This window comes from Streptomyces sp. NPDC056480, assembly GCF_042795405.1.
Taxonomy (GTDB): domain Bacteria; phylum Actinomycetota; class Actinomycetes; order Streptomycetales; family Streptomycetaceae; genus Streptomyces.
The window spans coordinates 1-57,671 of record NZ_JBHTSA010000043.1; the positions used below are offsets into that span (position 1 = coordinate 1).

The following is a 57,671-nucleotide window of genomic DNA, read 5'->3' on the forward strand; positions in this document are numbered from 1 at the left end:
CCGGCGAAGTTCTGGATCGCACCGCACGCCACGAGCACCAGCGCACCCACGACCGAGATCGGCAGCAGGACACGGACCGTGCCCCGCACCAGGTCGGACCAGAAGTTGCCCAGCTCACCCGTACGCGACCGGGCGAAACCGCGCACCAGCGCGACCGCCACGGCCATGCCCACGGCCGCCGAAACGAAGTTCTGCACCGCCAGACCACCGGTCTGCACCACGTGACCCATGGCCTGCTCGCCGTAGTACGACTGCCAGTTCGTGTTCGCCACGAACGAGGCCGCCGTGTTGAACGCCTGGTCCGGATCGATCGACACGAACCCCAGCGAACCCGGCAGCGAACCCTGCACCCGCTGCAGCAGATACAGGAACAGGACACTCACCGCGGAGAACGCCAGAACACCACGCAGATACGCGGGCCAGCGCATCTCCACCGACGGGTTGGCCCCGATGGCCTTGTAGATCCACTTCTCGGGCTTGTAGTGCTTCTCCGAGGAGTACACCTTCGCCATGTGGTCACCCAGCGGCCGGTACGACAGGCCCAGAGCGACGATCAGCGCCAGAAGCTGGAGGACTCCAGCAAGAACAGGACTCATATCCGTACTCAGAACCTCTCGGGCTTGACGAGGGCGAGGACGAGATAGACCAGCAGGGCGGCGGCCACGAGGAGACCGACGATGTTCTCGGCACTCACAGCTTGGCCACCCCCTTGGCGATGAAGGCCACCAGCGCGAAGACCGCGATCGTGGTGACGACGAAGGCCACGTCGGCCATCGTGAGCTCCCGGATGCAGGAAGAAGGAAGAACGGATTCTCGGACGAGACGAGGAAATCGCCTTTCGGCCACGGATCGGCTCTCGTTAACGCCCCTCTTACGCCCCGCAGCGCGGTCTTGACGCCCCTCCTACGGCTCCCTGGCTCCCGTCGCGGAACCAGGCCACTCCCCCGCCCGTTCGCGTCTGCGCCCCGGCGGGTGCGGCTGGACCCCGGACATGAGGACGTCCAAGCCCTGCCGGCTGGTCGCCAGCACTACGCGGTCCCCCGCGCGCAGCACCCGGCCGTGCACCGGACGCCAGTCGAAGCCGGTGGCACGGTCGTACCGGATCCCCGCCAGGGTGTCCCCTGCGGTCGCCTGCGGAGGCGCCCCCGCCCCCACGGCGAGGACGCGCCATTCGTTCTCCCGGAACGCCTCGTGGACCGAGCGGCCTTCCAGCTCCGGGTGTCCGGCCACGTCCACGGCCGTGAAGAGCAGTGAGCCCCGCTCGACCGGCATCAGGCCCAGGACGTGGCGTCCCATCATGGCCGCGGCGAAGGCCGGCGCGGCGAGGGCGGAGACGCTGCGGCTGCGGGTGAGCGCGTCGGGGTACGAGGCGCGCATGGTGGCGGACACGGTCGCGGCGAAGTCGTCGTCGTACAGACGCATGACCACCCGGATCGCCGGGTTGATCTCCCGCGCGGCCATCGCGATGTCGAGGTTCTCCCCGTCGCCGTGCGTGACGACCAGGAGGGACTTGCTGTGCCGGATCCTGGCCTGCTCGAGCGCTCCGGGCGCGGTCGCATCCTCAAGGAGCAGGGGAACGCCCAGCTCACGGGCGTAGGCGACGCCGCGGGCCGCCGGGTCTCGCTCGATCACGACGACCTTGTGGTCGGTGGTCCGCAGACGGGCCAGGACGCGGGTGCCGATCTTCCCCAGGCCGACGAGGACGATGTGGTCGACGACCTCCGGTTCGGGTGGCTGGTTCGCCGAGCCGGTGCGGAAGGCTTCGGTGGCGTTCATGGTCGCCGCGACGACCAGCGGCAGGATGGCCAGCCCCACGAAACCGGCGATGAGCTGGAGTATCCGCCGTGCGGGGGACTCGTCCTCGCCGGTCGCGGGGTCGCCCATGGTGAAGATGTCCAGGAGCGGCAGATAGACGGCTCTCCACAGCGGGCCGTCCTCGCCCACCAGGTGGCCGAGGAGAGGGCCACGACGATCGCCGCGAGAACGCCGAAGACGGCCAGGACCTCGCGCGCGAGGAACACCTTCCAGGGCAGGTGCGAGAGCCGCGCACGCAGCCAGGCGCGGCCGCCTTCCCGGTCGTCCGGGACCCTCGGCGCGTGGTGGTGGGTGACCTCTTCGAGCATGAGCCGGCCGTGGGTGAACTGACGGCGGTCCGCGGTCCTGGTGTCGGGCAGCAGCTGAGTGCCTCCGAGGCCGGCGGTCTCCGCGGAGTCCTCGCTCGCCGGGTCGTTCTCGTGGGCCCCGGAGAGGACGGCGAGGGTGGCGAGGTCGGCGGTGTGAGGCGAGGTCCCGGCCGCCCGCACCACGCCCCGGAAGACCTTCCCCTCGACCTGGAGGGTGTGGCCCTCGCCGACCGCGGCGGCGGCAACCAGCTCGGGGACGGCCGTTTCGCTGTCGGAGAGGACGGTCGTCGAGGCGTCCGACTCTCCCTGCACACCGGCGGCCCGGTCCAGGAGCTGCTCCAGGTGACGCCCCCGCTCGCGGTGGTACATGCGGATGACCAGGCGTATGGAGGGATTGAGGGTGCGGGCCACGAGCGCGGCCGTCATGTTCACCTGGTCGTCGGCGTAGGTGAGGGCGAGGGCGGCGGCGCGTTCGACGCCCGCGGCCCGGAGCGTCCGCTCGTCGGGTCCGGGGGCGACGAGCAGTTCGATCGGGGAGTGCGGGTCGCGGTGCAGGGCGGCGATGTCGGCGCCGTGCCGGTCGCGCCGGGAGGGGAGGACGACGGTGACCGCCTCGCCGCACACGGCGGCGAGTTCGACGGCGAGGCGGTGGGCGAGACCGTCGTCCCCGCAGATCACCATGTGTGGGGAGCGCTGCCCAAGTGGCATGCGGAGATGGATCGTTGACGTCACGATCGGTCAGCCTGCCGAACCGGGCCCGCCGCGTCTCCCTTCGCACGGGAGTTCGGCGTCAAGGTCGTGTCAGGATCGCCGGGCGACTTCCGACCTGGGTCGGGCAGGCCTTGCCGGCCTCGACGGTGCTGGCGGTGCTGGCGGTCCCGGCGGGCGTTGGACCTGACGCCCGAGTCGGCGCGCGAGCCCCCCTCGCGGCAGCCGCCGCGCCCGTGTCCGGGCGCACCCCGCGGGACCGGTACCGCGCCCCGCCGGTACCGGCGGGGCGCGGAGTGCACCGCGGTCAGGCGATCCGGGCCGCCCGGCCGAATTCGCGGGCCGTCGGTTCCGTCCGCGACGCCAGGGCCGAGGCCGAGGGACTGGTGACCGCGGGGGCGGTGAGCGTCGGGTCGACGGTCAGGAGCCCGGCGCCGAGCGGCTCGGCCAGGGAGCGCAGGACCGAATCCGAGAGCCGGATCCAAGGCTGCTCCGCGCCGAGGGTGGCGGTCAGCCTGTCCACCGTGGTGAACGCGACAGCGGTACGGCTGCCCAGCGGCGTGCGGAAGACACGGACCGCCACCGCGCGTGTTCCCGGCCGGACCGGGACGTACAGGAGCCCGGCCGGGTCGGGTTCCTCGGGCTCGGGATCGTCGTCGTACTGGAAGAGGCACATGAGGCGCTCCTTGAGGAACCTCGAACGGGCAGGTGACCTGCCGGACGCGTGAGCGCGATCCGGCACGGCTCCGAAGCTATGCCCGACTCCCCGCACCCATGGCCGACCCCTGACGGGTCCTTGACGGCCACCGGTCGTCTTCATGCGCATCCCTGACACGCCCGGGCCTGTCGTCAAGCGCAGTGCGCTCCCGCTGGGCGAGGTCCACACGCTCGAAGGCCAGTCGTACCGCCTCGCGCACCGAGTGCATCCGGCCGGTGCCCGCGGCGTGGTCCGACGGCCCGCCCTGCCCGGGTGACGAACTCGGCGCCCCGGCGCCCGCCGTCATGGAACGCACCCGCCCCTCGCTGAGGGTCGGGGTTCAGGCGACTCCGAGACGCCACAGGGAGGTCGTCTCCCCCACGCGGGCCCGGTGCAGGGGGTCCGACGGGTCTGTCGCACGCGGGTGGCGCGGCTTCGTGACCGTGCGGGACAGGACGCGCAGGCCCGCGGCCCGGATGGTGTCTTCGAGTTCCGTACGGCCCCGCAGCCCGAGCCGTTCGGCCAGGTCGGAGAGGATCAGCCAGCCCTCTCCGCCAGGCTCCAGATGGTGCGGAAGACCGGCCAGGAAGCGCCGCAGCATCCGACTGCCCGGGTCGTAGACCGCTTGGTCGAGCGGGGTACGGGGACGGCCCGGGAGCCAGGGCGGGTTGCAGACGATCACGTGGGCGCGGCCTGCGGGGAACAGGTCCGCGTGCCGCACGGCGATCCTGTCGGCCAGGCCGAGCCGGGCGATGTTGTCGCGGGCGCACTGGACAGCGCGTGCGTCCTGGTCGGTGGCGACGACGTGGCGCAGACCCCGCCGGGCGAGCAGGACGGACAGCACGCCCGTGCCCGTGCCGATGTCGAAGGCCGTGGCTCCCCTGGGGAGTCTCGCTTCGGCCACCAGATCCACGTACTCGCCCCGGACCGGCGAGAAGACACCGTAGTGCGGATGGATGCGTTCGCCGCCGAGCGCCGGGATCTCGACGCCCTTCCTGTACCACTCGTACGCGCCGATCACGCCGAGCAGCTCCCGCAACGAGCCGACTCCGGGGCCTTCTGACGGGCCGTATGCGTGCAGACACGCCTCGCGGACACGGGGCGCCCGACGCAGCGGGACCATCCAGTCGCAGCCGTACGGCACGAGCAGCATCCCCAGCAGCCGTGCGCGCCTCTCCTGCTCTCGACGGTGCCGCCCGAACGCCTCGGCAGGACTCTGGGCCAGAGCGGGCTGCCTGCGCTCACTGCGTCGGCCGAGGGCCCCCAGGAGCCGGCGCGCGGACTCGTAGTCCCCGGACCACATCAGGGCGGAGCCCTCGGCCATCAGGCGGTGCACCGCGGCGACACTGATGGTGTCCGCGACGGTGACGATGTGCTGCGGTCGCGGGACCCCGTTCGCCGAGTACCAGCGGACCGGCTGCTCCCACGCGCCGTCCGTCATCGCGTACGTGACCTCAGTTGTCATCGAACATCAGCTTCCATGAGGGTCGATCCTCGATCCCCTGGATCCCCCGGCACGTTCTGGCCGGAATCATTCGCGATCTCTTGACGCAGCACGACCGGCGCCCGACGCGATGCCCACGCCTTGCGGCCGGCCGGGCACGGACGACGTCCGGACTCTCCGGCACCGCCAGGGACCTCCGTACGGCATGAGGTGGCCTCGGTCAGCCTTCGTCCGGGTCACGCCTCGAAGCGGTAGCCCATGCCCGGTTGGGTGATGAAATGGCGCGGCTGCGACGGGTCGGGTTCGAGTTTGCGCCGCAGATGCGCCATGTAGACCCGGAGGTAGTTGGTCCTGTTCCCCGCGTGGTGGCCCCACACCTCCTCCAGCAGTTGCCGCTGGCTGACGAGCCGGCCCGTGTTGCGGATCAGCGTCTCCAGCAGGTGCCACTCGGTGGGCGTCAGCCGCACGTCGTGGGCGGCACGCCGGACCTTCTTCGCCACGAGGTCGACGCTGAAGTCGTCGGTGGTGACGACGTGCACCTCGTCAGCGGCCGGCCCGGTGCTCTCTCTGCGGCGGACGGCGGCCGTCAGCCGGGCAAGGAGTTCGTTCATGTCGAAGGGCTTCGTCACATAGTCGTCGGCACCGGCGTCGAGGGCCGCGACCTTCTCGTCGGAGGTACGACGGGCGGAAACGACCACGATCGGCACTCTGCTCCACCGACGCAACTCCTTGATCACATGGAGTCCGTCCATGTCCGGCAGACCCATGTCCAGCAGGATCACGTCCGGAAGGGCGCCCGCGGCGATCCTCAGCGCCGCGACACCGCCGGTCGCCGCGGCCACGTCATGGTTGCGTGCCTTCAGATTGATCGTGAGAGTCCGGACCAACCCGGGATCGTCCTCGACCACGAGCACCTGGCTCATCGACGTGCGGCCTTTCTGTTCCAGGAAACGTGCCCGTGCGGATGTTCGCTCCTGGGTGGCGAACGAACTCCCGGACGCTTGGAGAGAATCACCTCTCGGCCACGACGCGGCTTCCGTTGACGACGCCCTGACGGGGCCATGCACCGTCTTGACGCATCTCCTCCACCCGGTCGGCCCACGGGGAGGGGGAAGACACCCGGCGTACGGCTCCTCACATGCCGGCGGTTCCCTGCGTACCGACGCCGTACGGTGTCCGCGCCGCCGTCGTTCCCGCCGGTTCCGCGACGGGCAGGGAGACGACCATCGTCAGGCCGCCGCCCGGGGTGTCCTCCGGGGTGAGGGTGCCCGCCATGGCCTCGGTGAGGCCGCGGGACAGGGCGAGCCCGAGGCCGACGCCGGTGGTGTTGTCGGTGTCGCCCAGCCGCTGGAACGGTTCGAAGACCCGTTCCCGGTCGGTGGGCGGAAGGCCCGGGCCGCGATCGACGACGCGCACTTCGACGCGGTCGGCGAGCGCGCTCGCGGTGACCATCACCGGGGTTCCCGGTGGGGCGAAGCGCGCGGCGTTGCCGATGAGGTTGGCGATGACGCGTTCGAGGAGGGGCGGGTCGGCGAGGAGCAGCGGGATCGCCTCCACGCCGTGGAGCACGGGCGGTGCCGCGTCCGGAGGCAGCGAGTCCAGGGCGGACGGCAGGACCTCCTCCAGACTCGTGGCCCGAAGATTCAAGGTGAGCGCTCCGGCCTGGAGCCGGCTCATGTCCAGCAGATTGTCGATGAGCCGGCTGAGGCGCGCCATGGACTCGTCCGCGGTCGCGAGCAGTTCCCCCCGCTCCTCGTCCGTGAAATGGACATCGGGGCTGCGGAGGGAGCCGACCGCCGCCCAGCCCGCGGCCAGGGGGGTGCGCAGGTCATGGCTGACGGCCGCGAGCAGTGCGGTGCGCATCCGGTCGGCGGCCTTGACCGGTTCGACCTCGGCGGCGGCCTCGGCGAGCCGGGCCCGCTCGACGGCCGCGGAGACATGAGCCGCGAACGCGGCGAGGACCCGGCGTTCGGAGGACGGCAGGGCGCGGCCCCGCAGGACGAGGTGGAGGCCGGGGCCCACGGGTACCTGGGTCGCGGCGGGGTCGTCCGCCGGCTGCTCCACGAGTTCGGCGGAGTCCATCGCGAAGGTCTCCCGCGTACGGGCCAGGAGTGCCGGAATCGCCTGGTCGCCCCGTACGACGTCGCCGGTGAGGGAGGAGAGCGTCTCCGCCTCGGCCGTGGCGGCGGCGGCGCGCCGGGACATTCTGAGGGACCGGTCCACGATCGCGGCCACCGTGCCCGCGACCAAGCCGAAGACGAGGAGGGCGAGCAGGTTGTCGGGGTCGCTGAAGCTGAACTCGCCGATCGGCGGTATGAACCAGTAGTTGAGCAGCAGGGACGCGGTCACCGCGGCGACGAGCGCGGAGGCGACCCCGCCGATGGAGGCCACGCCCACCACGGTCACCTGGAACAGCAGCGCTTCGCTCGTCAGGTTGAAGGTGCCCCGGGTGCGGTCGAGGAGGAGCGTGAGCAGAACGGGCAGGACGAGGCCCGCCACGGGCCCGGCGACGAGTCGGGAGGTCGGCAGGGTCCGGCGGCGGGAGGGCAGCAGCCGGCCGCGCCCGGCCCGCTCGTGGGTGACGATGTGGACGTCGATGTCGGAGGAGAGCGCGACCGTCGTCTCGCCGATGCCCCGGCCGGTGAGGAAGCGTTCGAGCCGGCCGCGCCGACTCGTCCCCAGGACCAGCTGGGTGGCGTTCTCGGCGCGTGCGAACTCCACCAGCGCGGTGGCCACGTCGTCGCCCACGACCGTGTGGTAGGTGCCGCCCACGCTCTCGGCCAGGCGCCGCTGCCGGGCGAGCGCGGAGTGCGAGGCGCCCGCGGCGAGACCGTCGCTGCGGACGACGTGTACGGCGAGCAGGGCGCCGCCCTGGGCCGCGCGGTCGGCGATCCGGGCGGCGCGGCGGATCAGCGTCTCGCCCTCCGGCCCGCCGGTCAGCGCCACCACGACCCGCTCGCGGGTCTCCCACACCCTGCCGATGCCGTGCTCGGAGCGGTACTTCCGCAGGGCCTCGTCCACGCGGTCGGCGGTCCAGAACAGGGCCAGTTCGCGCAGTGCGGTGAGGTTGCCCGGCAGGAAGTAGTTGGCGAGCGCGGCGTCGATCTTCTCGGGCGGGCAGACGTTGCCGTGGGCCATCCTGCGGCGTAGTGCCTCCGGAGGGATGTCCACGAGCTCGATCTGGTCGGCCCGGCGTACGACGTCGTCGGGCACCGTCTCCAGCTGCGGAACGTTGGTGATCTTCACGACGACGTCGTTGAGGGATTCGAGGTGTTGGATGTTGACGGTGGCGACGACGTCGATGCCGGCGGCCAGCAGCTCCTGCACGTCCTGCCAGCGCTTGGCGTTGCGGCAGCCCGGAACGTTGGAATGGGCGAGCTCGTCGACCATGACGACGTCCGGGCGGCGGCGCAGCACGGCGTCGAGGTCGAGCTCGGGATACGTACTGCCGCGGTACTCCCGTCGGGATCGTTCCAGTACCTCCAGGCCGTCCAGCATCGCCTCAGTGTGGGGCCGGCCGTGGCACTCCACGTATCCGACGACCACGTCCGTGCCACGTGCGGCCCGGCGCCGGCCCTCGTCCAGCATGCGGTATGTCTTCCCGACGCCGGGTGCGGCGCCGAGAAAGACCTTGAGCGTTCCCGGGCGCCTCGCGGGCAGAGGCGAGACGGCCGGGGCTTCTTCGTGCTTCAGAACTTCTCCGGGCGGATCAGGGCGGCCACCAGGTAGCCGACCAGGCTGATGGCCACGATGAGGCCGACGACGTTCTCCACGCCCATGCACGAACAACTCCCTTTGCCCGTACGTATTTTGGAGTACGGATTCAGATACACAGAACCGCGCCTCCTCCGGGGCGCACAGTCAGCTTGACGGCTCCCTTGCGCGGTCCGGGGCGATGCTGACGCAGTCCTGACGCATCCCATACGGATAGGGTGAGGACGGGGTGCCGGGCCCGGAGGTCATCGGACTCGTCGTGCTCCGGTGCTCGCCAGTACCGACCCGGTGGCCGTGACCGCGCTCGGCAGGCGGCCGGCGCTGCCGCCGCGGGTCACCGCTCCCGACAGACCTGGGATATCGCGATACCGCACCCAAGGGCTTCCCCAGCCGGCCGCTTCCGGCCGTCGATGCACAGCTCCACGACGGGACCCTCGCCCCGGCAGTTGCGCCGTCATCTGGCGTGGCGGGAAGACACTCGCAGGAATCAGTCTTGCCCACATGCCCTCTGCGGCGGCAATGTCGATATCGTCCGAGCCGGGAGTCTCAATCGCCACCCATCAAGGCGGCACTCCGTCCTGATACGCCATCACGGAAGTCAGGAACAGAACAGACAGGAGACGCTTCCAGTCGCCACGCAGCGCCAAGGTCATCTACCTCGGGAACGCCACCTGATCTGCGAAGACACAAGTCAAAGGCCCTTCCGCCAGAAGCACAAGGAGACACCCATGAGGATGCTGATCAACGTCCCCTAGTTTGGTGCGGCCGCAGGTCAGGGCCATGCTGTGGAGCCGTTGGTCAGCAAACTCCCAGCATGAGTCAGGAGCGGTGTACGTGGCGACCAAACTCATCCGTGGGATGGGCAGTTTCTTCAAGACCTGCAGCTGCAAACGGCAGGGCGGATGCGCACACCCCTACGCTATCCGGTTCCGCGACGGAACGGGGCGGCAGTGCGAGGAGACGGGCTACCCGACACAGGGCGACGCCCTCGACCGTCTCACGCAGGTCTACAGGGAGAAGCGCAGCACTCCCGTGCAGCAGTCCGAGATGAAGCGCACGCTGGGCAAGCAGCGTTTCGGTGAGTACGCAGGCACCTGGCTTCCGCGTCAGCGCCACTTCGCACCCGGCACGGTACGCACGGTCAAGCAGCTGCTCGACCGCCAGCTGCTCCCGGTCCTCGAGTCCCGCCGGATCAACAGCTTCTCGCCGACCGTCATCGACGACTTCATCATGTCGATGGAGGAGCGCAAGGTCGGCCTGGCCACACAGCAGAACGCCTTCGACACCCTCAAGAAGATTCTGCGAGACGCCCACCGCAGGGGCGGGATAGCCGACGATCCCCTCCGGGGTGTTGTCCCACCGGAGTACATCCCCACTCGAATCACCATCCCCTCCGTGGAGGAGATCCACGCCCTCAAGGAGGTCGCTTCCAAATCGCTCGTCGTCGTCATAGACCTGATGTCCGGGTGTGGGCATCGGAACGGCGAGGCGTTCGCAGCCAGCCTCGAAGGGATGGTCGCTGACGACGTGTACCGCATCACCGAGCAGATCGAAGGGAGGACTCGCCAGCGCGCCCCGCTCAAGCACCGCAAGGCCGGCGACTTCCGCGAAGTCCCCATGCCGGCCACGGTCCGGGAGTCCCTCCTCCGGTACGCGCACGACGTCGGCACAGACCAGAACGGCTTTCTGCTGCGCACTCAGCGCAGCCCACACTGGGCGTACACGACGCTCGACTATCAGTGGAGTGCCTCCAGGAGGCGGGCTGGCATCACACGGAAGCTGAACCCGTACTCCCTGCGCCACTTCTTCGCCTCGAACTGCCTGTCCAAGGGAATCCCCATCACCGACGTGGCCGAGTGGATGGGGCACTCGAACATCAACATGACGTACCGCATGTACCGCCATCTGATGCCGGCATCCATCGGTCGCGCAGCCAAGGTCCTTGAGGACGGGCTCTAACGGGAAAAACCGGGGGCCGCGTTGCCACCCGGCCCCTTCTTCATGAAACCTTCTGTTGCTGCGCCCATCGTTCGAGGTCCTCGACCTTGAACTTAAGCCGCCCCCCGAAGTAGTAGCGAGGAAGGCCATGCCTCCGCGAATCGCGATACATCCACCGCTGAGACATACCCAGACCCTCCCCTGCGGGCCAGGCCTCGAACGGCCCGCTGCCCTGCTGTCGGCGATGCGGAAGCTGATGTCCACCGAGGCGCGCAGCCTGTGCCGCACGGGCGGTCCGCTCGACGGCCACGCGGAGTGGATCGCTGCGTTCGAACGGGCGGGCACGACCCTCGCCTACCTGGCCGCGCAGGGCGAGCTGACCCGCGGCCTGCGCGCCGTCATAGCCCACCACGTGATCTTTCACGCCAACCGTGCCGGCCTGCCCTCCGCAGAGCAGCACACCCTGTTCCCCATCGCACGAGAGGTAGTCATGGGATCGAGTGACAACACCGCGTCCGCCAAGGCGAGCAGCTCCGCCGCCGAAAGCGTCAGCGCGGTGAACACCGACACGCTCACCACACCCAACGCCGAGGCCGCGCGCTGCGCAACGCCCTGGTCGACCAGATCAAGGCCGAGGGCCACGCCCGGACCCCCGAGGTCGAAAACGCCCTACGTACCGTCCCGCGGCACCGGTTCGTCCCCGACGCGCCGCTCCCCGACGCCTACGCCAACGCGCCGGTGAACATCAAGTACGACCCCGACGGCACGTCGATCTCCTGCGCCTCCCAGCCCAGCGTCGTCGCTCTCATGCTGGACCAGCTCCAGGCCCAGCCCGGCGAGCGCATCCTCGAACTCGGCGCCGGCACCGGCTACAACGCCGCCCTCATCGGCCACCTCGTCGGACCCGACGGGCACGTCACCACCATCGACGTCGACGACGACCTGGTCGAAGGCGCCCGCACCCACCTCGCCGACGCCGGCTTCACCAACGTCGAGGCCCTGACCCGCGACGGAGCCCTCGGCCACGCCGAGGGAGCACCGTACGACCGGATCATCGCCACGGTCGGCGCACACGGCATCCCCCGCCCCTGGCTCGACCAGCTCGCCCCCGGTGGCCGGCTCGTCACCCCGCAGCGGCTCAAGGGCAGCGTCTCGCGCTCCATCGTCTACCAGGAGCGCGACGGCCGCTGGATCTCGTCCGGCTCGCAGATGAACACCTTCATGCCGCTGCGACGCGGCATCGCCGACGACGACCGCCGCCTCATTCCCCTCTCCACGCAGAGCACCGTGCGCCTCCAGGCCCCCGCCGGGCAGCGATCGACGCCGACGCCCTCGCCGGCTTCCTGGAACAGCCCCGGATCGAGGAGTGGACCGGGATGAAGGTCCGCGCCATGGAGAGCCCGGAGTGGATGGAGCTGTTCGTCTCCTGCTCCGTGCCCTCCGGCCTGATCCGGATGCTGTTCCCGCAGAACGCCAAGGGCACCGTCCTCACCGACGACCCCTACCCGTCGGCCACGGCCGCCGTGGACAAGGGCGCGCTCACCTACCTGGCCCGGCGCCTGCTGGACGAGAAGACGCCCGAGGGCGGCAAGCTCTGGGAGTTCGGCGTCATCGGCCACGGCCCCGGCAGCGACGAGCTGGTCTCCAAGGTGGCCGACGCCATCCGTACCTGGGACCGCGAGTACCGCGGCCGGGAAGCCACGTTCGAGCTCCTTCCGCTCGACGGGCCCCCGGTCGAGCAGCGGCCCGGTGTGTTCGTCCTCGACACACCGCTGAACCTCGTCCTCGTCGCCTGGCAGCAGACCGCGGTGCGGGGCCCGCCACCCGGCGGCGGGCCCCGTCATGCTCCCTCGTACCGTTCCCGCTAGGGAGATCTCATCGACCCGTACGACCCCATAGCCCAGCGCTTCCCCCTCCTCTCCGGCTTCCGCCCCGCCTGTCGGCCCCTCCCGCAACGCATCCGCGCCCTGGTCGAACTCTCCACCATCGCCGAAGCGAAGGCGGACCAGGGCCTGGCGTCCGCGGTCTACAACCAGGCGGCGCTCCTCGCCTCAGACCTCGGCCTCCCTGACCTCGCACGAAAGTGGTGCCACCAGCACGCCGCCGCCTACCTCCACGCCGCGCCCCTCCCCGGCATGACCGCCATCCGGGCCCTCGAACCGGTGGTCAACCTCGCCCGCCTCCAGATCCGCGCCGGCAACACCAACGACGGCCGCCATCGCCTCCTCGCCCTCTTCGACACCGTCATCAACGCCACCGCCGCCCAGTTCGAAGACGTCCGCATCCCCGCAGACCTGACCACCAGCAACGCCGACCGCGACGAGGTACGTGTCTGGCTATGGCGGGTGATCCTGGCCGACGGCACCCGCACCCTCACCGCCGCCGGCCGCTGGAGTGAAGCCCTGGCCCACATCGAAAAGCACAACGGCATCGGACTGCGAATGCTGGACGGTCGACAGGTCGCCGTACTCGCCGCCCTCAGCAGCGATCCGGGCCACGCCGTCGACCTCGTCGCCCAGACGACTCCCGGCGAGCCCTGGGAGAACGCCATCACCTCCTGCCTGACAGTGATGTGCCACCGAGCCGTGCACCGTCCCGTCGACGGCCTGCTCGCCGAACTGGCGGAGACCTACATACAGCTCGAACCCGAGATCGGCATGACCGTCTTCGACACTCGGCTCGGGCTGACCGTCCTGGACCTCTACGACCAACCCGACAGCCACGCGGCGCACCGTGTCGCCGAGGAGCTGTACAGCCGAACCATCAACTCCGCCGACGGCTACGCCGCCCGCGAGTGTCTGATGAACGCCCGCTTCATGGCTCTGGTGCCCCTCGAGGAGGAGAGGCACGCACGCGATCTTCTTCACGCGTGTGCATTGGAGAGCGGTGAACTGTCCACGTCCTCGGCTGCCCGACTGGGGCGAGCTCTTTGGGTCAGCAACAGAGTGATTCGGAGAAGCATGGCTCGACCGCGCTAACGAGTTCGTGCACGGCAGGCGTCGAGACGATGGCGGGGCACGGCTTCCCATGTGCCGTGCCGAGAACAGGTCCGCGTGGCCAAAGCAGACAACGCGAAGCTCTCCCGCGGCGGTTCAGCCCCGCGCGGGCGGAGCGGACTTCACGCGCACGCTCAAGCAGGGGCTCGTCGACGGTTCAGCCCCGCGTGGGCAGAGCGGACGAGCAAACGTTCTTCGTCAGGCCGTACGGCCACGGTTCAGCTCCGCGCGGGCGGAGCGGACATGGACGCGGGATACCTCAGCGTCAACCTGCTCGGTGCAGCCCCGCGCGGGCGGAGCGGACGGGGCCGTGACGGTGGCGTTCTCCTGCGCGTCCGGTTCAGCCCCGCGTAGGCGGAGCGGAGATGGCCCGGATCCGATCCATCAAACCGGACTTCAGTTCAGCCCCGCGCAGGCAGAGCGAACTAGTACCGATCCCGCTCGGTTGCGACCGCCCACGGTTCAGCCCCGCGCAGGCGGAGCGGACGTACGCGTGCCGCCGGCCCTGTCGGCGAGGGACGGTTCAGCCCCGCGCGGGCGGAGCGGACCCGTACGAGGTGCGGTAAATCTACGGCTCAGTCCCGCGCGGGTGGAGCTGACGCGGCCCAGACCAGAACCTTTCCGGATGATGCTGGGTTCAGCCCTGCGGAGGCGGAGCGGACTCCGAGCCGGCCGTAGCAGGTGGCGCGCTGCATGGTTCAGCTCCGCGCGGACGGAGCGACCCCCTCGATCATCGCTTTCGGATGCGCGGTCTGCGGTTCAGCCCCGCGAGGGCGGCGCCGACCGCGCTGTGGCGTGGGCCTGGATCCAGCTGGACGGTTCAGTCCCGCGTGGGCGGGGCGGACTCCGCCGTGGCCGGCTGGGCACCCGTGTAGATCGGTTCAGCCCCGCGCGGGGAGGGCGGACGCGGGGAGGGCGATCATCGCGCTGTCGTCGGCGGTTCAGCCCCGCGCGGGCGGAGCAGACAACGTGTGAGTTCGGGCGAGCTGGAGATCAGTCGGTTCAGCCACGCGTGGGCAGAGCGGACAGGACGTTGCGGGTGATGCCCTGATGTCGCAGCAGTTCAGCCCCGCGCGGGCGGAGCGGACGGCCGGACATCGTACGGCCGAAGACAGATTGTCGGTTTGGCCCCGCGCAGGCAGGGCGGGCCCACGCATGGGTTCGCTCATCCGCGCACTCATCGGTTCAGCCCCGCGTCGGCAAGGCGAACCGCTGGCACATCAAGGATCTCGTTTCCACTGCCAGTTCAGCCCCGCACAAACGGAGCGGACGGAGAGAACGCAACCGGCGCCGTCGTGAACAACAGTTCAGCCCCGCGCAGGCGGAGCGGAGAAGCCCTCGACCGCAGCAATGGCCTTGGTCAGCGGTTCAGCCCCGCGCGGGCGGGGCAGACGACACCGGGGTGCCGTGCTTCGGCGGGTCGGCCGGTTCAGTCCCGCGCAGGCGGAGCGGACACCTTCAACCTCACGACCGAAGGCACAGACTATGGTTCAGCCCCGCGCGGGCGGAGCAGACAACGCGATGGCCTTGGCCACCTGCCGCATCTGCGGTTCAGCCCCGCGCGGGCGGAGCAGACGCCCTCTTCACCGAGGAGGGCTACGCGCCGATCGGTTCAGCCCCGCGCAGGCGAAGCGGACGCGGGGCTGAACGACTCCGCCCGATCGGCATGCACGGTTCAGCCCCGCGCGGGCGGAGCAGACGCGGGCGTTTTGGTCGAAGACTACTGCCAAGACGGTTCAGTCCCGCGTCGGCAAGGCGGACGGCTGGCACATCAAAGACGTGGTCTCCACTGCCGGTTCAGCCCCGTGCGGGCGGAGCAGACGCCGGCGTCTCGACGGTGAGAGCGCCCTCGGACGGCCCAGCCTCGCGCGGGCGGAGCGGACGGCGTCTCGCCCCTCGCCGTCACGAAGTGGGACGGTTCAGCCCCGCGTGGGCGGAGCGGACATCCCGGGGCGGGTGCCGATCTTGATCAGGTACGGTTCAGCCCCGCGCGGGTGGAGCGGACGCGCTATAGCCCTGCTTGACGTACTCGCAGGTCGGTTCAGCCCCGCGTGGGCGGAGCGGACCCGCCTGCTCGACGAGCGGGCGCTCGACGTGCGGTTCAGCCCCGCGCGGGTGGGGCGGTCATCAGCCACTGGGCGATGATGCCCGATGGCAGCGGTTCAGCTCCGCGCGGACGGAGCGGACGCCGCGACCGAACTGGACGGCCGTCGTAGGACCGGTTCAGCTCCGCGCGGGCAGAGCGGACTTCGCACGTACACGTCTGGAGGGCCGAGCGGCCGGTTCAGCCCCGCGCGGGCGGGGCGGACACGACCGGCATCGCCCGATGCCGTCCGGCCGGCGGTTCAGCCCCGCGCGGGCGGAGCGAACGTGTCGGGGTTGAAGATCACCAGCCGCGTCTTCGGTCCAGCCCCGCGCGGGCGAAGCGGACATCTGGCCGTCCGTGCCGATCGGGATCGCGTACGGTTCAGCTCCGCGCGGGCGGAGCGGACGAGGCCCTGGCAGTCGCGGCCTACGTCGTGATCGGTTCAGCCTCGCGCGGGCAGAGCGGACGCGTTCAACGACCTGAACCTGCTCGGCGCGATCGGTTCCGCCCCGCGCGGGCGGGGCGGACACACTGGGGTCGGCCAGGAGCTGGATTTTAGTCTGGTTCAGCTCCGCTCGGGCAGAGCGGACCAGTAGCCGCGGCCGCCGCGCCACTGCTTGGTCGGTTCAGCACCGCGCGGGCGGAGCAGACGGATCCAGGCCATGTCAGCGGCCCTGGAATGCCGCTCAGCCCCGCGTGGGCGGAGCAGACTTCATCGGCGATGAGCCGACGCTCCACCCCGACGGTTCAGCCCCGCGCAGGCGGAGCGGACTCCGGGGCGGACCTACGGTAGTACTCATGCGTCGGTTCAGCCTCGCGCGGGCGGAGCGAACCCGGCGATGATCGCCCGCACCTTGTCCTGGATCAGTTCAGCCCCGCGCGGGCGGAGCGGACGAGATCGAGGGCCTGCAGAACAAGATCCGCAACGGTTCGGCCCCGCGCGGGCAGGGCGGACTCGAGCTGCGAGATCTCCGCCCGGATCGCGTCCGGTTCAGCCCCGCGTAGGCGGGGCAGGCGCCGTCGTCATCCCCCGCAAATTCCTCACCCGCGGTTCAGCTCCGCGCGGGCGAGGCGGAGATCAGCCGCTGGGCGGTGATGCCCGATGGCAGCGGGTCAGCCCCGCATGGGCGGAGCAGACGCGGCCACGGGCCCCATCTCGACTTCGCCCGTCGGTTCAGCCCCGCGCGGGCGGAGCAGACCCCAAGACCACACCCGGCGGCATCGGCAAGAACGGTTCAGCTCCGCGCGGGCGGAGCTGACGCCAGCACCGACGTCGTCACCGACCTGCTCATCGGTTCAGCCCCACGCAGGCGAAGCGAACGCAGGCCGTGGCCCGGCCTCCTTCATCATGGGCGGTTCAGCCCCGCGCGGGCGGAGTGAACACGGCCTTGACGCCGTTGTGGGTGGCCGGTTCAGCTCCGCGTGGGCGGAGCGGACTCCCTACGCGGCCATGCACATTTTACCGACCACCGGTTCAGCCCCGCGTGGGCAGGGCGGACGGCGGCCTCGTCTGCCGCGAGAACTTCCTGCACGGTTCAGCCCCGCGCGGGCGGAGCGGACGCTCTGCGACCTGCGATTTTCTAGGAGATTTGCGATTTCTTTACCTAGGCCGAGGATGAGCAGCGGGGGGTGTCCGTAGCGTCACGCTGCCGGCCTGCCTGCCTGCCGGTTGCCCGGGGCTTGTCATCGCAGGCGTGCCAAGGGCCTGGGGGCAACGAGCCGGGCATTGTCAGACCCCTCTCCTAGGGTGGGCCGAGCAACGGTGATCCCGTCGCATCGACTGTTGGCCATGGGTTGGCTTATCGCCGGGCGGCATCTTGATCTCCGGGCGATCGGCAAGCCGGATCGTTGAACAGGACTCCTAATGCGTGCTTCTGACGAGCCTTTAGTTGAAGAAGGGGGAGGCGTGCCCAATGCTGAGGACATCCGTTACCCGCAGGTACGGGTGCGGGTCCGGTCCGATGCCGATCCCGTCGCGCTCGCCGAGCTGATCCCCGGCATGGCCCCGGGGGCCACGGTGACGGTGCCGTTACCGAAACTCGTCGCGGGTCTGCACCTCCTCGATACATACGTACCGGCCAACGTGGCGGCCGAGGCAGCGATCCGGCGTCTGGTGGCTGCGTTCGTCGCCCGGATCGGGGGCCTGGATCACGGCACGCAGGAGGAGTGGGAGGACCGGCTCGACGAGCTGCTGGGTGCCGGCCGTCTCGATTCGGCCGCGGTGAAGAGCTACTTCAGCCGGTTCGTGTTCGATCTCGCCGATCCGGTACGGCCGTTCCTGCAGCATCCCGCGCTGGCCGCGGAGTGTTCGAAGTCGGCGTCGCCCGGCAAGTTGCATTTCGATCGGGCGGCGGGGAACAACGCTCCGTGGTGGGACCACACCCCGCAGGATGTGCCGATGGACCTGGTCACTGCGTTCGAGGGGATCGTGCTGTGGCGGGGGTACGGGTCCTGTGGCACCGGCGCGCAGCGTAATCACCGCGGGAAGAACACCAAGACGATGAAGGCCGGTCCCTACCGGAGCCTGGTCTCGTATTTCCCCGAATGCCGAAACCTGTTCCTGTCAGCGCTCCTGTCATGCCCGCCTCCGGCTGTTTGGCCGACGGGAACTGGGGAGGACTTGGCGCCGTGGGAAGCGGACGCGCCAGCCGATCCGATGGCCCCGATGGTTCCGGCCGGCCCGGTCGGACTGCTCACCGGCCGCGCCGCGCACCACATCCTGGCCAACGTCACAGACGGCCAGATCTCGGGGTGCTGGGTGGCCTGGGGCACGCTCGCTGACCTACCGGCTGCCCGCGACCCGTTCGTCCTCGACCGGGAGAAAGGCGGCGCGGTCCGAGGTAGTCATCGGCGCGGGCTGCTGCGGGACTTCGACGCGCTGATCGCAGCCAGTGACCCGTCGGTGAAGGCCCCCGCAGGCGTGCACCGGCCCGCGTGGATCGACGTCTACGCTCAGCTGCCCGCCGAACAGCTGGAGGGTCTGGGGCCGGTGCGGGTGCGTGCTGTCGGCTATGACCAGGACAAGCGCGAGATGGGCGACTCGATCGCCTACACGGCCACCACCCCGGAGACCCTGGCGTCGTGTCTGCCTGGCCTTCAGCCGCAGCGAGCCCGGATCGTCGCGGTCGGCCGTCAGGACTGCGAACGCGCTGAACAGCACCTTACAGAGCAGCTGCGCAGGGCCTGGCGCAAGCTGGACCCCGGCGCGAAGTCCTCCCCCTGGGGGGAGCAGGCGCAGACCCAGTTCTGGGACCGCGCCGACCGGGTGTTCTGGGAAGCGGTGCGTACCGTCACCGACCCAGCCGGGGCACTGGCCAGGATGACGCTGGACCTCTACGACGAGGTGACCGCCGACGTGGCGACCAGCCCCGAGGGGTTTCTGCCCGTGGCCGAGCATCGTAAGTGGCTGCGCATCGGCCTTGCTCCGCGCAACGGCCGTATCCCGGAGGTCTCCAAGAGCCGGGGCAAAGGGACAGCGAGTGGATCTTGAACCGGTAATCGCCCCGCTGAGTCCCCTTCTCTCGACCAACTGCCGGCGGGCCCGTCGCCGAACTTCGAAGGAATCTTGATGACCACCACCACGCCCGAGGCCGACAGCGGGCAGGAGCCCGGCCGCAGCTCGTTCATGCGTGTCGTCCGCACCGCCTGCGCCTCTCCGGCCGGGCGTGCTGACCTGCGCCGGGGCCTGAACATCGTCCTGGCCGACCTCGAGCACCCCACGGGTGAGAGCGGCGAGTCCCGCTGGCCTCTCTACAACCACCTCATGGCGGCCGGCTACCGGCCGCCTGCCACCGCCGCCGCAGAGATCCCCTATCTGCTCGTCGCCGCGCTCTACGCCACCCACGACGCGCCCAACCCTCGTACGGCCGAGACGTCCGCACCACCGGCGTACACGCCGTTCAAGCCCTGGCACAACCTCGGCTGGTCGTTCGCGACCGCCTGCCACCGAGGCGTCATGACTCGCGACAACGCAGCCGGCACCCTCGGCTACCTCGCCGAGCTCGACCAGACCACCCTCATGCGGGAAATCCCCGCCGTGGTGGGACGCCTGCGGTCCGCGCAGGTCCGCATCGCCTGGCCTCCACTCCTGGCGGACTTCCTGCGCTGGCCCCGCCAGCCCGCGCAGGTCCGCCTCGATTGGGCCCGCAGCTTCCACAACACCAACAGCGAGGAGACCCCCAAGTGACCGGCATCAGCCTGCCCCGCGCCATCCACCTGGACCTCATGCAGATCCAGTCGGCCCCGTACGCGTCCGCCAACCGTGACCGCAACGGCTCCCCGAAAACCGCCCTGTACGGCGGCGTGCTGCGTGGCCGCGAGTCGGCGCAGCATCAGAAGTACCACCAGCGCGACATCGTTCAGGACATGCTCGGGGCCAAGGCATTCCGGACCCGGGCCACCACCCTGACCGCGACGGAGCAGCTCACCGGCCGCGGCTGGGACCGGACCGAAGCCCTCACGGCCGTCCAGATGCTCCTGCTGTCCACCCAGGTCAAGGGGCTCGGCATCGCCGACAACGGTGGCACGAACGTGCTGCTGTTCCTGCCGGAGACGGCGATCACCGAGCTCATCGAGCTCGTCGACCGCAACCGTGACGCCTTCGCCCCCTTCATCGCACAGGCCCACGCCGACCTCGACAAGGAAACGAAGAAGAAAGCCACCACATCCCGGAAGGCGAAGGCCGCCACGGACACGGCCGACACCGAGCCGGCGCCCGAAGACGACAGCGAGGCGGAGGACAAGAACCGCACGGCGATCCTCACCGCACAGGCCAAGAAGATCATCGACAGGAAGGACGGATTCCTCACCAAGGACGACGTCCTGTCCCTCCTGCGCAGCCGCAACGCGATCGTCGCCGCGTACGGGCGGATGCTCGCCAACGAGCCCGGCTCGATCGTCGAGGCTGCCATCCAGACCGCACACGCCCTGTCCACGCATGCGATCACCACCCAGATCGACTCCTTCACCGCCGTGGACGACATGCTGAAGGAACTCGGCGAGGAATCCGGCGCCGGCCACCTCGGCGAGCAGCGGTACAACAGCGCGACCCTCTTCAAGTACTCCACCCTCAACATCACCAAGCTGACCGGAAACCTCGACGGCGACCACGCCACCGTCCGCGACGTCACCGAGGCGTTCCTTCGCGCGGCCAGCGCACATCGCAACGTCGGCAAGGTCTCCGGCACCGCCCCGCACACACTGCCCCACCTGCTGTATGCGGCGGTGCGCACCGACCGGCCCGTGAACCTGGCCGGGGCGTTCGAGGAGCCGGTAGCCGCCACCGCAACCGGCGGCTATCTCACGGCGAGCATGGGTCGTCTCGACGCACACGCCGGTGCCCATCACCGCTTCCTCGGCCTTGACCGGCTTGCCGGGCACACGCACGTGACCCTCTCCGACCAGGAGTTCACCCACCTCGGCGAGCGGGCCGGCAGCCTGGACGAGTTCGTGGCCACCACCCTCGCCGTGATCGACAAGGCCCTCGGATGAACGACGGCCTGATCCTCCACCTGTCCGGGGCGCTGCAGGCGTGGGGCGGCCCCGCCCAGGCGAACGTACGCCCCACCTATCGGCTGCCGACCCGCTCCGCGCTCACCGGACTGATCGCCTGCTGCCTCGGACGGGAACGCGATGCCGACAACACCGACCTCGACCAGTTGGCCTACACCATCCGTGTCGACCGGCCCGGGAGCATCCTGTCCGACTTCCACACCGTCGGCGGCAACCACGACCCCCTGTTCGGACTGAACACGGCGGACGGCGGAACCCGTGACGCTCCGATCGTCTCCACCCGCTACTACCTCGCGGACGCCGCGTTCACCGTCGCCGTCACCGGCCCCTCCACCGTCCTCGATCACGCCGCGGAGGCCCTCACCCGCCCTGTGTGGGCCCCCTACCTCGGGCGCCGGTCCTGCCCCCCGGACACCCCCGTGCTGCTGACCCGCAGCGCCAGCGCCATCGACGATCTCGACCAGATCCCCCTGCACCGGCCCATCCACCACGCCGAGCCTGTCACGTTCGCCTACGACCGCGAACCCGCTCCCGGCGCCTCGGACAGCGGCCAGCACAACGACCGGCCCGTACGGGGCCACCGCAGGGCCTGGACGCCCCGCCCCGTCTGGGAGCAGCAGCGCGTCATCCCCGCCCGCAACGGCGGTCTCGGCACCGCCTGGCTCACCGCCCTCGCCGACCATCTCGGCATCCCCGCCAGCGTCCAGGAGGACCCGCGATGACCACCAGCACCGACACCAGCCAGCTCGCCCTCGCCCAGATCCAGCTCAATCCCGCCTCCCGCGCCGTCCACCGCGACCTCGCCGACCCCGGCAACATGCACCGCACCGTGATGAACCTGATCGACCGCGACCGGGACAACCCCACCGCACGGCGCGACGCCAACCTGCTCTACCGCACCGAACGCAACCCGGTCGGCGCGGCCCTCCTCGTCCAGGCCACCGTTCCCCTCCACCTCGACCGGCTCCCCGACGACTACGCCCTCATCTGCGCCCAGCGCGACGCCACGCCCGTCCTCCACTGGATCACCGCCGGCCGAACCGTCCGCTACCGCATCCACGGCAACCCCGACACCTGCGTCCGCGACCCCAAAGCCCTCCAGAAGGAAGCCGACCGCCGCGCCGAATCCGCGGTCAAAGCCGGCAAGTCGTACGCAGAAGCCACCAAGATCAGGGACGAGTTCCTGGCGCGCGTCGCCCGGAATGCCGCCAAGCGACGCGGCATCACTCTGCCTGCCACCAGCGACAACATCAACGCCTGGTGGACACGGACCGCCGAAGCCAACGGACTCCGCCTCGAACTCGTCATCGACTCCCCACTCCCCCGAATCAACGCCGCCCGCAGCAGCGGGCGCGCCGTCACTCTCGGCGCGACCGCGTTCGACGGCATCGCAACCATCGCCGACCCCGATGCCGTCCGCGCCGCCGTCACCAACGGCATCGGCAAGGGCCAGGCCTACGGCCTCGGACTCCTCTCGCTCGCACCCCACACGGGGTGAAGAGAAAGCAGATCCACCAGAACCCGGCAGTTCAGGAAGGGTGCGCTCCGCCTACGCGGGGCTGAACCGGTGTGGGTCTGCAGGTAGGCCGTGGTACGGCGTGAGCTCCGCCCACGCGGGGCTGAACCGCTGGGCTACGTCCTGACGAACCAGGACATGGCGTGTGCTCCGCCCACGCGGGGCTGAACCGCGGAGGTCGGTACGCCTGCGGCCGAGGCGCGGGTGCGCTCCGCCCACTCGGGGCTGAACCGCCGACAACGCACCAGCCCAATCGGGCGGGTGCGGGGGCTCCACCCACGCGGGGCTGAACCGTCGCAGTCCACGAGCATCCGCGTCGCGATCCCGTGCGCTCCGCCCACGCGGAGCTGAACCGTACGCGGCTCCCGGCAATTTCATGCTGGAAGAGTGCGCTCCGCCCACGCGGGGCTGAACCGTACAACGCCCACGACTGCGAGTTCGAGATCGAGGTGCGCTCCGCCCGCGCGGGGCTGAACCGACCTTCCATCCGCCCACGCCGTGCCAGCCTAGGTGCGCACCGCCAACGCGGAGCCCGTGTTTGACGTCTGTGAGGAGATGCTCGTTGATGCGTCTGGATCCCCGGTTGTGGGGGAAGGAGCGGGGACTGAACAAGCCGTATCCGGCGGGCTGTCACGGCATCGACACCGCTGCGGTGATGGAGGTGCTGTGGCAGCGGTACCTGAGTGCCCGGCAACGGCGGATGCTGGCCGAGGGGTGGGGCCTGTCCGAGGAACAGGCACGTCTGTTGCACGTGTGGCTAGGGTTTCTCCATGATCTGGCGAAGATCAGCCCGGTGTTCCAGCAACAGGAGCCGGAGGCGGATGAGGTGTCCGGAACAGCCGGGTACCAGGTGACGGTGGAACGGACGCCGTATCACGACCACGGCGTACACCTGGCACTGCCCGAACTTCTCCATCGGATTCACGGCCTACCGCTGGACGGCCGACCAGCGCGCCTCATCACAGAGCAGTTGGGGCAGATCCTCGGTGGTCACCATGGCCGGTACGGGGAGCCGCTCAGCCACCGTGACGGGTCGCTGACGTGCCCGATCGTCGCGGCCCCGGGTCTTGGTGGTGAGGGGTGGGACGAGCAGCGTGGTGCGCTGGTGCGGCTGGCGGGTGAGCTGTTCGGGGTTCCGGCGTGGCCGACGCGGCGGGCGCAGGCGCCAGTGGCGGCGGTGACGACGGGGCTGGTGTCGCTCGCGGACTGGCTGGTATCACAGGTGTGGTGGCTGAAAGCGCGACAGCGTCAGCATCGTAAGAGCCGGTGGGTGGCTGGGGACTGGGCGGGGCATCTGCTGATGGCCCGACGGGCTGCCGTACGGGTGCCGGCCCGCGCGCAGCTGCTTGCGCCGAGGTGGCGTGCGATCCGTTCGTTCGCCGGAATGTTTCCGGGTCTGTCCGACCCGTATCCGTTGCAAGCCAGTATCGAGCGGGAGTTCCCCGGTCTGGTCAACGGGCCGGGCATGCTGCTGGCGACCGCAGCGCCCGGGGACGGGAAGACGGAGATCGCTCTGTTCGCCGAGCGTGTCCTCGGGCAAGCCTCGGGGACGAGCGGACTGGCGATGCTGCTGCCGACGATGGCGACTACCGACGCCATGCACCGCCGACTGGTGCGGCACGCAGAACACAACTGCCGGGGAAAGGCACCCGTCGCCCGCCTGCACTCCCTGGCCTGGCTCGACGCCGACTACACCCCAGAAGACCTCACCCCCAGCCTGGACAACCCGGCGCTGGTATCGGACTGGCTGCGCGGTGCGCACCGCGGGCTACTGACCGGGATCGCGATCGGCACGTGGGACCAGGCCGTGCGGGCCGTGCTGCCGCACAAGTACATGGCGATGCGCTGGCTGGGGCTGTCGGGGAAGACGGTCATCATCGACGAGGCGCACGCCTACGACGCGCACGGACACCATCTGACCGTAATCCTGCTGGAGTGGCTGGGACGGCTCGGCGTGCCCGTGGTGGTGTTGTCCGCGACGCTGACGAGCCGGATCGCGACGAGCCTCTTGAACGCCTACCGGCACGGCGCCGGCCATCCGCCGCTTCAGGAGGTCACGCCCACCTACCCGGGATGGACGTTCACCGACCATGCGACCGGGGAAACGACGAGCCGCGGCCCCTACCCGTCCCCGCGCGCCACCCGGCTGGACATCCGCACCCACCCTTACACGCCGACCCGGCAGGCCACTGGGGATGGCGAGCGTTCCCGCCGGATCCTCGACATCCTCCAGCCCCTGCACTCCAGCCCCAAGACCCCTGGAGCGGCTCTCATCGTGTGCAACACCGTCGCCGAGGCCCAGGCCACCGAGAGCGCCCTCCAGGACGCGTACAAGGACAGCAGCACTCTCGTGCGGATCCTCCATGCCCGCATGCCGGTCCATCAGCGGCACGGCGTCACCCGCCGCCTCGAACGCTGGACCGGCCCCGTCCGCCCCGCCCACCACCGCCCTGACGGCACCTGGATCGCGCCGACCGGCAAGCGCCCCGACCGGCCCCTAGTCGTCATCACCACCCAGGTCGCCGAGCAGTCCCTGGACGTCGACTTCGACCTCGTCATCAGCGATCTCGCCCCGTTCGCGCTGCTCGCGCAACGCGCCGGCCGCGGCCACCGGCACCAGGGCCGCACCCGCCCCCCGTACGCGCAGCAGCCGACCCTTCACGTCCTGACCCCGGTCACTCAACAGGGCAAACCGACGGTACCCGCGTACTGGGGAGAGGTGTACGACGCCAGCCTGCTGCGCCGCACCCACGAACACCTGGGAACCCTGACCGGGCCGGTTGCCGTACCCGAAGATCTCCAGCATCACGTCGACGCCGTCTACAGCGACACCTACACCGCCGACGACGACCTACGGCGCTTGGCTGACGACAACGCCAAGCAGGCCATGGCCGACCTCGCCGCCATACGCCGGCACCGGACCGGAACAGACCTGCACCCGCTGACGAATTCCACACTCAGCAGCGAGTTCCTGACCACCCGCCTGGGCGACCCCAGCATCCGCGTACTACCTGTATGGACCGACCCGGACGGCAGCCGCTGGCTCCACCCGTCCCAGCGTACGAACCGCACTCGGCTTCCTCGGCGAGTGAAGCCGGGAGATCGGGACATGATCCGCCGTCTCATGCGACGCACAATCCCCATCCGGCAGCAATGGATCACCACGAACGGCACATCGGTCATCGACCCCACCACTGAGATCCCAACCGGTTGGAAGAAGACACCAGCCCTCCGAGACACCGCGCTCCTGCCCCACGCCGCGACCACCGGCACGTATACGAACGGCCAGAGAATCACCTATCTCGATCCCACCACCGGGCTCACCAGGGCATAGATGTGCGACTGCCACAGCTTGATTACAGCGGGGCCTGGGGCTTCTGCTTGAGGCGCTCATAGGGCGTCTGTCCGCCCTGGAGGCGGTGGTAGTTGTAGGAGAACAGAGCGCGCAGCACTTTGGACTCCTCTGAGACGGCTCCCTGCCTGCTTTCTGCAGGTCAAGGGTGCCCTCGACCTTACACGGGACGCCCCGTCCGATGTTTGTGAGGAGCATTGCTCCGGTCGGACGGGACGGCTTTCCACCTGGGGTTTCGCGCCGCACCGGCGCTTGTGGGGACGATCAAACCGGAACGCGCAGGGACTCATGCTGGCCGAATGCTGACTTACCTGATGAGCCATCAAACATGATCGCGAGGATGCAGGGCGTCTGCGCAGTCAAACGGCCGAGGCCAAGCACACCGCCACGATGCGGGCGGTCGAGTATGAGCCGCTGGAGCCCTATCCCGGGAGCGGACAGCCGTGGCGGTCCCGGCACCTGGCGTGCGGAAGCGGCGTCTCCCCGAGGCCGGCGTACCTCAGCACCGACTGGGTCGGGTGCACGGAGTGCTCGAAGGGGAGCCGCCGGGCGATCTTCCAAGAGCGCGTCGGCGGGGCCGAGCGGGCCGAGGCGGACATGCGGTCGATCTGGAGCCGCTGAAGCCGTACCGCAACAGGCAGAGACACCGTGGCGCTGCCGCTGTGCCGCGTGCGAGGCCTCGTACCCGATGCGCCGAGGGGCGGCCTGCGCCAACGCCGATGCCACATCGACCTTGTCCAGCAGCAGATGAAGGGATGAAGGTCGGCCAGGTCGGCCCGTTCGAAGCCGATGCCCGCGGGTCGCCGACATGCTCAGCGAGTTCCAGAGCTCGGAGACCGGTCGTGACGGCTTCCCGCAACCTGCCCGAACAGCGCGTCTGCGCCGGGGATAAAGGGTTCCCGCATAGGACTTGCTCCTTCCCGAGCGGCAAAGGAGGTCGGTCCAGGTGCCCGCGGAGGGGCGGACGCGAGCTGGGGAATCAATCAGAGTGCACGCCGAAGGAGGACCGGCTACCGCCCCGTTACCGACCTGCTGAATCTTCTCCGGCGGGCCGGCCGTGCCGTCCACCCAGGCAGTGAGCCTTTTCCAACCTCACGTTGAGGCGTAGTGAAGGACGAGGACGGACTTCACGAAGCCGGTGCTCCGGTTGATGCCGCAGCGGAGCTTCCGCAGGAGGCGCCAGTCCTTCAGGGCGGCCATGGCCTGCTCGCCAGCGCCCCGGATCTTGGCGTGGCTTTTGTTGCGCCGTCGCTTCCAGCGCTTGAGCCGACGCCCCCGGAAGGGGACTCGGATGTGCCATCCGGCGCCTTGGTATGTCTTGGTGCCCAGCACTTCAGTCCCGTGGCGGCGAGTGCGTCGACGATCCCGTGCTAGCGGGCAGCGGGCAGGTCTTGGGTGGAGCCGGGCAGGGCCGGGGAAGCCCACAGCAATCGGCCGAATGTGAGGACCTGAACGTTCATGCCGTGCCGTTTGTGTTTGCCCGAGTAGTACGGGGTTTCGACGGTGATCTTGTCGAGCCGCAGCAGTGTGCCGTCCAGGATGACGCAAGCCTTGGCCGTGGTGGTCTTCATAGTCTCAGCCGGGGTCGGGGCGCGGGCGCCCAGGACCTCGATGGCCTCACTCCGGGCCGCGCCCGCGACCTGACCGGTCGCTTCGGGATGCCCAACTGCCCAGTGCCGTCAAAACGGTGGCGCGCCGACAGAAGCAGAATGTAACCTCCTCTCCAATCTAGATACGAGGAGTTGCCATGGCGACGCGGGTTGACTTCAATTTCGGTGACGACGGAAGCCAGGAGAGCGTTGTGATCTCCTCCGACCAACTCGCCCGAGTGGTGCGCGCCGCACTGCAAGACAAGGTTCTGTTGTCGGAGCAGGCCGCGCCTCATGACCTGTGGCGGGACATCGCAGCCGTGACCAGACTGCTGGAAGGCCTGGAGGATTGGCGGGAGAGGGCCATCGTGGCGGTCGACGAAAGCGGCACCGTGGACCGGAGCGCCCTCGGCATCGCCGCGAGCATGGGCGCGGCAAAGCTGTACGACCTGCTGGAACGGCACGGCCGGCCACGCAACCAGGCACGGCTGACCCAGGCGGAGGTGCTGGAGAGCCGGGTGACCGGCGAGGACGGAGAGTGGGACCCAGCCCGCGTCGTCGCCACCATGAACAGCTACGGCTGGGAGACCGACGAAAAGCGGGCCCGCGCACTGCTGCGGGCGCTGACCGAGCAGGAGGTGCTGGAAAAGATTCCGAACCGAGGCGGACGCGCCGTCTACCAGGTCGTCTGCCCTCGGGACTGGCTGTACTGCCTGGACCCGGAGCGCGACACGATCGAGAACGGTCCCTCCACCCCAGCGCGGGTCGCGAGGCTGGCGCGTGAGAACTCCGGTCCGACCCAGTGGTGGCTCGGGAAGCCGCTGAAGCGGATGAGGGACGGCGACCGGCTGTGGATCTACTTCGGCGGGGTCGAAGGAAAGATCGCGGCGATGGCGCATGTGAAGTCGTCGCCGCGACCGGCACCGATCGGTTCGCAAAAGCCGTACGAGTTCGACGCCGAACTGGACCTGCAGGCGACCACGGCTCTGTCCAAGTCGCCGGTACGGCTTGAGGAGATGGACCAGAGGCACCCGCAGGCATGCGGGGAGATGAGGGCAGCTGACGTGAAGCTGGCCGAAACGCATGCCAACCTCTGACCACCCTTCCCGCTGGGCGCGCACCGCACCGCCGTGCGTGCTCAGCTCTTGAGGGCTTGCTCGATCCGCTCGAAGTTCTCAGGGCTGAAGTTGCCCCGGCTGATCTGCACGCTCCGGTTTTGTTTCGGCGTCACCACATTCGGATACGACGCCAACTCCGGCACGGCGATCTTCCAGGTGGCCGCGATGCGGCCGAGTACGATCACCGCCTCACGGGACATGGCGCGGCGCACCAGGTAGAAGGCGAAGGACTGGGAGGGCAATGTGTACGGGATCGGCCGCCACGATCGCGAATGGTAGCCGTGGAACTGCACGGCAAGGATCTGTCGGGCGAGGTCATTGTGGCTGTGCCCCTGCTTCGTCAGGCCGTTCAGGGTCCGGGACCACCACCGGAGTCCTGGATGGTCCTTGTCGGGGTGCGTCAGGAAGTGGTTGGGGGTCCCGCCGATGTTCGCGATGTGTTGCAGGGTTCGCTCGGTCACGCCGGGCCGGGCGTAGGCGGCCGGGTCTGCTTCGCTCACGCCTGGGTTGGCCAGCAGCATGACCAGGGGCGCCTGGTGGAGGCCAATGAACGGTTCCGGCGGGAGTGTCAGGTTGAGCCGGTACGGCGCATGCGAGGGGTGGGCTTGGGTGCCGGCGAGGGCTTGCAAGTGCGGTAGATCTTCAGGGACCGCATACGGTGCGTTCCTGGTCGTGCGGGTCCACGGATTGAGCACCTGATCCCCCACTATCCGCGTCGTCATGGCATGCAAGCCTACGAGCATCCTGCGAGCGGACCGTCACCGTGCCGGCCGGGCATCGGCGCAGGAAGCCCTTCCCATCTTGATCAGGTGGCGAGTTCGAGGGCAACGACGGCACGGACAGCGGCTGTGATCCGGGTGGTGCTGCAGCGGAGATTCCGCAGGAGCCGCCAAGACTTGAGGAGGGCCATGGCGCGTTCGCCGAGGATGCGGATCTTGGCATGATCGCGATTGTGGCGTCGGCGCCAGCCGCGCAGGTGCTTGCCACGGATCGGGACACGGATCGCAGGGCCGGCGCCCTGGTACGCCTTGCCGGCCCAGCACTTGATGTCGTCTGCGGCGAGGGCGGCGGGTATGCCGTGGGTCCGGGCCGCGGTCAGGTCGTATGTGGCTCCCGGCAGTGCGTCCGCGGCCCAGATCAGGCGTCCGACGGGATCGGCGAGGACTTGGACGTTCATCCCGTGGTGCTTCTTCTTCTCGGCGCAGTACGGCTGGTCGGCGGCGATGCGGTCGATTGGTAGCACGGTGCCGTCGAGGATGACGTACGCCTTCTTCCGGACGGTCGTCATAGCCTGCTCCAACGTGGGTGCGAGGGCGGCCAGCAGGTCGACGGCCTCGCGTATGTAGCGGTAGGCCGTGGCGATCCCGATGCGGAAGCCCGCGGCAAGGCGAGCGTAGGTGTCGCCGCAGCGCAGGTGGGCCAGGACGAGCAGGGCCTGCCGGCCGCAGGTCAGGCGACGCCAGCGTGAACCGATCCGACGACGGTGACCTGCGAGAAGACCGGAGAGATGCCCCAGAGTGCGGCTGGACAGATCGATGCCGGACGGGTAGACAAGCACGCGAAAGATCCTGGCGGACTGGTGATCTTGGTCGTGAACCCGTCTACCAGGAGCCTTCTTCACGCCCGCCGCCAGGGCTGCCAGCCCAACCACCCGTGAGGTTGGAGAAGGCTCAGTCAGTGCTGGACGGGGACCGGCACCGAAGAATCGCACGCGTCCGTTTGGCCAATACCTCTGGTCGCTGGTCCGGGAGGTACCCCATTGGAGGTCATCCATCTCCGCGGTACCAACGCCACCGCAGACCCGGGCGACGAATGGGCCGAGGTGCACGCCAAAATCCGGGCCATTTTGGGAACAGCGGGACCGGGTCGGCCCGTCTCAGCGGCCTGGCCTGGTGGCCCCGGCGAAGCAACTCCTGCTCGGCCTGGCGCGGGCACTGGGTGAGGCCATCGCGGTCTTCATGGTCATCGGCCGCGCCGACGACCAGCTCCCCGAGTCGCTCGGGGACGTCTTCTCCTTCCTCGTGCGCCCCGGCCAGACGCTCACCACCAAGCTGGCCGGCCCCGAGCCGACGCTCGCGGGCACCTCCGGCCCGTATTTCGCGGCCCTGTGCGGCCTCGGCATCATCCTGTTGGCCCTGGTCGCCGTCGCCACCATGTGGGGCACCCGCGGCACCACGGGACGGGTCGCGCGCGCTCCACGCGCCCGGCGGTCCTCCGCGCGGCTGCGCAATCTGAAGGACCGGATCACCGCCGTCGTCCGGCTCGGAGCCCTCCTGCTGCCGGGGGCGCTCCTCGTCGGCATGCTCGGCATCCTGCTCGCCCGCGGCGGCGCGGCACTCAACCCGGTCTTCTGGACGTGAGGTCGCCGCCGACGGCGCTGAGGATCTCGGTGAGCTCGTCGATATGGACGTAGAGGGTGTCAGCAATCTTCTCGGGGCCGAGGAAACGCGGCCCGGCGGTATAAACGACGAGCCGCCCCACTCCGGGCGGGACGGTGGCGAGTTCGGCGCGCGCTCTCTCCACGAGTGCCGCGAGGTCGTCATGGAGGGTGGCGACGACCGCGATCTCCAGCCGGTGTGAGGGGACACTGATCCGGCGTACCTCTCCGGGTTCGTCTGCCCCGTGGTCGAGGCCGAGGAGGGCGGCGAGGCGGGCGACCGTACGGCGGCGAAGCCGTGCTTGTGCTTCAAGAGGTGCCGGGTGGGCCTGGAGCAGGCTGGCAATCGCGGCAACGGCGGCTTCCAGCGCGGGCGCCGTCCTCTCCGACCCGCCTGATCCCGCGGTGTGAAGGTGGTCGGTGCCGAGTCCAGCTGCAGCGGTGACCTCTGCGTCGGTGACCACGCACTGGACTTCACCGGGATCGGGGGGCTTCCTCGGCTGCTGGGGGCCAGGACGGTGCCAGGTGCAGGATGGCGTGGTCGGTGTGGCGCAGTGCGAGCTCGAGCACGTCGCCGATTCCGAACCCGCACGCCACCACCAGGTGGTCGTCGACCGCGTCGGCGGCGTCCCGCAGGGTCCGCAGCACCATGAGCGGGTGGTCGAGCTCACCGGGGTGAACCAGGTACCGGGCGTCGCCGAGGTCGAAACGCACGCCGACGGCCATGTCGTTCGGGAGGCGGTCAGTGATGATGGCCAGGTCTGAGCCGGCCGCGAACGCCGCCTGAAGAATCGTGAGCAGGTCGTCGGCGGCGGCAGTACGGCCCTCGCGTTCGGGAGCGGCGACGGTGCGGGCCCAGGCGAGTCGGAGGGGATCGTGAATGCGGGCGCAGCCCGGCGAGTCGAGGGCTGCACGCAGCAGGGCCAGCAGCGAGGTGCGGGAGAACGCCGCCAGCTCCTGGTCGAGGATGGCCAAGTCCTCGGAGCCATCGGGGCTGGGGAGTTGGTCGCTCATCAGGTGCCTCTCGGTGCCGGTTCAGGCTCAGCCTGTCAGCATCTCGGCATGGGGCGGCGGTACTTTCAAAATTCCTCCTCGCCCCTGGGGCAGAAACCCAGGTCAGCACACCCGCCCCGGGCCTTCAGAGAGGTCACCGGGACCTCCGGCGCGTCCAGCCGGTCGCCGTCGTACCCCTTCACCCCGCCGAAGCGGTCGCTCGTCATCCCCTCGGCCGGCCCATCCGGCACGGCGCCTGGAGGAGTGCTGCCTCGGCGTGGCCCGCCGCGGTAGCGCCTCCCCCACCGTGTCCGCCGTGGCCCAGAGGTGGGCTTCGCCAGCTCGGCCCATCAAAGCGATCCTCTGCGATCCACTCAACGTCCCCCGGCAGGAGCGCAAAGCTGTCGATGCCAGTTCCGACACCGCCTCTCACCAGGCCGAGGAGAGCGTGGCGTCGCTTTCATCCAAGTCAACGGATGGTCTTACAAAGAGCTGACCTCCCCTCTACCCAGAGTGATCAAGCCCTGCGAAACTGGCGCGATGAGACGTGTGCATCTGGAAGCGGCTGAGGACCACGTTGAGCGCCTCGCGAGGGAACACGACCCGATAGGGGCCGTAAAGGAACTCATCTGGAACGCACTGGACGCGGACGCCACCAAGGTCACGGTGACCATCGAGCGGTCGGCCACTGGTGCGGTGGACAAGGTCATGATCGGGGACGACGGGGAGGGCATCACCCCGGAGGGCTGCACGACCGCTTTCGAGAAGATCGGTGGTTCGTGGAAGAAGCACAGCCACACCACTGTCGGCGGCCGCCCCCTGCACGGCCGTGCCGGCCAAGGCCGTCTGCGCGCGTTCGCCCTCGGCGCTTTCATCAGGTGGACGACCGTCGCCAAGGGAATTGACGGTCGCCGGAAGACAGCGGTGACGGCACACAACGCCTCGCGCAACGACTTCCAGATCGGCGACTCCGCGCCCACGGAGGAACCGACGGGAACGCTGGTCGAGGCTTGGGGCCGGCAGTCGGTGGTTCTGGACCGCCTCACCGCCGATCGCGCACGGAGTCTGCTGACGACGGAGTTCGCTCCGTACCTGGCCAGGTATCCCAAGGTCGAGATCGTCTTCGACGGGGAGAAGATCGAGCCCACCGCGGTCATCCAGAAGCAGTCCGAGGAACGCATCGAATTCGAGCACGACGGCGCTATGGAGACCGCTGTTGTCCGGATCATCGAATGGGACATGCGGGTGGAACGCGAGCTCCACCTGTGCGATGCCCTCGGTGTCCCCGTCGATATCACGGAGACGAGGATCCAGGCGCCCGGTTTCGATTTCACCACCTACGTCCTCTGGGGCCGGATGACGGAGCACAGGGGTGACTTCCTGCTGGGCGAAGCGTCCGACGGCCCGGTGGCATCGCTTCTGGCCGCCACGCGGGAACACCTGAGGTCGTACTTCCGGAAGCGGGCCGTGGAGCGCCGCAAGGAGGTGGTCGACCAGTGGAAGGACGCCGGCCTCTACCCGTACGACGCCGAGCCGACGAGCGAGGCCGAGAAGGTCGAGCGGGAGACGTTCGACATCGTGGCGTCCACCATTCACCGCCATATGCCTCGGCCAGCGAAGCATCAGAAGGCCACGCTCGCCCTGCTGCGCGAATCCGTCAAGCACCAGCCGAGCAACGTGAACCGGATCCTCGACGAGGTCTTCCGCCTCACGAGCGACGACAAGTCGGAGCTCGATCGCCTGCTGAATCGTACGAGCTTGTCGAGCATCATCAGGGCGTCCACGAGCGTTGCGGACAGGTTGGATTTCCTCGCGGCCCTCTCACACATGGTCTTCGATCCGGCGGTCAAGAAGCTCGTCAAGGAGAGGTCGCAGCTCCACAAGATCCTTGAGAACGAGACGTGGGTGTTCGGCGAGCACTACCAGTTGCTTGTGAGCGATCGCTCCCTCGACCAGGTACTCGATCGCCACCTCGACCTTCTCGGGCGGGGCAACCGGAGCCCTCAGCCCGTGTACCGGGAAGACGGATCGGTGGGAATCGTCGACCTCATGCTGTCGAGATCCAGGCGCGAGCACGACCGACAGCAGCATCTGGTCGTGGAGTTGAAGGCACCCAAAGTCAGGGTAGGTGACAAGGAGCTCCAGCAGATCAAGAGCTATGCGCTCGCCGTGGTCGAGGACGCCCAGTTCGCTGACGTCAGGGCCGAGTGGGACTTCTGGCTCGTCACTTCAGAGATGAGCAAGGTCCTGAGAGCGGAAGCCAGGCAGGCAGGAAGGCCCCGGGGGTGCATCTGGGATCTGAAGGAGAACGAATACACCGTCCGAGTCTGGGTCAAGACATGGTCGGAGCTGATCGACGAGAGCAAGGGCCGGCTGCAGTACTTCAAGGAGCATTTCGACCATGATCCGTCGGTCGAGCAGGCAATCGACTACCTGCGTCACTCCCATCTCCCGTACCTTCCAGGCGCTCTGATTCCAGCTCCGCGTGAAGGGCAGACAGGCGACACCGGAGCCGGCGTCTCGGGCGCGACGGACGCAGCAGCGGATTTGGCGTGAAAGTAGGCGCGACGACAGAGCACCAGGCCACAGGCCTGAGACCTTACCGTCGCCCCGCTGCGCCGGGAGGTCCGGTCTCGCAGGTACTGCGGTCGCGCCTCGGAACGTGCCTGGGTCGGCGATCCGCCGCATAGTCAGCTCGGGTCCCTGTCTCAGGGGGCGCGTCAGTGAGGAGTCCGGACTGTTCGATCAGCCCTCCGACCGAAGCCGCTGACTAGCCGCCTCGAGCTGCTGGTGATAGTTGGATGCGAACAGCACAGGAAGGGCCTTGTCGAGCGTTCCGGCGATCCGGTGGATCGGTGCCCAGACCGCCTGATCGTCGACAACGCGGCTGAGGTCCGTCATCTGGAGCTTCTCCAACCAGTGCGACAGCACCAGTGCCTCGTCACTCGTGAGCTTGATCGTCACCTGGCTATCGCTCATGCACACCCCTACGGCTCGGCCCACCCCTGACCGCACGAATCTACTGGCCGTGGACCTTGACCGAACAGATAGGGGCACCCACTGTCCCGGACGCCCCAGTGGGCACCCGACGGCAGCGCGTTTCAACCGCCGAGGACGTCTTCGACGGCCCGTGCGACCTGCTCGGTGGTTCCGTCCGCCTCCCCACTCGGCGTAGTAGTCGTTAGACGGTCTTGAACGGCGGGAAGTTGCACAGCAGGCACCCCTACGGGATCCCGGTACGGTTGACGTAGAGGATCGCGTTCACGATCTCTCTCAGGTCGTGCACCCTCGCTGCCGTCCCGGGCCCTGACCGGGCGGCCCGCCAGGCGACGAACACGGGCTCGATCCATGTCCCGCGAGCATCGGGACGTCACTGCGCCACGCACGTCGAGGTGTCACGTCCCGGACAACGAGCACCACGACCGGCCGTCACAAGAACGCCAGAACACCAACTACCTTGATCAGATGCTCTCTTAGGCGCCCGAGGAACCCAGTTGTGGGAACGCTGCCGCGCGGACACTGTGCCGCACATCCTTGCGGAGGACATCCAGGAGCGCGGCCACCGACGTGGTCTGGTCCGTTGCCACGCGTGTGGCTGCTTCTGCCAGGGTCCGCCGTACGCGTACGTCACTGTCTTTGGCCAGTCTCATGGCGAGATCCTGGTGGCGTTCCATGTGCTGTACAGACAGGACGGCGCTGGCTTGTCGAACGCCAGTGTGCTGATGCGTCGCGAGGAGGTTGACGTCGATGTCTCGTGTCACATCGCTTCCGATCGCGCTGAGCGTGACGGCGGCTGCTTGCACGAGGGTGCGGTCATCACTGTGCAGGAGATCAAGCGCCCGGTCGCAGACCCACTGTTTCTCGTCCAAGGCCGTGGCCGAAGCCGCGGCAAGATACAGGCCTTGGCCCCGCAGAGACGCCGAAGCTGAGCCGATCTTGAACGAACTCAAGGGATGGGGTCTGCCGGTCACTGTTTCATCGAGGTGGCTCCCGTCGCGTTCGCCGAGTACAAAAGTCTTGCTGAACTGAAACGTCGCGGGCTGGGTCTCTGCCGGCAGTTGGATCGCCAGATTCCGGGCCGCGGTGAGGGCATCCTGCCGGTTGAGCGCCGCTTCTCGCGTGTCGCCTGCAACATCCAAGAGCTTGGCGAGGCACTTCTTCCGGTCTTCCTCGCCCAGGAACCCGACCAGGAAGGAATCGGAGACCATGCGCGTGCCGAACGCAACGCGGTGCGGATCTGGTTCCGGTCGCCCGAGGATGCGATCGCGCGCTTGAGCCGCTTGTTCACGGACGCTCGGGTGACCGGGGTCGAGTTCGGCGAGGATGACATCGGCGAGAAAGAGCTTTTCGGCCACGAAATCCGCTGCTTTGATGCGTAGTGCTCCGCGTTGTTCTTCGGTGAGGGGGCTCGGTGGGACCTCCTCGTCAGCAGGATCCTTCCGATGGGAACCGGCCCTCACGAGCTGGAGGACGGGGCCCTCCGTGATGAGGCTCGATGCCTTCTGAACACCGTGGCCGGCAAGGTCGAACAAGCGGGTGAGGGCGGAGTCGGCCAGATCGTCGTGTGCGGAGGCGATGCCGACGCAGGCGGACGCGTGATCGTCGTCGATGAAGCGGTAGTGGCCTGGCTCACGGGGTACTTCCGAAGCCAACAGATCGAGCAGACGCGCGGTCTGCGCCTCTGTCCCACGGGAGACCAGCGCACAGGCGCTCTTGACTGCCTGAATGGTCAGGCTCTGCGTCGGCGACTCGGCAAGCTCACCGGCGAGACCTCTTATTGCCAGGTCGGTCAGATCGTCGAGCAGTCGGACTGCGCGATCGTCCGGGATCAGGTCGGCCTGTGCTGCCACCAGTGCCGCTCGAGCATGGCGCACCCACCATGGCCCTTCGTGCAGGGATTCGATCGGCAGCAGACGGTCGCCTGCTCCCTCGGCAAGGCTCATAAGCTTCTTCGACTTGCCCGCCCGCTGGTAGTACGAGGCAGCCAACGAGGCTTCGCCGCTGTCGGTATACAGGTCTCCCAGGAGGTCGGCTGCCTCGGTTTCGTGGGCCCAGCTACCGGTTACGACGCTGTCGGTGAGCCAGCACCGAGCCGAGAGAACCGCCTCGATCGGCTTCTTGCGCACCAAGGAGGACATCGCCTGCTCCCTTGGGTCCCGCACGCGGTCCAGTGCACGGCCGGACCCTGTCGCGCGCAGCGCCTGCGCCAAGCGGTGCTCGTCGTCGATCTCCGCAGTCAAAGGACCATACTGAACATTCACGGCACGAATCGCGTAGAGCCAGTGGGCCGCCTCTTCGGTCAGTCCCGCATGAATGGCGTCGTGGACGGCTTCTCTCCAGGCGTCCACAGCTTCTTCGGCTCGCCCTTCGAGGCAGTACCTCCGCGCTTCCCGCGACTTGATGAGCGCCGCGTGCCGCCCCGGGACGGCACCCTGCCGGGCCACCCTCAGGAGGGTCCGACGTTCGGCACCGTCGTACTCGGCGCGTACGAGACGCAACCTCATCACGACGTCATCGCTGTATGCGTCGTTGGCCTGGTGCTCCGCCTGCGCAATGGCGCCGTCAATGAGGGTTCTCTGCGTCGCCAGCAGATCAGGCTCCATTGCGAACTGACGCTCGGCGAAGTGGAGGACCAAGAGAGGCTGGTAGGTCGCCGTCTCGGCGCTACCTCCGTTCAAGGCCTCGGCAAACTTGCCGGACGCGCCGCCGAGGGGGTGGAGGACAGCGTCGACGGCTGCGTGAATGAGCCGTGCGTGTTGTCCGATCGTCGCAGCATGATCCGACCTGGCCGACTCCTCGCCGCGGGACAGATCATCCAGAAGCCGTGAGAGTCTTCTGGGCTCAAACCTGTCGCCATTATGGAGCGCTGTGGCAGCGAGATGGCCAGCGAGTTCCGCGGCCTTGTGGAGCAGGCCGGCTTCCCTGAGCGTCTCCAGCTGCCGGCTCCTCAGCACGCTCGCGTGTCCTCGGAAGCCGGCGTCCTCCAGTCGCCGGGCGAGTTCGCCGTACTTTCTGGCCGACTGATCCGGTGCCGACGCTCGCTCGACCTCCGCTGCGCGCAGGATCGGCCTCACATCATTCGTCTTGAGCGGTCCGATGAGGATGCGGTCCGCCTGTTCCTGGCGATCAGGGGGAGGAGCAGGTGTGCCCGGAAGGGGCGCCCCGGTACAGAACGCCTCCGCCGTCTCACGAGTCCAGAACCGGGCAACGACGTCAGCCTGGTACCGGAGAAAGTCGTTGATCTGTTCGGCGCCCCACAGGTCCAGCTCGAGGTCCTCGTGCTCCCTCTGGAGAGTCGCCAGTTCGTCTGCCAGTTGGGTGCGCTCGGTCGAGGCGGAAGTGGCGATGATCAGATGGCCGGCACCGAACGGCCGCCTTCCGCGGGTGAATGTCTCCACCGCCTTCCTCAGGTCTCCCGCGGTGAACTCCTGGTAGTCCTTGCATTGGACGACGACGAACCGACCGTCCACATCCCGGCCGGCAAGGTCGATGCCGTGCTGAACCTGCCCCTGGACCCCGTAGCGGCGGAACTTGATCCCGCGGATGGCGAGGACGCGACTCGAGACGGCCAGCATCAACTTCTCGAAACGGTCCCACCCGATCGCCAGGTCAAGATCTTCACCGGGTGGCCTGCGCCCAGGGGTACCGCCACTGGGTGGATTGCCGAGGTCGGAATCCACCGCGACGGGCAGCCATCGGTCCGCTGCAGGGCCCTCGACGGCGGAGTCGGGAGTCACGTCGGAGGTGAGTGGAGGAACGTCGTACTGAGCCACGCCGAGAGATTCTCCCACGCACCCGTGCGTACAAGCGATCTCGCGCCGATAATTGCAACCGCGATGCGCACTCGCAAAGCTCGCACAGGGAAATCAAACCTGCTGAGCAGTCAGGAAAGTCAGCATTGGGTCAGCATCAGTACCGCACAGAACCGCCCCTCGCCGCCACGAACCGTCAAGATCATTATCTCGCCTCACATGCTCTGACCTGCTGAGACACAGCTCAGCAGCTTGCCTGCTAATCTCACCAGGAGGTATCCGTGAGGATGCTGATCAACGTCCCCGAGACCGTCGTCGCCGACGCGCTGCGCGGCATGGCCGCCGCTCATCCCGAGCTGACCGTCGACGTGGAGCGGCGGGTCGTGGTGCGGCGGGACGCGCCCGTGGCCGGGAAGGTCGCGCTGGTGTCCGGCGGCGGTTCCGGGCACGAACCCTTGCACGGGGGGTTCGTGGGGCCCGGGATGCTCGCGGCCGCCTGTCCCGGGGAGGTGTTCACCTCCCCGGTGCCCGATCAGATGGTGCGCGCCGCGGCCGCCGTCGACAGCGGCACCGGGGTGTTGTTCGTCGTCAAGAACTACACCGGCGACGTGCTGAACTTCGAGATGGCGGCGGAGCTCGCCGAGGACGAGGGCATCCAGGTCGCCAAGGTCCTGGTCGACGACGACGTCGCCGTCACGGACAGTCTTTACACGGCGGGCCGGCGCGGGACCGGCGGCACGCTCTTCGTGGAGAAGATCGCGGGCGCCGCCGCCGAGGAGGGCGCTCCCCTGGAGCGCGTCGAGGCCGTCGCCCGCCGGGTCAACGAGCGCTGCCGCTCCTTCGGCGTCGCCCTCAGCGCGTGCACCACCCCCACCAAGGGCAGCCCCACCTTCGATCTCCCGGAGGGCGAGCTGGAGTTGGGCATCGGCATCCACGGCGAACCGGGTCGCGAGCGGCGCCCGATGATGACCTCCCGCGAGATCGCGGACTTCGCCGTCGACGCCGTCGTCGAGGACCTCCGCCCGTCCGGGCCCGTCATCGCCCTGGTGAACGGGATGGGCGCCACCCCGCTCCTCGAGCTGTACGGGTTCAACGCCGAGGTGCAACGCGTCCTGGGCGAGCGGCGTGTGCCGGTGGCCCGGACCCTCGTCGGGAACTATGTGACCTCGCTCGACATGGCCGGCTGCTCCGTGACCCTGTGCGAGGTGGACGAGGAGCTCCTGCGCCTCTGGGACGCGCCCGTGGAGACGCCCGCGCTGCGCTGGGGCCGGTGAGCAGAGCGAGAGAAGAGGGGACCGACATGACGCAGACCTTCGACGCCGACTTCCTCGTCCGCTGGCTGGCCGCTGTGGCCGAGGCCGTCGACCGCGAGGCGGACCGGCTCACCGAACTCGACTCGGCGATCGGCGACGCCGACCACGGCGCCAATCTCAAGCGTGGCTTCGCCGCCGTGACCGAGACCCTGGCCAAGGACCCGCCCGCGACGCCGGGCGCCGTGCTCGCCACCGCCGGGCGGCAGCTGATCTCCACCGTGGGCGGCGCTTCGGGACCGCTGTACGGCACGCTGCTCCGCCGTACCGGCAAGACGCTCGGCGACGACGAGCGCGTCACCCGCGAGCAGCTGGCGGAGGCGCTCGGCTCCGGCGTGGCCGCGGTGTCCCAGCTGGGCGGCGCGCAGGTGGGCGACAAGACGATGCTCGACGCGCTCGTGCCGGCCGTCGAGGCGCTGCGGGACTCGTTCGGCGCGGCCCGAACGGCGGCCGAGGAGGGCGCCCTCGCGACCGTACCCCTGCGGGCACGCAAGGGCAGGGCCAGCTATCTGGGCGAGCGGTCGGTGGGACACCAGGATCCCGGGGCCACGTCCTCGGCGCTGCTGTTCGCCGCGCTCGACGAGATCGCACGTACGGGGACCCCGGGCACGAAGGCAGCCTCGTGAGCACCGCGAGCGGGACGGGATCGGGTGGGATCGCCCCCGGGTCGACCGGTTTCGGGGCCGGGGCCGGGGCCGGGGCCAAGTCCGTCGGCATCGTGCTCGTCTCGCACAGCGCCGCCGTCGCGACCGCCGTGGCCGAGCTGGCACGGGGGCTCGCCGGTGGCGGGGGCCTCGCCCCGATCCTCCCGGCCGGCGGGACCCCGGATGGCGGTCTCGGGACGAGTTCCGAGCTGATCGCCGAGGCGGCGAAGGCCGTCGACCGGGGCGCCGGTGTGGCGATCCTCGTCGATCTGGGGAGCGCGGTACTCACCGTGAAGGCCCTCCTCGCCGAGGGCGACGAACTTCCCGAGGGTTCCCGGCTCGTGGACGCGCCGTTCGTCGAGGGCGCGGTCGCCGCCCTGGTCACGGCGAGCGCGGGCGGGGACCTCGACGCCGTGGCGGCCGCGGCGTCGGAGGCGTACGCCTACCGCAAGGCGTGACCGCAGGAGTGACCGCAGGAGTGACCGCGGGGTGACTTCGGGGAGTGAGCGTGGGGCCGCACCCGGTGGCGACCGTGTTGTGATCCAGCAGGTCAACGCACTAATGTCGCAGGGCCTTGGTGTACGGGAAACCGGTGCAGTACCGGTGCGGCCCTCGCCACTGTGATCGGGAGGTCCGGCTCCACCCCCGCGGGGAACACCCTCGGGGAAGCCACTGGACCACGTCGGGAGACCGTCGTGGTGTGGGAAGGCGGAGTCGGGCGGAATGACCGTCAGCCAGGAGACCGGCCAGGGTGCGTTGTCCATCCACGAGGTGCTGGAGAGGGTCTCCCAACCATGCATATAGCCGAGGGGTATCTGCCCCCTGTGCACGCGGCCGCCTGGGGCGTCGCGTCCGCGCCGTTCGTCGTCCACGGGGTCCGCGCGCTGACCCGCGAGGTGCGGTCGAATCCTGAGTCCACCCTGTTGCTCGGCGCCGCCGGCGCCTTCACGTTCGTCCTGTCGGCACTCAAGTTGCCCTCGGTCACCGGCAGTTGCTCCCATCCAACCGGTACGGGCCTGGGTGCCATCCTGTTCCGGCCGCCGATCATGGCGGTCCTGGGGACGATCACCCTGCTCTTCCAGGCCCTGCTGCTCGCCCACGGCGGGCTGACCACGCTCGGCGCGAACGTCTTCTCCATGGCGATCGTGGGGCCCTGGGCGGGATACGGGGCCTTCGTCCTGTTGCGCCGGTTCGGTGCCCCGCTGATGGTCGCCGTCTTCTTCGGCGCGTTCGTCGCCGACCTGTCCACGTACTGCGTGACCAGCGTCCAGCTGGCGCTCGCCTTCCCCGACCCGGGCAGCGGCATCCCCGGCGCGCTCGCCAAGTTCGGCGGGATCTTCGCCGTCACGCAGATTCCGCTCGCGGTCAGCGAGGGCCTGCTCACCGTGCTCGTGATGCGGCTGCTCACCCAGTCCAGCAAGGGCGACCTGATCCGGCTCGGCGTCCTCACCGGACGCACGTCGGAGCGACGCGAGGAGGCGGCCGCGCGATGAACCGGAACACGAAGATCAACGCCCTGCTGCTGCTCGTCGTCGCCGCGCTCGCGGTCCTGCCGCTCGCGCTGGGGCTCGGGGACCACAAGGAGGAGCCCTTCGCCGGGGCCGACGCGGAGGCCGAGACCGCGATCACGGAACTCCAGCCGGACTACGAGCCGTGGTTCAGCCCGCTCTACGAGCCGCCGTCCGGGGAGATCGAGTCGGCGCTGTTCGCCCTGCAGGCCGCCCTCGGCGCCGGTGTCCTGGCGTACTACTTCGGTCTGCGGCGCGGCCGGCGGCAGGGGGCGGCGCGGGCCGGGGCGGCCGGGCCGGCCGATGCCGATGCCTCGGCCGCGATCCCGACCGCGACCGTGACCGCGGACCACGAGGGCGGCCCGGGTGGCGGGTCCGCCGGCGGGCCGGGCGCGTAGTCGCCGATGCTGCCGATAGACGCGGCGGCGCACAGCAGTCGCTGGCGCCGCCGCCATCCCGCCGAGAAGGCACTCCTCGGCTTCGGTCTCACCCTGTGCGCGGTCGGTCTGCCGCCGTGGCCGGGCGCGGTCCTCGTCGCGGCGGCCACGCTCACGGTGCTGCTCGGTCCGGCCGGTGTGCCGGGCCGGGCCCTGTGGCGGGCGTTCCGCATCCCGCTCGGCTTCTGTGTCACGGGCGCGATTCCGCTGCTCTTCGAGGTGGGCGGCTCCCGGGGGCTGGTGGCGCTCGCGCCCGACGGCCCGACGCACGCGGGCGAGTTGCTGCTGCGGACCGCTTCGGCGTCGCTCGGAGTGCTGCTCTTCGCGTTCACGACGCCGGTGTCCGACGTCCTGCCCCGGCTGGTACGGGCGGGGGTGCCGGCGCCGGTGGTGGACGTGGCGCTGGTGATGTACCGGATGATCTTCCTGCTCCTCGACGCGATGTCCAAGATCCGGCAGGCGCAGGCGTCCCGGCTCGGGCACACCACGCGTGCCGCGACCTGGCGTTCCCTCGCCGGCCTCGGTGCGACCACGTTCGTCCGGGCCTTCGACCGGGCGCAGCGCCTCCAGTCGGGGCTCGCCGGGCGCGGGTACGACGGGACATTGCGGGTCCTGGTGCCCGCGTGCGCGCTCTCCCGCCCGTTCCTCGCCGCGACGGGCGTGCTGCTCGCCGGACTCGTCGCCCTCACCCTCGTACTGGAAAGGCTCCTTCCGTGACGTCTCCGACCCCTGTCGTGGAACTGGTGCACGCCGGCTTCGCCTACGAGGACGGGCCCCCGGTCCTGTCCGGCGTGGACTTCGCCGTCGCGGAGGGGCGGGCGGTCGCGCTGCTCGGGCGCAACGGCAGCGGCAAGACGACGCTGCTGCGCCTGCTCAGCGGCGGGCTGCGGTGCGTGAGCGGGTCGCTGCGTCTGGACGGTACGGAGGTGGCGCACGACCGGAAGGGGCTGACCCGGCTCCGGACGACCGTGCAGCTGGTGGTGCAGGATCCCGACGACCAGCTGTTCGCCGCGTCGGTGGAGCAGGACGTGTCGTTCGGGCCGATGAACCTGGGGCTGCCGGAGGACGAGGTGCGACGGCGGGTCCACGAGGCCCTGGAGGCGCTGGACATCACGGCGCTCGCCGACCGGCCGACGCATCTGCTGTCGTACGGGCAGCGCAAGCGGGCGGCGATCGCCGGCGCGGTGGCGATGCGGCCCCGGGTCCTGATCATGGACGAGCCGACGGCCGGTCTCGATCCGCACGGGCAGGAGCGGCTGCTCGACGCGCTCCAGCGGCTGCGGGAGGCGGGTACGACCGTGCTGATGGCCACGCACGACGTGGATCTGGCGTTGCGCTGGGCGGACGAGGCGGCGGTGCTCGCCCCGTCGGGACTGCGGACCGGCCCGGTCGCGGAGCTCCTCGCGGACGACGCGCTGCTCGACGAGGCACGGCTGCGCCGCCCCTGGGGTACGGCGGTGGCCCGGCTGCTCCGCACCCACGGCCTGCTGGCGGCGGGGGCGGCCGAGCCACGGACGCCGGAGGAGCTGGACGCGTGGCTCGGGGCGGCGGCGACCCCGCTGCGTACCGAGTAGCTCGGAGCGACGGCGACGGCGACGGCGACGGCGACGGCGAGCAACTGCGACGACCGACCGCGACGAGCGACGGCGACCGCCCTGCCTCCCGAGTGGCTCGGGACGGCGACCCCTTCTCCGCAGGGGCCGCAGGAACCGTGGAAGCCGCCGGCTCCGCGCACGCGCCGAGCGGGCGGCCGGAAGCTACCGAGTAGTAGACATCACGTCCCGATTCTTCTGCAACTAGTTGCACAAAGGGAGGGGGTCCCCTAGAACTGAAGGCGACGATCCTGCGCGAGGAGGCGCCCGCATGACCCCGTACCCGCACCTGCTGAGCCCGCTCGACCTCGGGTTCACCACCCTGCCCAACCGGGTGATCATGGGGTCGATGCACGTCGGCCTCGAGGAGACCGAGCACGGCTTCGAGCGGATGGCCGCCTTCTACGCCGAGCGGGCCCGCGGTGGCGTGGGCCTCATCGTCACCGGCGGCATCGCACCCAACGACGCGGGCCGTCCCTGGGACGGCGGCGCCAAGCTCACCACCGCCGACGAGGTCGCCGAGCACCGGCTGATCACCGACGCCGTGCACGCCGAGGGCGGCCGGATCGCGATGCAGATCCTGCACTTCGGCCGGTACGCGTACCACCCCGCCCTCGTCGCGCCCAGCGCCCTCAAGGCCCCCATCAGCCCCTTCGTACCGAACGAGCTGACGGACGCCGAGGTCGAGCAGACCGTCGAGGACTACGCCCGCTGCGCCGAGCTCGCCAAGGAGGCCGGGTACGACGGCGTCGAGGTGATGGGCTCCGAGGGCTACCTCATCAACGAGTTCATCGCCGCCGCCACCAACCAGCGCACCGACCGCTGGGGCGGCTCCTACGAGAACCGCGTCCGCTTCCCGCTGGAGATCGTCCGCCGGATCCGCGAGCGCGTCGGCACGGACTTCATCCTCGTCTACCGCCTCTCCATGCTGGACCTCGTGCCCGGCGGCTCCACCCTGGAGGAGGTCGTCCGGCTCGCCAAGGAGATCGAGGCCGCCGGCGCCACCATCATCAACACCGGCATCGGCTGGCACGAGGCGCGCATCCCGACCATCGCCACCTCCGTGCCGCGCGGCGCCTACACCTGGGTGACGAAGAAGCTGATGGGCGCGGTCTCCGTGCCGCTCGTGACCAGCAACCGCATCAACACCCCCGAGGTCGCCGAGGAGATCCTCGCCGACGGCCGCGCCGACCTCGTCTCGCTGGCCCGCCCCTTCCTCGCCGACCCGGAGTTCGTCGCCAAGGCCACGGCCGACCGCGCCGACACGATCAACACCTGCATCGGCTGCAACCAGGCCTGCCTGGACCACACCTTCAATCTGAAGATCACGTCCTGCCTGGTCAACCCGCGCGCGTGCCACGAGACGGAGCTCGTCCTCTCCCCCACCCGCCGCGCCAAGCGGATCGCGGTCGTCGGCGCGGGCCCGGCCGGCCTCTCCTGCGCGGTGTCGGCGGCCGAGCGCGGCCACTCCGTGACCCTGTTCGACGCGGCCGCCGAGATCGGCGGCCAGCTGAACATCGCCAAGAAGGTCCCGGGCAAGGAGGAGTTCGACGAGACGCTGCGCTACTTCCGCGTCCAGCTCGCCGAGCGCGGGGTCGACGTACGCCTCGACACGCCGGTCTCGGCCGGTGACCTCGACGGGTTCGACGAGGTCGTCGTCGCCACCGGCGTCGCCCCCCGCACCCCCGGCATCGCCGGCGTGGACCACCCGAGCGTCCTCAGCTACCTGGACGTGCTGCGGGACGGCGCGCCGGTCGGCGAGCGGGTCGCGATCATCGGCGCGGGCGGCATCGGCTTCGACGTCGCGGAGTTCCTGACGGACGGCGGGGAGAGCGCGAGCCAGGACCCCGAGACGTACTTCCGCCAGTGGGGCGTCGACACCTCGTACGAGAACCGGGGCGGACTGCGCGCCCCCGAGCGCGCCGCACCGCCGCGCCAGGTGCACCTGCTCCAGCGCAAGGAGACCAAGGTCGGTGCCGGCCTCGGCAAGACCACGGGGTGGATCCACCGCACCGAGCTCAAGCACCGCGGTGTCGCGATGGTCGCGGGCGTCTCGTACGACCGGATCGACGACGAGGGCCTGCACGTCACGATCGGCGGCGAGCGGCAGCTCCTGCCCGTCGACACCGTCGTGCTCTGCGCGGGCCAGGAGCCGCGCCGGGACCTGTACGAGGAGCTGGTCGCGGCGGGCCGCGTGGCGCACCTGATCGGCGGCGCCGACGTGGCCGCCGAGCTGGACGCCAAGCGCGCCATCGACCAGGGCACCCGCCTCGCGGCCACCCTGTGATCACCGTGGCCGGCCACTCCTAGGATGCGTTCATGTCCCTCCCGCACGCGATCCTCACCGCGCTGCTCGAGAAGCCGTCCTCCGGCCTCGAACTGACGCGCCGCTTCGACAGGTCGATCGGCTACTTCTGGTCGGCCACGCACCAGCAGATCTACCGCGAGCTGGGCAAGCTGGAGCAGGCGGGGCACATCCGTGCCCTGCCCGCCCCGGTGCCGGTACGGGGACAGCGCAAGGAGTACGAGGTGCTGCCGGCGGGCCGTGAGGAGCTCGGCACCTGGGTGGCGAGGTCCGAGGACCCGAAGCCCATGCGGGCCGCCCTGCTGCTCCGGATGCGGGCGGCCGCGGTGGTCGGGGCGCCGGGCCTGCGCGCCGAGCTGACCCGCCATCTCGCGCTGCACCAGGAACAGTTGGACGAGTACCTCGCGATCGAGACCCGCGACTTCCCCAGCGAACGCCGCCGGTCGGAACCCGACCGGCTGCGCCATCTCGTCCTGCGGGGCGGGATCGAGATGGAGCGCTTCTGGGTGGAGTGGCTGACGGGGGCGCTGGCGGAGCTCGGGACGGAGTGACGTCCACGGTGGGATCGTCGGGTCGGGCCTAGGCGAGCCAGAGCGCGGAGTGCCGATGGCGTGCGGGAGGGATGTCCACGCTGTCCGCCGCGTCCGGGTCGATGGTTCCGTCAGGGGCGTTCACGACGCTCAGGACGCGTCCCGCTTGGAGACGCAGGCGCTGACGCGCTCGGCGCTCCTCCTGGGCCGCCGCGCGTGCGACGCCGGCGTCTCGGTTGAAGCGGGGCCATCGGCGGAAGGTCACCGTGCGGCGGATCGCGCGCGGGTGAGGGCGCTCTCGACCCCCGCCGGTCGCGGCGCGGCGGGCGGCACCGTAGCGCAGGTCGTACAGCGTGAGGGCACGCCAAGGGGCCCCCGGTGCCGACTCGTCGTTCGGCCGGCGGCGTGAGCCGGGGATGTGGTGTGCGGTGCGTGCCATGGGACTCCGTCGGTGAGCACCGCCAGGCATCTCCCGGCGGGCTACCTGAAGCCCATGGGTCCCGTCGAACGTTCGTGTGCCACGTCCGTCACCCTAGCCGGGCTCGTGGGCGGCCGAAACCGAGTGGCGGTACCGCCCCTCGACACGTAGCCGCGTGGATACTGGGCCGTTGGAGTTCCACGACATGAAAGGGCGGGTATGGCCGACGACTTGGGGCACCGCGCGACACGTCACGCGGTGGTCATCGGGGGAAGTCTCGCCGGGCTGCTGGCCGCCCGGGTGCTGGCCGAGCACGCGGAGAGGGTGACGGTCGTCGAACGCGACCGGCTGCCCGAGGGGCCGGAGGCGCGGGCGGGCGTCCCGCAGGGCAGGCATCTGCACGTCCTGATCGCGGGCGGGCAGCAGGCGCTCGACGAACTGCTCCCGGGATTCACGGACGAGTTGAGCGCGCTCGGGGCACCCACGGTGGGCGCTCCGGAGGACATGATCCAGTGGCAGAACGGCAAGTGGTTCCGCCGCACCACCGCCACCGCCCGCCACTACACCGGCCCACGCCCCCAGCTGGAATGGCTGGTGCGGCAGCGGGTGCTCGCCGATCCGCGCATCGAGCTGATCGAGGGCACCGAGACCGTGGGCCTGACCGGCGACTCCTCGCGGGTCAGGGGCGTACGGCTGCGCGAGCGGGGCGCGGGGGCCGACAGGGAACCCCGCACCCTGGCCGCCGATCTGGTGGTGGACGCCTCAGGGCGGTCCACGAAGGCCGCCGACTGGCTGGCGGGGATCGGCGCGGAGGCCCCGCACGAGGAGACCCTGGACACGGGCCTCGCGTACGGCACCCGGGTGTACCGCGTCCCGGCCGAGGACCCGGACACCGACGCGACGGGCTACTACATCGTGCCCAACCCCGCCCAGGTGTACGGCGGTGTGGTGCTCCCCCTGGGCGACGGGCACCACCTGGTGACGCTCTCGGGGTTGCGGGGCGACGAACCGCCCACCGAGGAGGGCGCGTTCGAGGAGTACGCGAAGCGGCTTCCGCATCCGGTGATCAGCGACTGGCTGGCGCGGGCCGAGCCGGTCTCGCCGGTGTACGGCTTCCGCAAGACCGCCAACATCCGGCGCCGGTACGACCGTCCGGGCCGCCGCCCGGCCGGCTTCCTCGCGATCGGAGACGCGCTCTGCGCGTTCAATCCGATCTACGGGCAGGGCATGGCCGTCGCCGCGCTCAGCTCGGTCGCGCTGCGCCGGGCGCTCGCCGACCCGAAGCGGACCCCGACGACGCGTACCGTGCAGCGGGCGCTGCTCGACGCCTCCCGGCAGGCCTGGGACATCTCGGCGGGTGCCGACAAGAAGATGCCGGGCGCGACGGGTGACGCGGCACGGCCGGGCCCGATGGACCGGGTCGTCGGCTGGTACCTGGGCCGGGTGGTGGAGCGGTCCGCGGGCAATCCGGCCGTGGGGGCGTCGTTCCGTGCGACGATCACCCTGACCGCCCCCCTGACGAGCCTGTTCGCCCCCTCGGTGGCGCGGGCGGTGCTCTTCGGACCGGTCGGCGAGACGCCGTCGGGGCCGCCCCTGCGCCGCGACGCCTAGGGAGCGGCTCCCGGGGCCGGGCCCCGGGCGTGGGGTCCGGCCCTGCCACCGGAGGGTGGTGGGGCCGTTCGGCACGGTTCGCCCTCGGAGCCACGGCGCCGCGACCCCCACGGCCCTCCTCAGGCCCCCGGCGCCGCCACCACCACGCCCGCGGCGATGGCGCCGCCGAGTGCCGCGTAGTCGTCGGCGTTCTGGCCCGCGTAGGCGAGGGCGAAGTCGGCGACGGCGCGGTCGAACACGTCGGAGCCGCCGAGGTACGCCGCGATCGCGATCCGGTCGCCGGAGCGGGCGTGGGCGCGGGCCAGGGCGCGGCCGCAGAGCCTCGCGTAGTCCCGCAGCATGGTGGCGGTCATGGTCTCCACTTCGGCGGAGCCCTTCATGTCGCGCAGCTGGCGCCAGTAGAAGTGGCGCTTCTCGGGTCCGGTCATCCAACCGAGGAAGATGTCGCTGGCGGCCTGGGTGAGGCGCTGTCCGTAGACGACGCGGCGCCCCTGGTGGGCGTACGCGCTCGGCTCCAGGTACGGCTCGAGGACCGATCCGACGGCCTCCTTGATCTGGAGGATGAGCGGGTCGCCGTCGTCCCGGCCTTCGAGGAGGAGGACGAAGCAGCGGGTGCCGACGCTGCCGACCCCGACGACCTTGCGGGCGGCTTCGAGGAAGCGGTAGCGGTCGAGGAGGACCCGTCGTTCCTCGGAGAGCGAGCTGCGGTAGTCGTGGTAGATCTTGCCGAGGGTGACCCGGTCGATGTCCGTGGTCCGTTCGAGGAGCGGCGGGTCGTCGACGAAGTGCCGGTTCCCGGACGCGTCGGTCTCGGTGAGCTTGGCGAGCGCGTGGAGGCTGGTGCGCCGGCGGGCGCGTGCGAGCCGGTTCTCGAATCGGGCGCGTTCGTCGCGGCGCACCAGGGGGACGAGGTCGTCGGCGGCGATCCGCTCGTACCAGACGGTGAGTTCCCCGAGGTCGGCGAGCCGGCGCATGGTGATCCGGTACGACTCCACGGCGACGAGGGCCGCACGGCGTGCCTTGGCCCTGCTGCTGCCGTTCTGGAGGGCGGCGACGGTGATGCTGGCGGCGAGCCTCTTCACGTCCCATTCGAAGGGGCCGGGGAGCGTCTCGTCGAAGTCGTTCACATCGAAGAGGAGCGTCCGTTCGGGTGAGGCGTACACCCCGAAGTTGAGGAGGTGGGCGTCGCCGCAGAGCTGGACGGTGAGTCCGGTGTGGCGCGGGGCGGCGAGGTCGGCGGCCATGACGGCGGCGGCGCCGCGGAGGAAGGCGAAGGGGGAGGCCGCCATCCGGCCGTACCGGAGGGGCACGAGGTCGGGCAGCCGGTCCTGGGCCTGGCGTTCGAGCACGCCGATGGGGTCGGGGCGCTGGGAGCTGGGTATCCAGCGGCCGTGGGAGGAGCGGGGGACGCGCTTGCGGGCGGCCCTCCCCCGCTCGGCACGCTCTGACGGTGTCGTCATCCGGCCTCACCCGCCTCGTCCACGGTCACGGTCTCGTCCCCGTCACCTGCTACCTCATTACAAGGTGACTCGCTCGTTTCGGCCACTCTGGCGGGCGGCCCTGGCAAAATGGTTTAGACCAATGATAGGAATTGGTCACCCGCACGACCCATGCGGTCACGCTGAGCGAAGAGAGGGTTTGATCATGGCCGAGCCCGAATCCGAGGCGGCGGCAGACGCGCCGCTCTATCTCCGGGTCGCCGCCGCGCTGCGCGAGGACCTCGCCCACCGCCGCATCTCCCCCGGCAGCAGGCTCCCTTCGGAACGATCCCTGTCCCAGCGCTACCACGTCAACCGTCAGACGGTACGCAGCGCGCTCCAACTCCTGCGGGACGAACGGCTCGTGGTGACCGACCGGCGCGGCACCTTCGCCGCTTCCGGAGCCGAGCCCGGGGGCGGGGGCGAGCCCGTCGCCCCGGCCCTGACGGCCCGTCGGCCGACCTTCCCGGGCGGTCCTCGCGCCGCCGAGGCTCTGGTACGGGCCTCGCTCACCTGGGAGCCGCCGCCCACGCCGCTGACGGCACGGCTCCTGCTCACACCGGGCGAGCCGACGCTCGTCCACCGGCACGTGGTGCTCGGGCCGCACGGAGCGGCGCTCCAGCGGGCGGTGTCGTGGTTCTCGCGGCCCGCGCTCACCGAGATCCCGCAGCTCGCGCGCTACCGGCGCGGACGGGACTGGCGCCAACAGCCCGATCTGCGACTGCTCTACCACTGGATGCACCAGGCGGGACTGCGGGTCACCCACCGGGAGTCGGTCGGCGTGCCGGGCCCGGCCGCACCGACGGCCGGCGGCACGGCCCGACTGGTGGTCCACCGGGTGGTGAGCGACCAGCACGGGCACGCGCTGGAGATCACGGACATCGACTTCTCCGCCCAGTCGGCGGCCTGGACCTACGAGTTCAGCGCCTGAGGGCGGGCCGGTTCCTGTCCGGTACGGGGACGGGAACCGGCTCGGTCCGGCTCGTCCGTCAGACGATGCCCTCCGAGATCTCCGCCTCCTCGCGGGCGTTGCCGTACGCCGTCGGAGTGCCGTACGAGCGCCGGGCGACGTACCACCAGACGCTGGCCAGGACGAGCACGACGGCCAGCGCGATCACGGCGTAGTTCATGGTGTCGACCGTCACCGGGGACTTCTGCGGCAGGCAGAACAGCACGGTCACGAACGCCACCCAGACGACGGCCGTCCAGCCGATCGGCCTGCTCCAGCGGCCCAGGCTCCACGGGCCGGGCGTGAACCGCTTCCCGGCACGCAGACGCAGATAGATCGGGATGGCGTAGGCGGGCGTGATGCCGATGACGTTGATCGCGGTGACGGCGCCGTAGGCGGTGGCGGAGTACAGCGACGGGAGGGCGAGCACCGCGGCCACGGCCACGGCGAGCCAGACGGCCGGGACCGGGGTCTGGGTGCGGCCGCTGACCTTGCGCCAGATCGCCGAGCCGGGAAGGGCGTTGTCACGGCTGAAGGCGAAGACCATGCGGCTGGCGGCGGCCACCTCGGCGTTGCCGCAGAAGAGCTGGGCGACGATGACGACGAGGAGCAGGGCGGTGGCGCCGCCGGTGCCGAGCGCGTCCAGGAAGATCTGGGCGGGCGGGACGCCGGTGGCGCTGTTCTGCGTGGCGGTGTAGTCCTGGATGGCGAAGCTCAGGCCGGCGAGCAGGGCGAACCCGGCGAGCCAGGAGACCCAGATGGCCCGCACGATGCCCTTGGACGCGGCGACGGAGGCGTTGGAGGTCTCCTCGGAGAGGTGGGCCGAGGCGTCGTAGCCGGAGAACGTGTACTGGGCGAGGAGCAGGCCGATCGCGGCGACGTAGAACGGGTTGGCCCATCCGGTGTCGTTGACGAACTCGGTGAACACGAAGTCGACGGACTGGTGCCGGTCGGGGATGAACGCGAGGGCGCCGACGATGATCGCCACGCCCGCGAGGTGCCACCAGACGCTGATCGAGTTGAGCACGCTGACCAGGCGGACGCCGAAGAGGTTCAGGACGGCGTGGAGCAGCAGGATCGCGAGGAAGATCAGGAAGGTGGAGCCCGCGGTGGGTTCGAAGCCGAACTGGAGGTTGAGGAAGGCGCCGGTGAAGAGCGCGGCGCCGTAGTCGATGCCCGCGATGGCGCCGAGCAGACCGAGCAGGTTCAGCCAGCCGGTGTACCAGCCCCAGCGGCGTCCGCCGAGCCGGTCGGCCATGTAGTAGAGGGCGCCGGAGGTCGGGTAGGCGCTGGTGACCTCGGCGAGGGCGAGGCCCACGCACAGCACGAAGAGACCGACACCGACCCAGCCCCAGAGCATGACGGCGGGGCCGCCGGTGCCCATGCCGAAGCCGTACAGGGTCATGCATCCGGAGAGGACGGAGATGACCGAGAAGCTGATCGCGAAGTTGCCGAAGCCGCCCATGCGGCGGGCGAGGACGGGCTGGTAGCCGAGCTCCCTCAGACGCGCCTCCTCGTCCTGGGCCGGGGGTGGCTTGCGCAGCGCGTCGGTGGGGTCGGGGGCGGTGCGGGACATGCGTTCCTCCGGGGACGGGGGGTGAGCGGGGGGCGGACGGGGGTGAGCGGGAGGGACGGGGGTCTGGGGAGCGGGGGGTGTGGGGGGACAAGGGGGTACGAGGGGACGGAAGGGGGCGTGGGAACGGGCCTCAGCCGCTGAGACAGCGGGCGCGGGCCCGCAGGAAGACCTCTTCGGCGAGCACGCGGTCGTCCGGACGGGGAGTCCGGTACGCCCACGGCAGCGTCGTGTAGTACGGGCCCAGCGAGGTGAGGACCCGGGCCGCGTCGGTGAAGCGGAGGGCTCCGAAGAGGGCGTGCGCCAGGTGGTTGAGGTCGAGCAGGGAGGCCTCGTCGGTGGCGCAGAAGAGGAACCAGGTGTCGAGGGCCCGCTGGGCTTCGCGGACGGCGTCCTCTGCGACCCAGTGCAGGTCCAGGGCGCGTTCGTGGCCGCGCTCGCGCCGGTAGCGCTCGACGCGCACGTACAGCGGGAGGACGTGCAGGGCGGAGCCGACGGGCGCCGAAGAGGCGGCCCAGTGCGCGTAGTTGACGGCCTCGGAGAGCGGTCCGGGGCGTCGGGCGTACACGAACTGGAGCATGCGGTGGTGCGCCTCGCGGTTGTGCGGGTCGCGCTTCTCCGCCTCGGCGAGCAGGCCCCAGGGGCCGGGCGGAAGCATGGGGGCCGGCGGGGACAGCCGGTGTTCCTCCATGCGCTGGCGGCCGTCGAGGGCGGCGAGGGCGATCAGGCCGACCCAGGGCACCGGGTCGTCGGGGGCCAGGTCGGCGGCCTCCCGGCACGCGGTCCAGGCCTCCTGCCAGAGCTCCCGGGTCCGGGCGTGGCCGGCGCGGTGCGCGCGTACGGCCCGCTCCACGGTCACGCGGCTGTGCATCACGGTGGCGGCCAGACTCCCGGGCTGCTCGGTCCGCCACATGTGGACGACGTCGGTGCCGGCGGCGACGGCGGCGAGGACCTGGGTGCGCCGGGTCCAGCCGTCCCAGCCCGTCGTCTCGTCGAGGAGCCGCGCCATCGCCACCCAGCGTCCGGTGCGTAAGTCCTGGACGGCGTTGCGCAGGGCGTGGTCGTGGCCCGCGGGGTGGTAGACGGGTCTGAAGCCGTGTCCGGCCATCAGGGGGTGGTGCGTGGTGTGGATGACATGGGTCCTCGGTGGATGGGAGGGGGTGGTCAGTCCCCCGGCGGGCGTCCCGGCCGTTGATCGGCGATCACTATAGAGGGCTCTGGATCCGACCGGTCCACTTTCTTTCCTGACGGTAATTATCAAGCCAACGACCGGAATTGACTTACTGTCAGGTTCGGCGACGGACCTGACGTGATCACCCGGCGAGGCTTGACGGAGCGCCTCGACGACGGCACCCTGACCCTTTTCGGTGATCGGATGATCACCGAACGTCCAGGGACAGGAGCAGCGATGACGGTCGGCCCGGTACTCGCCGTCGACCAGGGCACCTCGGGCACCAAGGCCCTCGTCCTCTGCCCCGAGCGCGGAGTCGTCGGCAGCGGTACCGCTCCGGTGCGGCCCCGGTATCTGCCGGGCGGTCTGGTCGAGGTCGACCCGCGTGAGCTGTACGACTCCGTGGTCACCGCGGGCCGCGCGGCGCTCGCCGAAGCCGGTACGCCGGTCGTCGCCGTGGGTCTCGCCAATCAGGGCGAGACGGTCCTCGCCTGGGACCCCGCCACCGGTGAGCCGCTCACCGACGGCCTGGTCTGGCAGGACCGCCGAGCGGCCTCCGTCTGCGCCGGACTCGACTCGCACGCGGAGCAGTTGAGGCATCTGACCGGTCTCCCCCTCGACCCCTACTTCGCCGCTCCCAAGATGGCCTGGATCCGCCGCCACGCCACCGGCGCAGGCGTCGTCACCACCAGCGACGCCTGGCTCGTCCACCGGCTGACCGGCGCCTTCGTCACCGACGCGGCGACCGCCGGGCGGACCGGACTCCTCGACCTCGACACCGTCGCCTGGTCGGAGACCGCCCTCGACCTGTACGGCCTGGGCGGCGAACGCCTCCCCCGGGTCGTGGACTGCGACGCGCCCGTCGGCACCACCACCGCCTTCGGCCCGGCGCTGCCGCTCACCGGCCTGCTGGTCGACCAGCAGGCGGCGCTGCTCACCCAGAGCGCCGACGACCCGGCCGCCGCCAAGTGCACGTACGGCACCGGCGCCTTCCTCCTGGCACAGACCGGCCCCGAGGCCCGGCGCGCGTCCTCGGGCCTGGTCAGCTGTGTCGCCTGGCGGCTCGGCGGACAGGTCGCCCACTGCCTGGACGGCCAGGTGTACACCGTCGCCTCCGCCGTGCGCTGGCTCACCGACCTCGGTGTCATCGGCGGGGCCGCCGAGATCGACCCGGTCGGCGGAGGGGTTCCGGACACCGGGGGCGTCACGTTCGTGCCCGCGCTCGCGGGGCTCGCCGCGCCCTGGTGGCGGGGCGACGTGCGCGGCTCGCTCAGCGGGCTGGGCCTGGACACCACGCCGGGCCATCTGGTCCGCGCCCTCTGCGAGGGCATCGCCGCGCAGGTCGTGGAACTCGCCTCGGCCGTCGCCTCGGACCGGGGCGCGCCACTGACCTCGCTGCGCGCCGACGGCGGCCTCACCCGGTCCGCGCTGCTCATGCAGACCCAGGCGGACCTCCTCCAACTGCCCGTCGAGGTCTCGTCGTTGCCGGACGCGACGGCGCTCGGCGTCGGCGCGGTGGCCCGGCTCGGGCACGAACCCGGGCTCACGCTCCGCGAGGCCGTACCGGAGTGGAAGCCCTCGGCCGTGTACGAACCCCGGATCTCGGGCGCCGAGGCGGGTGAGCGGCTCGCGCGGTTCCGGGCGGAGGTGACGGCGCTGGTCGAGCGGGCGGGGTCGGGGTCGGGAGCACCGGCGCGCGAGGGCTCGGGCTCGGAAGCGCCGACAAGCGGGGGCCCCGGCACGGGCTCGGTCTCCGGCACAGGCTCGGGCTCCGGCTCGGGGGCACCGACGCACGAGGGCTCCGGCTCCTGATGAGTGTCACCCGCACCGGCCCCCTCCCCGCGGGCTCCGCCGCGACGTACGACGTCGTGGTCGTCGGAGCGGGGGTCGTCGGCTCCGCCATCGCCCGGACGCTGGCCCGCCACCCCCTGAGGGTCGCCCTCGTGGAGGCCGCGAACGACGTCGGCGACGGGACGTCGAAGGCCAACACCGCCATCCTGCACACCGGTTTCGACGCCCTGCCGGGCACGCTTGAGGCGACGCTCGTCCGCGAGGGATACCGCCTCCTCTCCTCGTACGCCCAGGAGGCCGGCATCCCCGTGGAGCCGGTCGGCGCCCTGCTCGTCGCCTGGGACGAGCGGCAGCGGGACGCACTCCCCCGCCTCATGGAGAAGGCCGAGCACAACGGACACCGCACGACACGACTGCTCACGGCCGCCGAACTCCGAGCACGTGAACCGCACTTGGGGCCCGGCGCGCTCGCCGCGCTCGAAGTGCCGGGCGAGTCGGTCGTCTGCCCGTGGACGACCACCCTCGCGTACGCCACCCAGGCCGTCCGCTCGGGCGTCGACCTGCACCTCGACTGCCGCGTGGAGAAGGTCCGTCCGGGCGATCCGTACCACCGGCTCGTCACCCGGCGCGGGGTCCTGCGGACCAGGCACCTGGTGAACGCCTGCGGTCTGCACGCCGACGCCTTCGACGCGCTGGTCGGCCGCGAGGACTTCACCGTCACCCCGCGCCGGGGGCAGCTGCTCGTCTTCGACAAGTTCGCGCGCGACCTGGTGCGGCACATCCTGCTCCCCGTGCCGGGCCCGCTCGGCAAGGGCGTGCTGATCGCGCCGACGGTGTACGGGAACGTCATGCTGGGGCCCACCGCCGAGGACCTGGACGACAAGACCGCCACCGGCACGACGGCGGAGGGACTCGCCGGACTCCGCGAGCAGGGCGGCCGGATCCTCCCCGCGCTGCTCGACGAGGAGGTCACCGCCGTCTACGCCGGGCTCCGGGCCGCCACCGGGCAGGAGGACTACCGGATCGCCGCGCATCCGGAACTCCGGTACGTGACGGCGGGCGGGATCCGGTCCACCGGGCTCACCGCCTCCCTGGCCATCGCCGAGCACGTCCGCGGGCTGCTCGCCGACTGCGGGCTCGGCCTCGGGCCCGAGCGCCCCCTCGCCCGGCTCCGGATGCCGAACCTCGGCGAGGCCTTCCCCCGCCCGTACCGGGACGCCCGGCTCATCGCCAGGGACCCGGACTTCGGTGCGATCGTCTGCCACTGCGAGCGGGTCACCCGCGGCGAGATCCGGGCCGCGCTCACCTCGACGATCCCGCCGGGCGGCCTCGACGGCCTGCGCCGCCGCACGCGCGCGCGTGGCGGCCGCTGCCAGGGAAACCACTGCGGCGCCGAGGTACGGGCGTTGTTCGAGGAGCACGCGGGGCGCCGGGAGGGGG

At 70.3% G+C, this 57,671-nt stretch carries 44 protein-coding genes, 2 pseudogenes, 1 CRISPR repeat array and 1 riboswitch (1 of these 48 running past the window's edge); of the genes and pseudogenes, 25 read left to right on the plus strand and 21 right to left on the minus strand.

Annotated elements, in window-relative coordinates:
• The 10 genes from ACFQ79_RS20150 to kdpF (ACFQ79_RS20195) form a co-directional block, all read right to left on the minus strand.
• Positions 1-596 (minus strand): potassium-transporting ATPase subunit KdpA (locus ACFQ79_RS20150; protein WP_383585310.1); only part of this gene is annotated, 596 nt, incomplete at its 3' end.
• A gap of 8 nt (positions 597-604) precedes the next feature.
• Positions 605-694, minus strand: coding sequence for a K(+)-transporting ATPase subunit F (gene kdpF, locus ACFQ79_RS20155; protein ID WP_150264922.1), 90 nt, complete (start codon positions 692-694; stop codon positions 605-607).
• Positions 691-846, minus strand: a complete 156-nt coding sequence (locus ACFQ79_RS20160) for a hypothetical protein (protein ID WP_189801717.1) — start codon at positions 844-846, stop codon at positions 691-693. The genes kdpF (ACFQ79_RS20155) and ACFQ79_RS20160 overlap by 4 nt, the downstream gene beginning before the upstream one ends.
• Positions 847-903: 57 nt before the next feature.
• Positions 904-1,815: a potassium channel family protein gene (locus ACFQ79_RS20165; protein ID WP_383585313.1), complete on the minus strand. Its 912-nt coding sequence runs from the start codon at positions 1,813-1,815 to the stop codon at positions 904-906.
• Complete coding sequence (locus ACFQ79_RS20170) at positions 1,773-2,804, minus strand: NAD-binding protein (protein ID WP_383585317.1); 1,032 nt, start codon at positions 2,802-2,804, stop codon at positions 1,773-1,775. Before ACFQ79_RS20170 ends, ACFQ79_RS20165 begins: the two co-directional genes overlap by 43 nt.
• 334 nt (positions 2,805-3,138) lie before the next feature.
• The gene (locus ACFQ79_RS20175) at positions 3,139-3,507 is read right to left on the minus strand and encodes an SAV_915 family protein (RefSeq protein WP_383585321.1); all 369 of its coding nucleotides are present in this window, start codon (positions 3,505-3,507) and stop codon (positions 3,139-3,141) included.
• A gap of 361 nt (positions 3,508-3,868) precedes the next feature.
• On the minus strand, positions 3,869-4,993 hold the full coding sequence (locus ACFQ79_RS20180; RefSeq protein ID WP_383585324.1) for a methyltransferase: 1,125 nt from the start codon (positions 4,991-4,993) through the stop codon (positions 3,869-3,871).
• A gap of 215 nt (positions 4,994-5,208) precedes the next feature.
• Positions 5,209-5,895, minus strand: coding sequence for a response regulator (locus ACFQ79_RS20185; RefSeq protein ID WP_383585327.1), 687 nt, complete (start codon positions 5,893-5,895; stop codon positions 5,209-5,211).
• A gap of 211 nt (positions 5,896-6,106) precedes the next feature.
• Positions 6,107-8,665, minus strand: coding sequence for an ATP-binding protein (locus tag ACFQ79_RS20190; RefSeq protein WP_383585416.1), 2,559 nt, complete (start codon positions 8,663-8,665; stop codon positions 6,107-6,109).
• A complete protein-coding gene (kdpF, locus tag ACFQ79_RS20195; protein WP_078626950.1) occupies positions 8,662-8,751 on the minus strand; it encodes a K(+)-transporting ATPase subunit F in 90 nt (29 codons plus the stop codon). Before kdpF (ACFQ79_RS20195) ends, ACFQ79_RS20190 begins: the two co-directional genes overlap by 4 nt.
• Before the next feature lie 769 nt (positions 8,752-9,520).
• Here kdpF (ACFQ79_RS20195) and ACFQ79_RS20200 point away from each other — a divergent pair.
• From ACFQ79_RS20200 to cas3, 9 genes and pseudogenes are all read left to right on the plus strand, one after another.
• On the plus strand, positions 9,521-10,645 hold the full coding sequence (locus ACFQ79_RS20200; protein ID WP_383585329.1) for a tyrosine-type recombinase/integrase: 1,125 nt from the start codon (positions 9,521-9,523) through the stop codon (positions 10,643-10,645).
• Between the two features lie 196 nt (positions 10,646-10,841).
• Positions 10,842-12,423: pseudogene (gene fxlM / locus ACFQ79_RS20205) on the plus strand (methyltransferase, FxLD system); the annotation flags it as partial.
• A 336-nt stretch (positions 12,424-12,759) separates the two neighbouring features.
• Positions 12,760-13,602, plus strand: coding sequence for a hypothetical protein (locus tag ACFQ79_RS20210; RefSeq protein ID WP_383585332.1), 843 nt, complete (start codon positions 12,760-12,762; stop codon positions 13,600-13,602).
• Positions 13,603-17,612: 4,010 nt separating this feature from the next.
• Positions 17,613-19,196 (plus strand): type I-E CRISPR-associated protein Cse1/CasA, encoded by a 1,584-nt coding sequence (locus ACFQ79_RS20215; protein WP_383585335.1) that lies wholly within the window; start codon positions 17,613-17,615, stop codon positions 19,194-19,196.
• A gap of 78 nt (positions 19,197-19,274) precedes the next feature.
• Entirely contained in the window at positions 19,275-19,892 is a 618-nt protein-coding gene (casB, locus tag ACFQ79_RS20220) for a type I-E CRISPR-associated protein Cse2/CasB (RefSeq protein WP_383585338.1), read from the plus strand.
• A complete protein-coding gene (locus tag ACFQ79_RS20225) occupies positions 19,889-21,196 on the plus strand; it encodes a type I-E CRISPR-associated protein Cas7/Cse4/CasC (protein WP_383585341.1) in 1,308 nt (435 codons plus the stop codon). The genes casB and ACFQ79_RS20225 overlap by 4 nt, the downstream gene beginning before the upstream one ends.
• Entirely contained in the window at positions 21,193-21,939 is a 747-nt protein-coding gene (gene cas5e / locus ACFQ79_RS20230) for a type I-E CRISPR-associated protein Cas5/CasD (protein WP_383585344.1), read from the plus strand. Before ACFQ79_RS20225 ends, cas5e begins: the two co-directional genes overlap by 4 nt.
• On the plus strand, positions 21,936-22,715 hold the full coding sequence (locus ACFQ79_RS20235; protein ID WP_383585347.1) for a type I-E CRISPR-associated protein Cas6/Cse3/CasE: 780 nt from the start codon (positions 21,936-21,938) through the stop codon (positions 22,713-22,715). The genes cas5e and ACFQ79_RS20235 overlap by 4 nt, the downstream gene beginning before the upstream one ends.
• A gap of 44 nt (positions 22,716-22,759) precedes the next feature.
• A CRISPR array of direct repeats spans positions 22,760-23,211; the repeat unit is 25 nt; unit sequence GCTCCGCCCACGCGGGGCTGAACCG.
• A gap of 87 nt (positions 23,212-23,298) precedes the next feature.
• Positions 23,299-26,067 (plus strand): CRISPR-associated helicase Cas3', encoded by a 2,769-nt coding sequence (gene cas3 / locus ACFQ79_RS20240; RefSeq protein WP_383585350.1) that lies wholly within the window; start codon positions 23,299-23,301, stop codon positions 26,065-26,067.
• A 1,110-nt stretch (positions 26,068-27,177) separates the two neighbouring features.
• Here cas3 and ACFQ79_RS20245 read toward each other — a convergent pair.
• Positions 27,178-27,704: pseudogene (locus ACFQ79_RS20245) on the minus strand (transposase family protein); the annotation flags it as partial.
• A gap of 128 nt (positions 27,705-27,832) precedes the next feature.
• Here ACFQ79_RS20245 and ACFQ79_RS20250 point away from each other — a divergent pair.
• Positions 27,833-28,771 carry a hypothetical protein gene (locus tag ACFQ79_RS20250; RefSeq protein WP_383585352.1) on the plus strand — a complete coding sequence of 313 codons (939 nt, stop codon included), beginning with the start codon at positions 27,833-27,835 and terminating at the stop codon, positions 28,769-28,771.
• A 41-nt stretch (positions 28,772-28,812) separates the two neighbouring features.
• Here the strand turns inward: ACFQ79_RS20250 and ACFQ79_RS20255 are convergent, their stop codons facing one another.
• The gene (locus tag ACFQ79_RS20255) at positions 28,813-29,514 is read right to left on the minus strand and encodes a hypothetical protein (RefSeq protein WP_383585354.1); all 702 of its coding nucleotides are present in this window, start codon (positions 29,512-29,514) and stop codon (positions 28,813-28,815) included.
• Positions 29,515-29,597: 83 nt separating this feature from the next.
• Positions 29,598-30,350, minus strand: a complete 753-nt coding sequence (locus ACFQ79_RS20260; RefSeq protein WP_383585357.1) for a transposase family protein — start codon at positions 30,348-30,350, stop codon at positions 29,598-29,600.
• A gap of 334 nt (positions 30,351-30,684) precedes the next feature.
• Here ACFQ79_RS20260 and ACFQ79_RS20265 point away from each other — a divergent pair, with 334 nt between their 5' ends.
• A complete protein-coding gene (locus ACFQ79_RS20265) occupies positions 30,685-31,152 on the plus strand; it encodes a hypothetical protein (protein WP_383585360.1) in 468 nt (155 codons plus the stop codon).
• Here ACFQ79_RS20265 and ACFQ79_RS20270 read toward each other — a convergent pair.
• Together ACFQ79_RS20270 and ACFQ79_RS20275 are read right to left on the minus strand one after the other, a co-directional pair.
• A complete protein-coding gene (locus tag ACFQ79_RS20270) occupies positions 31,130-31,633 on the minus strand; it encodes a hypothetical protein (protein ID WP_383585362.1) in 504 nt (167 codons plus the stop codon). The genes ACFQ79_RS20265 and ACFQ79_RS20270 overlap by 23 nt on opposite strands.
• A 10-nt stretch (positions 31,634-31,643) precedes the next feature.
• The gene (locus tag ACFQ79_RS20275) at positions 31,644-32,183 is read right to left on the minus strand and encodes a hypothetical protein (RefSeq protein ID WP_383585364.1); all 540 of its coding nucleotides are present in this window, start codon (positions 32,181-32,183) and stop codon (positions 31,644-31,646) included.
• Positions 32,184-32,702: 519 nt separating this feature from the next.
• On the opposite strand from ACFQ79_RS20275, the gene ACFQ79_RS20280 reads away from it, so the two are divergent.
• On the plus strand, positions 32,703-34,718 hold the full coding sequence (locus ACFQ79_RS20280; protein ID WP_383585366.1) for an ATP-binding protein: 2,016 nt from the start codon (positions 32,703-32,705) through the stop codon (positions 34,716-34,718).
• Positions 34,719-34,907: 189 nt separating this feature from the next.
• On the opposite strand, the gene ACFQ79_RS20285 is transcribed toward ACFQ79_RS20280, so the two are convergent.
• Complete coding sequence (locus ACFQ79_RS20285) at positions 34,908-35,141, minus strand: hypothetical protein (RefSeq protein ID WP_383585368.1); 234 nt, start codon at positions 35,139-35,141, stop codon at positions 34,908-34,910.
• A 494-nt stretch (positions 35,142-35,635) separates the two neighbouring features.
• On the minus strand, positions 35,636-38,935 hold the full coding sequence (locus tag ACFQ79_RS20290; RefSeq protein WP_383585370.1) for a hypothetical protein: 3,300 nt from the start codon (positions 38,933-38,935) through the stop codon (positions 35,636-35,638).
• Positions 38,936-39,195: 260 nt separating this feature from the next.
• Here ACFQ79_RS20290 and dhaK point away from each other — a divergent pair, with 260 nt between their 5' ends.
• From dhaK to ACFQ79_RS20335, 9 genes are all read left to right on the plus strand, one after another.
• Positions 39,196-40,188, plus strand: coding sequence for a dihydroxyacetone kinase subunit DhaK (gene dhaK / locus ACFQ79_RS20295; RefSeq protein ID WP_383585372.1), 993 nt, complete (start codon positions 39,196-39,198; stop codon positions 40,186-40,188).
• A gap of 26 nt (positions 40,189-40,214) precedes the next feature.
• A complete protein-coding gene (gene dhaL, locus ACFQ79_RS20300; RefSeq protein ID WP_383585374.1) occupies positions 40,215-40,850 on the plus strand; it encodes a dihydroxyacetone kinase subunit DhaL in 636 nt (211 codons plus the stop codon).
• Between the two features lie 29 nt (positions 40,851-40,879).
• Complete coding sequence (locus ACFQ79_RS20305; RefSeq protein ID WP_383585419.1) at positions 40,880-41,326, plus strand: PTS-dependent dihydroxyacetone kinase phosphotransferase subunit DhaM; 447 nt, start codon at positions 40,880-40,882, stop codon at positions 41,324-41,326.
• A gap of 100 nt (positions 41,327-41,426) precedes the next feature.
• A riboswitch (cobalamin riboswitch) is annotated at positions 41,427-41,634 on the plus strand.
• 28 nt (positions 41,635-41,662) lie between these two features.
• Entirely contained in the window at positions 41,663-42,361 is a 699-nt protein-coding gene (locus ACFQ79_RS20310; protein ID WP_383585376.1) for an energy-coupling factor ABC transporter permease, read from the plus strand.
• Positions 42,358-42,774, plus strand: coding sequence for an energy-coupling factor ABC transporter substrate-binding protein (locus ACFQ79_RS20315; protein WP_383585378.1), 417 nt, complete (start codon positions 42,358-42,360; stop codon positions 42,772-42,774). The genes ACFQ79_RS20310 and ACFQ79_RS20315 overlap by 4 nt, the downstream gene beginning before the upstream one ends.
• A gap of 6 nt (positions 42,775-42,780) precedes the next feature.
• The gene (gene cbiQ / locus ACFQ79_RS20320) at positions 42,781-43,530 is read left to right on the plus strand and encodes a cobalt ECF transporter T component CbiQ (protein ID WP_383585380.1); all 750 of its coding nucleotides are present in this window, start codon (positions 42,781-42,783) and stop codon (positions 43,528-43,530) included.
• Positions 43,527-44,387 (plus strand): energy-coupling factor ABC transporter ATP-binding protein, encoded by an 861-nt coding sequence (locus ACFQ79_RS20325; RefSeq protein ID WP_383585382.1) that lies wholly within the window; start codon positions 43,527-43,529, stop codon positions 44,385-44,387. The genes cbiQ and ACFQ79_RS20325 overlap by 4 nt, the downstream gene beginning before the upstream one ends.
• A gap of 289 nt (positions 44,388-44,676) precedes the next feature.
• A complete protein-coding gene (locus ACFQ79_RS20330) occupies positions 44,677-46,692 on the plus strand; it encodes an FAD-dependent oxidoreductase (RefSeq protein ID WP_383585385.1) in 2,016 nt (671 codons plus the stop codon).
• 32 nt (positions 46,693-46,724) lie between these two features.
• Positions 46,725-47,261: a PadR family transcriptional regulator gene (locus tag ACFQ79_RS20335; protein WP_383585387.1), complete on the plus strand. Its 537-nt coding sequence runs from the start codon at positions 46,725-46,727 to the stop codon at positions 47,259-47,261.
• Positions 47,262-47,289: 28 nt separating this feature from the next.
• Here the strand turns inward: ACFQ79_RS20335 and ACFQ79_RS20340 are convergent, their stop codons facing one another.
• Positions 47,290-47,679: a hypothetical protein gene (locus ACFQ79_RS20340; RefSeq protein WP_383585389.1), complete on the minus strand. Its 390-nt coding sequence runs from the start codon at positions 47,677-47,679 to the stop codon at positions 47,290-47,292.
• A gap of 198 nt (positions 47,680-47,877) precedes the next feature.
• Between ACFQ79_RS20340 and ACFQ79_RS20345 the strand changes: the two genes are divergently transcribed.
• Positions 47,878-49,269: an NAD(P)/FAD-dependent oxidoreductase gene (locus ACFQ79_RS20345; protein ID WP_383585392.1), complete on the plus strand. Its 1,392-nt coding sequence runs from the start codon at positions 47,878-47,880 to the stop codon at positions 49,267-49,269.
• 119 nt (positions 49,270-49,388) lie between these two features.
• Here ACFQ79_RS20345 and ACFQ79_RS20350 read toward each other — a convergent pair whose 3' ends face one another.
• Positions 49,389-50,729, minus strand: coding sequence for a DUF2252 domain-containing protein (locus ACFQ79_RS20350; protein ID WP_383585394.1), 1,341 nt, complete (start codon positions 50,727-50,729; stop codon positions 49,389-49,391).
• Between the two features lie 184 nt (positions 50,730-50,913).
• Here ACFQ79_RS20350 and ACFQ79_RS20355 point away from each other — a divergent pair, with 184 nt between their 5' ends.
• Positions 50,914-51,678 (plus strand): GntR family transcriptional regulator, encoded by a 765-nt coding sequence (locus ACFQ79_RS20355; RefSeq protein ID WP_383585396.1) that lies wholly within the window; start codon positions 50,914-50,916, stop codon positions 51,676-51,678.
• Between the two features lie 58 nt (positions 51,679-51,736).
• On the opposite strand, the gene ACFQ79_RS20360 is transcribed toward ACFQ79_RS20355, so the two are convergent.
• Both ACFQ79_RS20360 and ACFQ79_RS20365 read right to left on the minus strand, forming a co-directional pair.
• Positions 51,737-53,272, minus strand: a complete 1,536-nt coding sequence (locus ACFQ79_RS20360; RefSeq protein ID WP_383585398.1) for an amino acid permease — start codon at positions 53,270-53,272, stop codon at positions 51,737-51,739.
• A 130-nt stretch (positions 53,273-53,402) separates the two neighbouring features.
• Positions 53,403-54,377, minus strand: a complete 975-nt coding sequence (locus ACFQ79_RS20365) for a hypothetical protein (protein ID WP_383585400.1) — start codon at positions 54,375-54,377, stop codon at positions 53,403-53,405.
• A 300-nt stretch (positions 54,378-54,677) separates the two neighbouring features.
• Here ACFQ79_RS20365 and ACFQ79_RS20370 point away from each other — a divergent pair, with 300 nt between their 5' ends.
• Entirely contained in the window at positions 54,678-56,252 is a 1,575-nt protein-coding gene (locus tag ACFQ79_RS20370) for an FGGY family carbohydrate kinase (RefSeq protein ID WP_383585402.1), read from the plus strand.
• Positions 56,252-57,671: the 5' portion of an FAD-dependent oxidoreductase gene (locus tag ACFQ79_RS20375; RefSeq protein ID WP_383585404.1), read on the plus strand. 8 nt of this gene lie beyond the right edge of the window; 1,420 of the gene's 1,428 nt are visible here — the first part of the coding sequence; it begins with the start codon at positions 56,252-56,254; the stop codon falls past the right edge of the window. Before ACFQ79_RS20370 ends, ACFQ79_RS20375 begins: the two co-directional genes overlap by 1 nt.

What these genes read in the sequence shown, in the direction of transcription:
- cas5e (WP_383585344.1), top strand. Translation starts at nt 21,193, where the DNA reads ATGAACGACGGCCTGATCCTCCACCTGTCCGGGGCGCTGCAGGCGTGG.
- ACFQ79_RS20180 (WP_383585324.1), bottom strand. Translation starts at nt 4,993, where the DNA reads ATGACAACTGAGGTCACGTACGCGATGACGGACGGCGCGTGGGAGCAG.
- cbiQ (WP_383585380.1), top strand. Translation starts at nt 42,781, where the DNA reads ATGCTGCCGATAGACGCGGCGGCGCACAGCAGTCGCTGGCGCCGCCGC.
- ACFQ79_RS20340 (WP_383585389.1), bottom strand. Translation starts at nt 47,679, where the DNA reads ATGGCACGCACCGCACACCACATCCCCGGCTCACGCCGCCGGCCGAAC.
- ACFQ79_RS20275 (WP_383585364.1), bottom strand. Translation starts at nt 32,183, where the DNA reads ATGAGCGACCAACTCCCCAGCCCCGATGGCTCCGAGGACTTGGCCATC.
- dhaL (WP_383585374.1), top strand. Translation starts at nt 40,215, where the DNA reads ATGACGCAGACCTTCGACGCCGACTTCCTCGTCCGCTGGCTGGCCGCT.
- ACFQ79_RS20210 (WP_383585332.1), top strand. Translation starts at nt 12,760, where the DNA reads ATGACCGCCATCCGGGCCCTCGAACCGGTGGTCAACCTCGCCCGCCTC.
- ACFQ79_RS20175 (WP_383585321.1), bottom strand. Translation starts at nt 3,507, where the DNA reads ATGTGCCTCTTCCAGTACGACGACGATCCCGAGCCCGAGGAACCCGAC.
- ACFQ79_RS20285 (WP_383585368.1), bottom strand. Translation starts at nt 35,141, where the DNA reads ATGAGCGATAGCCAGGTGACGATCAAGCTCACGAGTGACGAGGCACTG.
- casB (WP_383585338.1), top strand. Translation starts at nt 19,275, where the DNA reads ATGACCACCACCACGCCCGAGGCCGACAGCGGGCAGGAGCCCGGCCGC.
- ACFQ79_RS20360 (WP_383585398.1), bottom strand. Translation starts at nt 53,272, where the DNA reads ATGTCCCGCACCGCCCCCGACCCCACCGACGCGCTGCGCAAGCCACCC.
- ACFQ79_RS20350 (WP_383585394.1), bottom strand. Translation starts at nt 50,729, where the DNA reads ATGACGACACCGTCAGAGCGTGCCGAGCGGGGGAGGGCCGCCCGCAAG.
- ACFQ79_RS20315 (WP_383585378.1), top strand. Translation starts at nt 42,358, where the DNA reads ATGAACCGGAACACGAAGATCAACGCCCTGCTGCTGCTCGTCGTCGCC.
- ACFQ79_RS20255 (WP_383585354.1), bottom strand. Translation starts at nt 29,514, where the DNA reads ATGACGACGCGGATAGTGGGGGATCAGGTGCTCAATCCGTGGACCCGC.
- ACFQ79_RS20250 (WP_383585352.1), top strand. Translation starts at nt 27,833, where the DNA reads ATGGCGACGCGGGTTGACTTCAATTTCGGTGACGACGGAAGCCAGGAG.
- ACFQ79_RS20235 (WP_383585347.1), top strand. Translation starts at nt 21,936, where the DNA reads ATGACCACCAGCACCGACACCAGCCAGCTCGCCCTCGCCCAGATCCAG.
- ACFQ79_RS20345 (WP_383585392.1), top strand. Translation starts at nt 47,878, where the DNA reads ATGGCCGACGACTTGGGGCACCGCGCGACACGTCACGCGGTGGTCATC.
- ACFQ79_RS20310 (WP_383585376.1), top strand. Translation starts at nt 41,663, where the DNA reads ATGCATATAGCCGAGGGGTATCTGCCCCCTGTGCACGCGGCCGCCTGG.
- cas3 (WP_383585350.1), top strand. Translation starts at nt 23,299, where the DNA reads ATGCGTCTGGATCCCCGGTTGTGGGGGAAGGAGCGGGGACTGAACAAG.
- ACFQ79_RS20365 (WP_383585400.1), bottom strand. Translation starts at nt 54,377, where the DNA reads ATGGCCGGACACGGCTTCAGACCCGTCTACCACCCCGCGGGCCACGAC.
- ACFQ79_RS20330 (WP_383585385.1), top strand. Translation starts at nt 44,677, where the DNA reads ATGACCCCGTACCCGCACCTGCTGAGCCCGCTCGACCTCGGGTTCACC.
- ACFQ79_RS20355 (WP_383585396.1), top strand. Translation starts at nt 50,914, where the DNA reads ATGGCCGAGCCCGAATCCGAGGCGGCGGCAGACGCGCCGCTCTATCTC.
- ACFQ79_RS20170 (WP_383585317.1), bottom strand. Translation starts at nt 2,804, where the DNA reads ATGGTGATCTGCGGGGACGACGGTCTCGCCCACCGCCTCGCCGTCGAA.
- ACFQ79_RS20370 (WP_383585402.1), top strand. Translation starts at nt 54,678, where the DNA reads ATGACGGTCGGCCCGGTACTCGCCGTCGACCAGGGCACCTCGGGCACC.
- ACFQ79_RS20335 (WP_383585387.1), top strand. Translation starts at nt 46,725, where the DNA reads ATGTCCCTCCCGCACGCGATCCTCACCGCGCTGCTCGAGAAGCCGTCC.
- kdpF (WP_078626950.1), bottom strand. Translation starts at nt 8,751, where the DNA reads ATGGGCGTGGAGAACGTCGTCGGCCTCATCGTGGCCATCAGCCTGGTC.
- ACFQ79_RS20280 (WP_383585366.1), top strand. Translation starts at nt 32,703, where the DNA reads ATGAGACGTGTGCATCTGGAAGCGGCTGAGGACCACGTTGAGCGCCTC.
- ACFQ79_RS20185 (WP_383585327.1), bottom strand. Translation starts at nt 5,895, where the DNA reads ATGAGCCAGGTGCTCGTGGTCGAGGACGATCCCGGGTTGGTCCGGACT.